At 72.6% G+C, this 56666-nt stretch carries 49 protein-coding genes, 3 tRNA genes and 1 pseudogene (1 of these 53 running past the window's edge); 25 read left to right on the plus strand and 28 right to left on the minus strand.

Annotated features, from left to right (window positions below):
* Positions 1-353 precede the first annotated feature (353 nt).
* Together AB0G74_RS17425 and AB0G74_RS17430 are read left to right on the plus strand one after the other, a co-directional pair.
* The gene (locus AB0G74_RS17425) at positions 354-1232 is read left to right on the plus strand and encodes a putative protein N(5)-glutamine methyltransferase (protein ID WP_361146775.1); all 879 of its coding nucleotides are present in this window, start codon (positions 354-356) and stop codon (positions 1230-1232) included.
* Between the two features lie 222 nt (positions 1233-1454).
* The gene (locus AB0G74_RS17430; protein ID WP_361146777.1) at positions 1455-2147 is read left to right on the plus strand and encodes a ScbR family autoregulator-binding transcription factor; all 693 of its coding nucleotides are present in this window, start codon (positions 1455-1457) and stop codon (positions 2145-2147) included.
* Positions 2148-2277: 130 nt separating this feature from the next.
* On the opposite strand, the gene AB0G74_RS17435 is transcribed toward AB0G74_RS17430, so the two are convergent.
* Together AB0G74_RS17435 and AB0G74_RS17440 are read right to left on the minus strand one after the other, a co-directional pair.
* Positions 2278-2904: a class F sortase gene (locus AB0G74_RS17435; RefSeq protein ID WP_361146780.1), complete on the minus strand. Its 627-nt coding sequence runs from the start codon at positions 2902-2904 to the stop codon at positions 2278-2280.
* 124 nt (positions 2905-3028) lie between these two features.
* Positions 3029-3574 (minus strand): hypothetical protein, encoded by a 546-nt coding sequence (locus AB0G74_RS17440; protein ID WP_361146783.1) that lies wholly within the window; start codon positions 3572-3574, stop codon positions 3029-3031.
* Between the two features lie 322 nt (positions 3575-3896).
* Between AB0G74_RS17440 and AB0G74_RS17445 the strand changes: the two genes are divergently transcribed.
* Positions 3897-4490, plus strand: coding sequence for an NAD(P)H-dependent oxidoreductase (locus AB0G74_RS17445; protein ID WP_361146785.1), 594 nt, complete (start codon positions 3897-3899; stop codon positions 4488-4490).
* Positions 4491-4548: 58 nt separating this feature from the next.
* Here AB0G74_RS17445 and AB0G74_RS17450 read toward each other — a convergent pair whose 3' ends face one another.
* Complete coding sequence (locus AB0G74_RS17450; protein ID WP_361146999.1) at positions 4549-5130, minus strand: TIGR03086 family metal-binding protein; 582 nt, start codon at positions 5128-5130, stop codon at positions 4549-4551.
* A 186-nt stretch (positions 5131-5316) separates the two neighbouring features.
* Positions 5317-6066 carry an ElyC/SanA/YdcF family protein gene (locus tag AB0G74_RS17455; RefSeq protein WP_361146788.1) on the minus strand — a complete coding sequence of 250 codons (750 nt, stop codon included), beginning with the start codon at positions 6064-6066 and terminating at the stop codon, positions 5317-5319.
* Between the two features lie 332 nt (positions 6067-6398).
* On the opposite strand from AB0G74_RS17455, the gene AB0G74_RS17460 reads away from it, so the two are divergent.
* The 4 genes from AB0G74_RS17460 to AB0G74_RS17475 all read left to right on the plus strand — a co-directional run bounded on the left by AB0G74_RS17460 (position 6399) and on the right by AB0G74_RS17475 (position 12889).
* On the plus strand, positions 6399-7856 hold the full coding sequence (locus AB0G74_RS17460; RefSeq protein ID WP_361146791.1) for a deoxyguanosinetriphosphate triphosphohydrolase: 1458 nt from the start codon (positions 6399-6401) through the stop codon (positions 7854-7856).
* A gap of 152 nt (positions 7857-8008) precedes the next feature.
* Entirely contained in the window at positions 8009-9283 is a 1275-nt protein-coding gene (locus AB0G74_RS17465; RefSeq protein ID WP_361146793.1) for an FAD-dependent oxidoreductase, read from the plus strand.
* Between the two features lie 132 nt (positions 9284-9415).
* A complete protein-coding gene (gene dnaG, locus AB0G74_RS17470) occupies positions 9416-11344 on the plus strand; it encodes a DNA primase (RefSeq protein ID WP_361146796.1) in 1929 nt (642 codons plus the stop codon).
* Between the two features lie 270 nt (positions 11345-11614).
* Positions 11615-12889, plus strand: coding sequence for a sigma-70 family RNA polymerase sigma factor (locus AB0G74_RS17475; protein ID WP_361146799.1), 1275 nt, complete (start codon positions 11615-11617; stop codon positions 12887-12889).
* Positions 12890-12997: 108 nt separating this feature from the next.
* On the opposite strand, the gene AB0G74_RS17480 is transcribed toward AB0G74_RS17475, so the two are convergent.
* The 4 genes from AB0G74_RS17480 to AB0G74_RS17495 all read right to left on the minus strand — a co-directional run bounded on the left by AB0G74_RS17480 (position 12998) and on the right by AB0G74_RS17495 (position 18992).
* A complete protein-coding gene (locus AB0G74_RS17480; protein WP_361146801.1) occupies positions 12998-15007 on the minus strand; it encodes an ABC transporter ATP-binding protein in 2010 nt (669 codons plus the stop codon).
* A complete protein-coding gene (locus AB0G74_RS17485; RefSeq protein ID WP_361146804.1) occupies positions 15004-16737 on the minus strand; it encodes an ABC transporter ATP-binding protein in 1734 nt (577 codons plus the stop codon). Before AB0G74_RS17485 ends, AB0G74_RS17480 begins: the two co-directional genes overlap by 4 nt.
* Positions 16738-17066: 329 nt before the next feature.
* Positions 17067-18617: an FGGY family carbohydrate kinase gene (locus AB0G74_RS17490; protein ID WP_361146807.1), complete on the minus strand. Its 1551-nt coding sequence runs from the start codon at positions 18615-18617 to the stop codon at positions 17067-17069.
* Between the two features lie 75 nt (positions 18618-18692).
* Positions 18693-18992: a YtxH domain-containing protein gene (locus AB0G74_RS17495; RefSeq protein ID WP_361146810.1), complete on the minus strand. Its 300-nt coding sequence runs from the start codon at positions 18990-18992 to the stop codon at positions 18693-18695.
* 180 nt (positions 18993-19172) lie between these two features.
* On the opposite strand from AB0G74_RS17495, the gene AB0G74_RS17500 reads away from it, so the two are divergent.
* From AB0G74_RS17500 to AB0G74_RS17520, 5 genes are all read left to right on the plus strand, one after another.
* A tRNA-Asn gene (locus AB0G74_RS17500) sits at positions 19173-19245 on the plus strand.
* 5 nt (positions 19246-19250) lie between these two features.
* Positions 19251-19323: transfer RNA gene (locus AB0G74_RS17505), tRNA-Asn, on the plus strand.
* Between the two features lie 254 nt (positions 19324-19577).
* Positions 19578-19651, plus strand: a tRNA-Ile gene (locus AB0G74_RS17510).
* 423 nt (positions 19652-20074) lie between these two features.
* On the plus strand, positions 20075-20308 hold the full coding sequence (locus tag AB0G74_RS17515) for a type II toxin-antitoxin system VapB family antitoxin (protein WP_361146813.1): 234 nt from the start codon (positions 20075-20077) through the stop codon (positions 20306-20308).
* Positions 20305-20712, plus strand: a complete 408-nt coding sequence (locus AB0G74_RS17520; protein WP_361146815.1) for a PIN domain nuclease — start codon at positions 20305-20307, stop codon at positions 20710-20712. The genes AB0G74_RS17515 and AB0G74_RS17520 overlap by 4 nt, the downstream gene beginning before the upstream one ends.
* Before the next feature lie 33 nt (positions 20713-20745).
* Here the strand turns inward: AB0G74_RS17520 and AB0G74_RS17525 are convergent, their stop codons facing one another.
* On the minus strand, positions 20746-21702 hold the full coding sequence (locus tag AB0G74_RS17525) for an N-acetylmuramoyl-L-alanine amidase (protein WP_361146818.1): 957 nt from the start codon (positions 21700-21702) through the stop codon (positions 20746-20748).
* Between the two features lie 306 nt (positions 21703-22008).
* Here AB0G74_RS17525 and AB0G74_RS17530 point away from each other — a divergent pair, with 306 nt between their 5' ends.
* The 6 genes from AB0G74_RS17530 (at position 22009) to AB0G74_RS17555 (ending at position 28008) form a co-directional block, all read left to right on the plus strand.
* Positions 22009-22218, plus strand: a complete 210-nt coding sequence (locus AB0G74_RS17530) for a hypothetical protein (protein ID WP_361146820.1) — start codon at positions 22009-22011, stop codon at positions 22216-22218.
* Positions 22219-22524: 306 nt separating this feature from the next.
* Positions 22525-22923 carry a helix-turn-helix transcriptional regulator gene (locus tag AB0G74_RS17535; protein WP_361146822.1) on the plus strand — a complete coding sequence of 133 codons (399 nt, stop codon included), beginning with the start codon at positions 22525-22527 and terminating at the stop codon, positions 22921-22923.
* 98 nt (positions 22924-23021) lie between these two features.
* Positions 23022-23831, plus strand: coding sequence for a molybdate ABC transporter substrate-binding protein (modA, locus tag AB0G74_RS17540; RefSeq protein WP_361146825.1), 810 nt, complete (start codon positions 23022-23024; stop codon positions 23829-23831).
* A gap of 98 nt (positions 23832-23929) precedes the next feature.
* Positions 23930-25855, plus strand: a complete 1926-nt coding sequence (locus tag AB0G74_RS17545; RefSeq protein ID WP_361147002.1) for an ABC transporter permease — start codon at positions 23930-23932, stop codon at positions 25853-25855.
* 987 nt (positions 25856-26842) lie between these two features.
* Complete coding sequence (locus AB0G74_RS17550; RefSeq protein WP_361146828.1) at positions 26843-27547, plus strand: 2-phosphosulfolactate phosphatase; 705 nt, start codon at positions 26843-26845, stop codon at positions 27545-27547.
* A gap of 32 nt (positions 27548-27579) precedes the next feature.
* On the plus strand, positions 27580-28008 hold the full coding sequence (locus AB0G74_RS17555) for a VOC family protein (protein WP_361146831.1): 429 nt from the start codon (positions 27580-27582) through the stop codon (positions 28006-28008).
* 17 nt (positions 28009-28025) lie between these two features.
* On the opposite strand, the gene AB0G74_RS17560 is transcribed toward AB0G74_RS17555, so the two are convergent.
* The 5 genes from AB0G74_RS17560 to AB0G74_RS17580 all read right to left on the minus strand — a co-directional run bounded on the left by AB0G74_RS17560 (position 28026) and on the right by AB0G74_RS17580 (position 34677).
* Entirely contained in the window at positions 28026-29504 is a 1479-nt protein-coding gene (locus AB0G74_RS17560; protein ID WP_361146833.1) for an acyl-CoA synthetase, read from the minus strand.
* A 6-nt stretch (positions 29505-29510) separates the two neighbouring features.
* Positions 29511-30746: an MFS transporter gene (locus AB0G74_RS17565; protein ID WP_361146836.1), complete on the minus strand. Its 1236-nt coding sequence runs from the start codon at positions 30744-30746 to the stop codon at positions 29511-29513.
* 91 nt (positions 30747-30837) lie between these two features.
* Positions 30838-32637 carry a GAF domain-containing protein gene (locus AB0G74_RS17570; RefSeq protein WP_361147004.1) on the minus strand — a complete coding sequence of 600 codons (1800 nt, stop codon included), beginning with the start codon at positions 32635-32637 and terminating at the stop codon, positions 30838-30840.
* A 200-nt stretch (positions 32638-32837) separates the two neighbouring features.
* Positions 32838-33884, minus strand: a complete 1047-nt coding sequence (locus tag AB0G74_RS17575; RefSeq protein WP_361146838.1) for a rod shape-determining protein — start codon at positions 33882-33884, stop codon at positions 32838-32840.
* A 223-nt stretch (positions 33885-34107) separates the two neighbouring features.
* Positions 34108-34677 carry a hypothetical protein gene (locus tag AB0G74_RS17580; RefSeq protein WP_361146841.1) on the minus strand — a complete coding sequence of 190 codons (570 nt, stop codon included), beginning with the start codon at positions 34675-34677 and terminating at the stop codon, positions 34108-34110.
* Positions 34678-34827: 150 nt separating this feature from the next.
* On the opposite strand from AB0G74_RS17580, the gene AB0G74_RS17585 reads away from it, so the two are divergent.
* Positions 34828-35811 (plus strand): hypothetical protein, encoded by a 984-nt coding sequence (locus AB0G74_RS17585; RefSeq protein ID WP_361146844.1) that lies wholly within the window; start codon positions 34828-34830, stop codon positions 35809-35811.
* 243 nt (positions 35812-36054) lie between these two features.
* Here the strand turns inward: AB0G74_RS17585 and AB0G74_RS17590 are convergent.
* Positions 36055-36450 (minus strand): annotated as a pseudogene (locus AB0G74_RS17590) (MarR family transcriptional regulator); the annotation flags it as partial.
* Between the two features lie 285 nt (positions 36451-36735).
* Here AB0G74_RS17590 and AB0G74_RS17595 point away from each other — a divergent pair.
* Positions 36736-37752, plus strand: a complete 1017-nt coding sequence (locus tag AB0G74_RS17595; RefSeq protein ID WP_361146847.1) for an NADP-dependent oxidoreductase — start codon at positions 36736-36738, stop codon at positions 37750-37752.
* Positions 37753-38351: 599 nt separating this feature from the next.
* Here the strand turns inward: AB0G74_RS17595 and AB0G74_RS17600 are convergent.
* Positions 38352-40898 (minus strand): M14 family zinc carboxypeptidase, encoded by a 2547-nt coding sequence (locus AB0G74_RS17600; protein WP_361146850.1) that lies wholly within the window; start codon positions 40896-40898, stop codon positions 38352-38354.
* A 466-nt stretch (positions 40899-41364) separates the two neighbouring features.
* On the opposite strand from AB0G74_RS17600, the gene AB0G74_RS17605 reads away from it, so the two are divergent.
* On the plus strand, positions 41365-42243 hold the full coding sequence (locus AB0G74_RS17605; protein WP_361146853.1) for an EI24 domain-containing protein: 879 nt from the start codon (positions 41365-41367) through the stop codon (positions 42241-42243).
* Positions 42244-42307: 64 nt separating this feature from the next.
* On the opposite strand, the gene AB0G74_RS17610 is transcribed toward AB0G74_RS17605, so the two are convergent.
* The 3 genes from AB0G74_RS17610 to AB0G74_RS17620 all read right to left on the minus strand — a co-directional run bounded on the left by AB0G74_RS17610 (position 42308) and on the right by AB0G74_RS17620 (position 45592).
* Complete coding sequence (locus AB0G74_RS17610) at positions 42308-43048, minus strand: carbon-nitrogen hydrolase family protein (RefSeq protein ID WP_361146856.1); 741 nt, start codon at positions 43046-43048, stop codon at positions 42308-42310.
* A gap of 14 nt (positions 43049-43062) precedes the next feature.
* Positions 43063-44307 carry a pyroglutamyl peptidase gene (locus tag AB0G74_RS17615; protein ID WP_361147007.1) on the minus strand — a complete coding sequence of 415 codons (1245 nt, stop codon included), beginning with the start codon at positions 44305-44307 and terminating at the stop codon, positions 43063-43065.
* A gap of 316 nt (positions 44308-44623) precedes the next feature.
* Positions 44624-45592, minus strand: coding sequence for an SGNH/GDSL hydrolase family protein (locus AB0G74_RS17620; protein ID WP_361146859.1), 969 nt, complete (start codon positions 45590-45592; stop codon positions 44624-44626).
* A 259-nt stretch (positions 45593-45851) separates the two neighbouring features.
* Here AB0G74_RS17620 and AB0G74_RS17625 point away from each other — a divergent pair, with 259 nt between their 5' ends.
* Positions 45852-46346 (plus strand): DUF3145 domain-containing protein, encoded by a 495-nt coding sequence (locus tag AB0G74_RS17625; RefSeq protein WP_361146862.1) that lies wholly within the window; start codon positions 45852-45854, stop codon positions 46344-46346.
* A 117-nt stretch (positions 46347-46463) separates the two neighbouring features.
* Here AB0G74_RS17625 and fabF read toward each other — a convergent pair whose 3' ends face one another.
* The 5 genes from fabF to AB0G74_RS17650 all read right to left on the minus strand — a co-directional run bounded on the left by fabF (position 46464) and on the right by AB0G74_RS17650 (position 51410).
* The gene (gene fabF / locus AB0G74_RS17630; RefSeq protein WP_361146864.1) at positions 46464-47729 is read right to left on the minus strand and encodes a beta-ketoacyl-ACP synthase II; all 1266 of its coding nucleotides are present in this window, start codon (positions 47727-47729) and stop codon (positions 46464-46466) included.
* 89 nt (positions 47730-47818) lie between these two features.
* Positions 47819-48067, minus strand: coding sequence for an acyl carrier protein (locus tag AB0G74_RS17635; protein WP_361146865.1), 249 nt, complete (start codon positions 48065-48067; stop codon positions 47819-47821).
* Positions 48068-48176: 109 nt separating this feature from the next.
* A complete protein-coding gene (locus tag AB0G74_RS17640; protein WP_358828924.1) occupies positions 48177-49178 on the minus strand; it encodes a ketoacyl-ACP synthase III in 1002 nt (333 codons plus the stop codon).
* A gap of 34 nt (positions 49179-49212) precedes the next feature.
* Positions 49213-50136: an ACP S-malonyltransferase gene (locus AB0G74_RS17645; protein ID WP_361147010.1), complete on the minus strand. Its 924-nt coding sequence runs from the start codon at positions 50134-50136 to the stop codon at positions 49213-49215.
* An 89-nt stretch (positions 50137-50225) separates the two neighbouring features.
* Positions 50226-51410, minus strand: a complete 1185-nt coding sequence (locus AB0G74_RS17650; protein ID WP_361146868.1) for a helix-turn-helix domain-containing protein — start codon at positions 51408-51410, stop codon at positions 50226-50228.
* An 83-nt stretch (positions 51411-51493) separates the two neighbouring features.
* Between AB0G74_RS17650 and AB0G74_RS17655 the strand changes: the two genes are divergently transcribed.
* Positions 51494-52165, plus strand: a complete 672-nt coding sequence (locus AB0G74_RS17655; RefSeq protein ID WP_361146871.1) for a pirin family protein — start codon at positions 51494-51496, stop codon at positions 52163-52165.
* A gap of 26 nt (positions 52166-52191) precedes the next feature.
* Here the strand turns inward: AB0G74_RS17655 and AB0G74_RS17660 are convergent, their stop codons facing one another.
* Positions 52192-53010 carry a serine hydrolase domain-containing protein gene (locus AB0G74_RS17660; RefSeq protein WP_361146874.1) on the minus strand — a complete coding sequence of 273 codons (819 nt, stop codon included), beginning with the start codon at positions 53008-53010 and terminating at the stop codon, positions 52192-52194.
* A gap of 86 nt (positions 53011-53096) precedes the next feature.
* Between AB0G74_RS17660 and AB0G74_RS17665 the strand changes: the two genes are divergently transcribed.
* The gene (locus tag AB0G74_RS17665; RefSeq protein WP_361146877.1) at positions 53097-53546 is read left to right on the plus strand and encodes a MerR family transcriptional regulator; all 450 of its coding nucleotides are present in this window, start codon (positions 53097-53099) and stop codon (positions 53544-53546) included.
* Between the two features lie 612 nt (positions 53547-54158).
* On the opposite strand, the gene AB0G74_RS17670 is transcribed toward AB0G74_RS17665, so the two are convergent.
* Together AB0G74_RS17670 and AB0G74_RS17675 are read right to left on the minus strand one after the other, a co-directional pair.
* The gene (locus AB0G74_RS17670) at positions 54159-54737 is read right to left on the minus strand and encodes a PASTA domain-containing protein (RefSeq protein ID WP_361146880.1); all 579 of its coding nucleotides are present in this window, start codon (positions 54735-54737) and stop codon (positions 54159-54161) included.
* Positions 54734-55282 (minus strand): SigE family RNA polymerase sigma factor, encoded by a 549-nt coding sequence (locus tag AB0G74_RS17675; RefSeq protein WP_361146883.1) that lies wholly within the window; start codon positions 55280-55282, stop codon positions 54734-54736. Before AB0G74_RS17675 ends, AB0G74_RS17670 begins: the two co-directional genes overlap by 4 nt.
* A gap of 275 nt (positions 55283-55557) precedes the next feature.
* Between AB0G74_RS17675 and AB0G74_RS17680 the strand changes: the two genes are divergently transcribed.
* Positions 55558-55890, plus strand: a complete 333-nt coding sequence (locus AB0G74_RS17680; RefSeq protein ID WP_073810844.1) for a PadR family transcriptional regulator — start codon at positions 55558-55560, stop codon at positions 55888-55890.
* A gap of 399 nt (positions 55891-56289) precedes the next feature.
* Here the strand turns inward: AB0G74_RS17680 and AB0G74_RS17685 are convergent, their stop codons facing one another.
* Positions 56290-56666, minus strand: partial view of an acyltransferase gene (locus AB0G74_RS17685; RefSeq protein WP_361146886.1) — the final stretch only. 874 nt of this gene lie beyond the right edge of the window; the window shows 377 of its 1251 coding nt (coding positions 875-1251); its start codon lies off the right edge, out of view — the gene reads right to left on this strand; the stop codon is at positions 56290-56292.

Raw genomic sequence — 56666 nt, forward strand, 5'->3', positions numbered from 1 at the left:
CCGCCCCCGCGTACCCGGACCACGGACACGATCCGTGCACCCGGACGCGGAGCGAACGCGGGCAACCAGGACACCCAAAACCGTTCGGGATGTCCGCAGTGCACAGGAATGGGTCCAAGACTCACTCCTGCTCACTGACTAGGAACGGTAGAGTGACCGCGCCGCGCCGGACCAGGCGCGTGGCACGCGGCCCGTGGCGCACGGCGACCGCGGGCCGAGGCGACGAACCGGGGAGGTGGGTCCCATCACCGCTGTGACGGAGCGGGTGCTCCCCTCGAACGGCCCGGTCACCGGGACGGCTCACCGCTGACGTGACCGCCGTGGAGCGCCCTTCGGACCCCCGGAAGGCCCCCATGTCGTACTTCTCCACCGTCTCTTCCGTCTCTTCCGCCTCTCCCGCCCCGGACGGCTCCCCGGCCGCCCCGGACATCCCGTCCCATGCCGACGGCGGCGCCGCCCTCGACCCGGGCCCGGTCACGGCCCGGCTGCGCGCCGCGGGCTGTGTCTTCGCCGAGGACGAGGCCCGGCTGCTGATCGCCGCCGCCGAAGGACCCGCCGACCTCGCCGGACTGGTCGAACGGCGGGCCGCAGGACGGCCGCTGGAACACATCGTCGGCTGGGCCGGGTTCGCCGGACTGCGGATCGCCGTCGATCCCGGCGTGTTCGTCCCCCGGCGCCGTACCGAGTTCCTGGCCCGGCTGGCCGCCGGACTCGCCCCGTCCCGGCCGGTCGTGGTCGATCTGTGCTGCGGCTCCGGCGCGCTCGGCGCCGCCCTGGCCACCGGCCTCCCGGGCACCGAACTCCATGCCGCCGACATCGACCCGGTCGCCGTCCGCTGCGCCCGGCGCAATGTGCGCCCGTTCGGCGGGCGGGTGTACGAAGGCGACCTCTACGAGCCGCTGCCCGGGGAGCTGCGGGGCCGGGTCGACGTCCTGCTGGCCAATGTGCCGTACGTCCCCACCGGGGAGATCGGGCTGCTCCCCGCCGAGGCGAGGGAGTACGAGGCCAGGGTCGCCCTCGACGGCGGCGCCGACGGCCTCGATGTGCTGCGCCGGGTCACGGCCCGGGCGGGGGAGTGGCTGGCGCCCGGCGGGTCCCTGCTGTTCGAGACGGGGGAGCGGCAGGCGGCCCGGGCCCTGGGGATCGTCGCGGCGGCCGGGCTCGCGGCCCGGGTCGAGACCTCGGACGACGACTGGGCGACCGTGGTCGTCGGAGAGCGTCCGCCGGGATGAGACCGCGCACCGGCCGCCGCCGGTCTCCGCCGGTGCTTTCGGGCCCGCCGCCCGGCCCGCCCGGCGGGGCGGGCCCCGGCCGTGGGAACGTGGGGTCGAACGGACCGGGGCCGCCGGATGCGGCGGCTACCGGCGGGTATCCACTCCACAGGTTCCACCGGTTCCATAGGGACATCGGCAAACAACGGTTCTCGTCCGGCAGCGGCGGTTAGGGGGCGTCTCGTGGCGCGGCAGGAGCGGGCGATCCGCACTCGGCGGAAGATCCTCGTGGAGGCGGCCAGGGTGTTCGACGAGGTCGGATACGAGGCCACGAAGATCACCGACATTCTCGACCGGGCGGGGCTGACCAAAGGCGCCCTGTACTTCCACTTCGCGTCCAAACGCGAACTCGCCCAGGCGGTACTGGACGCCCAGGCGGAGGCGCTGCCGCTGATCCCGCCGCACGAGCTGAAGCTCCAGGAGGCCATCGACGGCGTACAGGTGCTGTCCCTGCTGCTCCAGCCGAAGACGGGCGATCCGATCTTCCAGGGGAGCGTACGGCTCACCGTGGACGCGGGCTCGGCCCGGGACGGGCTGGACCGGCGGGTCCCGATGCGGGCGTGGAACGAGATCAACGAGATCAAGTTCCGGGAGGCGCAGGCCAACGGCGAACTGCTGCCGCATCTGGACATGGAGGCCATCTCCTGGATGGTCACCGCGACCTTCACCGGTACCCAGGTGATGTCCAGCATCATGACCGCTCGTCAGGACATGCCGCGCCGGATGGCGGAGCTGTTCCGCTGTCTGATGGCGGGTATCGCGGTCCCCGGCGTACTGGCCCGGCTCGATTTCAGTCTGGAGCGGGGGCAGCGGCTCTACGAGCAGGTGACGCGGGAACACCGGGGCGTGGAGCGGGGCGGCGCCGCGGCGGTCTGACGCGAGGCGTCCCGTACGGCAGGCCCGTCGCTACGCCCCCGGAGGCTCGGGGGGCCCGGCGGGCTCGGGGGCTCCGGGCGGCCGTCGAGTCCTGCGGGTCCCGGGGGAGGGGGGCCGGTGTCCGGGCCCGTCACACCTTCTTGACCCCGATCAGATGGGCGTACGCGACCACGTTCCCCCGGTAGCCCGTCTTGGCGCTGAAACCGCCGCCGCAGGTGATCACCCGCAGCTCGGCGCGTCCGCGCGAGCCATACACCTTCTCGTCCGGGAAGCCGTCGGCCTCGTACACCTCGATCGCGTCGATGGTGAAGACGGCCACCCGGCGGTCGGCCCTGACGATCTCGATCCGGTGCCCCTTCTCCAGCGCGCCGAGGGCGTAGAAGACGGCGGGGCCGCTCGCGTTGTCGACATGACCGGCTACGATCGCGGTGCCGTCGGCGCCCGGCGGCGTACCGTCCCTGAACCAGCCCGCCAGATTCCGGTTCTCGGCGGGCGGCACCTCCAGGGCGCCCGCGCGGTCGAGACCGAGACCCGTCATCGGGGCGTCCACCCTGATGTCGGGGATCCGGAACCGCAGCGGCTGGGACGGCGGCAGGGGATCGGCGGCGGCGTCCGTATGGAAACGGGGCCCCGCCGCGAACGCCTGCGCGGCGGAGGGCACGGGCGGGGTGACGACGGTCCTGGCGCCGTTCTGGACCAGCCACAGCCCGGCGACGGCGACGGCGGCCAGACACCACCCCTTGGCCTTGGCGCTCAACGAACCTCCACGGTGGGTCACCCGGGGACGGATGTGTCCCCCGGCCCCGCCGGACCGCACCGGCAGGGCCGGGGCCTGGGGGAACGGGGGACACGGCGGGACGGGGCCGCGGTGCGGCGGCCCGTCAGCTGCCCTGCGTGCCGCTCGCCCGACGACGCAGAAGCAGGGCCCCGCCGACGGCGGCAGCGGCCAGTACGGCCGCGCCCGCCGCGATCTGGGTGGTGTCCGGGCCCACACTGCCGCCGAGCCCGGTCCTGACATGCCCGCTGGGCTCGTCGTGCCGCTGCTCGCCCGGCTCCTCGTTGTTCCCCCGGTGCCTTATCACCACATCGCCAGAGCTGCGCTTGCCGTTCTTGCACCGCACCTCGACGCGGTAGCTCCCGGACTCCACCCCGCTCGGCACCCGGAACTCCCCGACGACGGAGTCCCGGTGCGACCCGGGCGCCAGATGGAACTCGTCCACCCCCAGCGACCGCGCGTCCCCCGTGCCGTGCCCGTCCTTCCCGCACGCCGTGGTGTTGACGGTGATCGTGGTCCCCGGCTCGGCGGTCGACGGAAACACCTCCAGCCGATCCCGGTCACCGGCCCACGCCCCCGTGGCACCCGCTCCGAGTCCTGTGGTCGCGACGGCCAGCACGGCACTGGTCAGCAGGCGAGTGGTGGTGCGCATGGGTCCTCCGGGAACGCGAAGCACGGGTCCGTCCCGTCCGAGCCAAGTCCCCCCGCGCCCCCCGCGCCTGCTGAAATAACGTCAGATCTAGCCCCACCGCCCACCGTGTCGCCCTGGACGTCCGGCATCGCCGCAGGTCACAGAGGTATCCCCGATCGCCGCCCCGCCCCGTGCCGATCGGGTGACATGCACCGCCGAGGAGCCCTGCCGCGCGGTGCGACGCAACCCGGCCGCCCGTGCCGGGGCGGTCCGTACCGAATCCCCCGGACGGGTGAACGGGCGGATTTGACCTCAATCAAAGTTGAGGTTGAACCCTCTGTGTATGGACATCACAACGCAGCACAGCACCGAACGGCCGATGAGACTCGTCGTCGTATCGGGGAGCAACCGGCACGGGCGGTTCGGGCCCGTGGTCGTGGACTGGTTCCTGCGGCACACCGAGGGGCGGGGCGACTTCGAGACCGAGGTCGTCGATCTCGGCGAGGTCGAATTCCCCACCGATCTCGGGCCCGGACTGCCGGACGGGGCGGCGGAGGTGACGGCCAGGCTGGCGGCGGCGGACGCGTTCGTCGTCGTGACGCCCGAGTACAACCACTCCTATCCGGCGGGGCTCAAGAGCCTGATCGACTGGCACGGTGCCGAATGGCGCGCCAAACCGGTCGCGTTCGTCTCCTACGGCGGCATGTCGGGCGGACTGCGGGCCGTGGAGCATCTGCGGCCGGTCTTCGCCGAACTGCACGCCGTCACCGTCCGCGACACCGTCTCCTTCCACCACGCCCATACGAGCTTCGACGAACGGGGGCGCCACCGGAACCCGGAACACTGCGACGCCGCCGCCAAGACCCTGCTCGACCAGCTCTCCTGGTGGAGCCGGGCGCTGCTGGAAGCCAGAACGGCCCGGCCGTACGCGGCCTGACCCGGGAGACGGCCCGGATCGCGGGCGCGGTCCGGCCCGCCGTCTCGGGTGGGGTCCGTCAGGCCCGGCGGCCCAGCAGGGCCAGCAGCCGGGTCTGATGGCCGTCGCCCGGCGGGGGCTCGATCGGCGGGGCGAAGAGGCCCGTGGCCGCCAGCCGCCCCGCGTACGGCGTCACCTCGTCCAGGGCGAAGGCGACCAGATCGTCGGGGAGCCGCTCGGGCGCGCCGATCGCCCGGGCGAGGTCCCAGGAGTGGACCACCGCGTCGGTGGTCATCTGCGCGCAGTACGCCACCGCCGGGGTCTCCCCGTAGGACAGCTGTACCGTCCGTCTCAAGGCCCCCGGCGCGCCGAACGCCCGCCGGGCCGCCCGCGCCGCCGCGTCCCACGCGGCGCGCGGGTCCCGGCCCAGTACATCGCCGTCGTAGGCGTCCCCGACGTCCTCGATCGAGGCGCCGTCCGTCACCAGGTCGGGAACCCAGAGCTGTTCCGCGGTCAGATGGTTCACCAGATCGCGGACCGACCACTCGCTGCACGGCGTCGGCTCGTCCCACTGGTCGGGCCGTACGGCGTGGACCCGCTTCGTGAACAGCCCGAGCGCCGCGGAGTGCCGGGCCGGCAGGGTGGCCACGTCCTGTCGCATATGTGCCATGGGCCCACTGTCGCGCGGCGCCGGGTGCGCCGCGAGCCCCGTCCCCGCGTGTCGGCCCCCGGAAGGCCCCCCGACCCGCCCCGGGCACGACATCACCGGCCCCGGATACGAGCCGGTACGACCGGACAGCAGCCGGTACGAGCAGAGGGCCCGACCGGCCGTCTTCCCGCTCGTGGCTCAGTCCCCGGCCGTCGCCAGCGCCTGCTCGATCCCCTTCTCCTCCGTACCGAGGAATCGCGGGTCCGGCTTGAACACGCTGTCCAGCGCCGCCTTGCCCGCCGCCGCCAGCTCGCGCGCCCCGCCGTAGTACCAGGTGCCGTCGTGGGGCTCCTCGACCCCCACCCCGTACGCGTCGATCCCGGCCGAACCGCAGAGCGCGAGGGCCCGGCGGATATGGAAGCCCTGGGTGATCAGCACCGCGTCGTCCACCCCGAAGATCTTCTTGGCCCGGACACAGGAGTCCCAGGTGTCGAATCCGGCGTAGTCGCTGACGATCCGGTCGTCCGGGACGCCCTTCCCGGTCAGATAGGTCCGCATCGCGTCCGGCTCGTCGTACTCCTCCCGGCTGTTGTCGCCGGTGACCAGGACGACCCGGACCTTCCCCGCGCCGTACAGCTCGGCGGCCGTGTCGAGCCGGTGGGCGAGATACGGCGTCGGCCTGCCGTTCCACAGGCCCGCGCCGAAGACCACCGCCACATCGCGGTCCGGCACGTCCGCGACCGTACGGATCCGGTCGTCCGTGGAGAGCCGGAGCCAGGTCGCCGGCGTCAGCGCCAGCACCGTCCCGAGTACGGCTGCCTGGAACAGCCTGCGCTGTACGCGCCGGGAGCGGGGGAGCCGGGGCCGCAGCGCCCGCAGCACCGGGCGGACTGCCTCGGGCAGCCGTCCCGCCAGTCGCTCCGCCGGCCGTTTTCGTGGTCGGTCCATGTCCGGTCAGACGCGTGACCGGCGTCAACGGTTCTGTCGGGTCCGTCACGCGGCCGCCGTCCCCCCTCCACGCAGCCGCGCTGACCACCCCCGATAACCGAAACGCCAAAAACACCAGAAGCACCAGCAGCACCAAGAACTCAAGGAACATCACCATCGTCCGACCCTCCGATCGTCGACATCCCCGGTCTCCACCGCCCGGGACCCCAGAATGCGCCGGTCCGCCCGATCCCGTACGACCCTGTGGACAACCCGCCGCCCCGCCCCTCGCCCACACCCCCGGGCCCGGCCCCGGCGCCCGGCTGTCACCGCCGCCGGTTACCGTCGGGGGCATGGAAGGCACGACCGGCACCACACCGAACGGGCCCGGACCCCAGGGCCCGCACCCCCACGCGTACGGGCACCCCACCGCCCCCGGGCCCGGCGGCGCGCAGGAGCACCCCGGTCACCCCAGGGACGGCCGCCCCGGCTCCTCGGGCGACGACGCCTACGGCTACGACGAGGCGGCGACCGCCCGCTGGGCGCCCGAACCGGACAAACGCCCCGGCCGGACCGCCTTCCAGCGCGACCGCGCCCGGGTGCTGCACTCCGCGGCGCTCCGCAGACTCGCGGGGAAGACCCAGGTCGTCACCCCCGGCACCCGCAACCAGGCATGGGACGCCAGCCCCCGTACCCGGCTCACCCACTCCCTCGAATGCGCCCAGGTCGGCCGGGAGCTGGGCGCCGCCCTCGGCTGCGACCCCGATCTCGTCGAAGCCGCCTGCCTCGCCCATGACCTCGGCCATCCCCCGTTCGGCCACAACGGCGAGGTCGCGCTCAACGAGGTCGCCGAAGGATGCGGCGGCTTCGAGGGCAACGCCCAGTCCCTGCGGCTGCTCACCCGGATCGAGCCCAAGCGATTCCTGCCCGCCGACGCCGGAGCCCCGGTACCCGGCGGAGCCGGGTCCGATGGCGCCCCCGTCAGTGTCGGACTCAACCTCACCCGCGCCGCCCTCGACGCCGCCACCAAATACCCCTGGCCCCGCGGCGGTCACCCCACCGACCCCGATTCGGTCAAGTTCGGTGTCTACGAGGACGACCTGCCGGTCTTCGACTGGATCCGCGACGGCGCGCCCCGCCACCGCCGCTGCTTCGAGGCCCAGGTCATGGACTGGTCCGACGACGTCGCCTACTCCGTCCACGACTTCGAGGACGGGCTGCACGCCGGACACATCGACCCCAACCTGCTGCTCGCCGAGCCCGAGCGGGCCGATATCCGGCGGGTCGCCCTCGGCCGCTACGTCCCCGCCGACACCGACCCCGAGGAGCTGTCCGAGGCCATCGACCGGCTGCTCGACCAGGACTGGTGGCCCCATCACTACGACGGCTCCGCCCACGCCCAGGCCCGGCTGAAGGACGCCACCAGCCAGCTCATCGGCCGGTTCTGTCTCGCCGCCGAGGGCGCCACCCGCCAGCGTTACGGCACCGGACGCCTCACCCGGTACGCCGCCGAACTCGTCGTCCCCCGCGCCACCCGCAACGAGTGCGCCGTCCTCAAGGCCGTCGCCGACCGCTATGTGATGCAGCGCGCCGAACAGGCCGCGCTCCGCGCCGACCAGCGGATCGTCGTCGCCGAGCTGGCGGAGGCGCTGGCCCGGCGCGCGCCCGACGGACTCGACCCCCAGTTCCGGGCCCTCTTCGACGCCGCCCCCGACGACCGGGCGCGCGGTCGGGTGATTGTGGACCAGGTCGCCTCCCTCACCGACGCCTCGGCGGTGACGCTGCACGCCCAGCTCACAGCCCGGCGCTGATCCCCCGACCGGTCCGGCGGGAGGGGCGGCGGCGAGACACGCCCGGAGGACGTCCTCTTCCGCCATCACGCTCCGTGCGGGACGCTCGCAGCAGACCGCGGCACGGCGCGAGGACGGCGGCCGGTGGGACAGCAGCACAGAGGAGGCATCAAGTGGTCGACGGACACCGGACATTCGTCATCGTCGGCGGTGGTCTCGCCGGGGCGAAGGCCGCCGAGACCCTGCGGTCGGAGGGGTTCACCGGGCGGGTGATCCTCATCGGCGACGAGCGCGACCACCCCTATGAACGGCCCCCGCTGTCCAAGGGCTACCTCCAGGGCAAGGACAGCCGGGACAGCGTCTTCGTCCATGAACCCGGCTGGTACGCCCAGGCCGATGTGGAACTGCACCTCGGCCAGACCGTGGTCGCCGTCGACCGGGCTGCCAGGTCCGTACGGCTCGGCGACGGTACGGTCCTCCACTACGACAAGCTGCTGCTGGCCACCGGCGCCGAACCCCGGCGGCTCGACATCCCCGGGACCGGGCTCGCCGGGGTGCACCACCTGCGGCGCCTCGCCCACGCCGAACGGCTCCGCCAGGTCCTGGCCTCCCTCGGCCGGGAGAACGGCCGGCTGGTGATCGCCGGGGCCGGCTGGATCGGACTGGAGGTCGCCGCCGCGGCCCGCGGCTACGGCGCCGAGGTCACCGTCGTCGAGCCCGAGCCCACCGCCCTGCACCAGGTCCTCGGCCCCGAGCTGGGCCAGCTCTTCACCGATCTGCACCGCGAGCGGGGCGTCACCTTCCACTTCGGGGCCCGGCTCACCGAGATCACCGGCCAGGACGGGATGGTGCTCGCGGTCCGGACCGACGACGGCGAGGAGCACCCCGCCCACGCGGTACTCGCCGCGATCGGCGCCGCCCCGCGGACCGCGCTCGCCGAGGCCGCGGGCCTGGCCCTGGCCGACCGCGCCCACGGCGGCGGGATCGCCGTGGACGCCGCCCTGCGCACCTCCGACCCCGATGTCTACGCGGCGGGCGACGTGGCCGCCGCCGAGCATCCGCTGCTGGACACCCGGATCCGGGTCGAGCACTGGGCCAACGCCCTCAACGGTGGCCCGGCCGCCGCCCGCTCGATGCTCGGCCGCGAGGTCGTCTACGACCGGGTGCCGTACTTCTTCTCCGACCAGTACGACCTGGGGATGGAGTATTCGGGCTGGGCCCCGCCCGGCACCTACGACCAGCTCGTGCTCCGCGGCGACGTCGGCAAGCGGGAGTTCATCGCCTTCTGGCTGCGCGAGGGCCGGGTCCTCGCGGGGATGAACGTCAATGTGTGGGACGTCACCGGCCCGGTCCAGGCCCTGATCCGCTCGGGGGAACCGGTCGATCCCGACGCCCTCGCCGATCCGTCCGTCCCGCTGTCCGAGCTGACCGGCGAGCGGACCGGCTGACCGGAAGCACCGGCCGCGCGCCCCGGCCCCGCGGCGCCCGCCCGGCACCCGGGGCCGTCCGGAACCGGCCCTTCCGGTGGTGGCCGTCCACAGGGCCCCGGGAGTGTCCCCGGGGGCCCGTAGACTTCACGCGTGGCAGGCAGGATCAACGATGACGACGTCAAGGCGGTACGGGACGCGGTCCCGATCGATTCCGTCGTGTCCGAGTACCTCCAGCTGCGGAACGCGGGCGGCGGCAATCTGAAGGGGCTCTGCCCCTTCCACGACGAGAAGTCGCCGTCGTTCCAGGTCAGCCCGAGCAAGGGACTCTTCCACTGCTTCGGCTGCCAGGAAGGCGGCGACACGATCGCCTTCGTGATGAAGATCGATCATCTGACCTTCGCCGAGACGGTCGAGCGGCTGGCCGCCCGGGCCGGGATCACCCTGCGGTACGAGGAGGGCGGCTACAACCCCTCCCACCAGCGGGGCGAGCGGATCCGGCTGATCGAGGCCCACAAGATCGCCGCGGAGTACTACCGGGACCAGCTGGAGAACGGAGCGGAGGCCGACACCGGCCGCGCCTTCCTCGCCGACCGGGGCTTCGACCGCGAAGCCGCCGAACACTTCGCCGTCGGCTACAGCCCCCAGGGCTGGGACCATCTGACCCGCTTCCTGCGCGGCAAGGGCTTCAGCGACAAGGAACTGATCCTCTCCGGCCTCTCCCAGGACGGCCGCCGGGGCCCCATCGACCGTTTCCGGGGCCGCCTGATGTGGCCCATCCGCGATATCGCGGGCGATGTCGTCGGCTTCGGCGCCCGCAAGCTCTACGAGACCGACAACGGCCCCAAGTATCTGAACACCCCCGAGACCGGGATCTACAAGAAGTCCCAGGTGCTCTACGGCATCGACCTGGCCAAGAAGGAGATCGCCAGGACCAGTAGCGCCGTGGTCGTCGAGGGGTACACCGATGTGATGGCCTGCCATCTCGCCGGTGTCACCACCGCCATCGCCACCTGCGGGACGGCCTTCGGCGGCGACCACATCAAGATCCTCCGGCGGCTGCTGATGGACCATGCCACCGCCGAAGTGATCTTCACCTTCGACGGTGACGCGGCCGGACAGAAGGCCGCCCTGCGGGCCTTCGAGGACGATCAGAAGTTCGCCGCCGAGACCTCCATCGCGATCACCCCGGGTGGAATGGACCCCTGCGAGCTGCGGCTCGCCGACGGCGACGAGGCCGTACGCAAGCTGGTCGGCAGCCGGACCCCGCTGTTCGAATTCGCCCTCCGCCACGTGGTGGAGCGGCACAATCTGGAGTCCCCGGCGGGCCGGGCCGCCGCGCTCGACGAGGCCGCGCCCATCGTTGCCGGGATCAAGAACGTCGCGATCCAGCACGAGTCCGCCGTCCAGCTCGCGGGCATGGTCGGCATCCTCGACACCCAGTTCGTGGTCAAGCGCGTCGCCCAGCTCGCCCGCTGGGCCCGGGACCGCGGCGGCCGGGGCCCGGCCGGACCCGCCCGCCCCGGCGCCGACCGGCACGCGCCGGGGGCCGCCGCAGGACCCGCCGGACCTGTTTCCGGCGGACCCGCCGGACCCGCCCTCAATCTCCGCAGCCCCGCCCACCGCACCGAACGGGAGCTGCTGAAGCTCGCCCTCCAGCGCCCCGAGCTGGTCTCGCCCGCCTTCGACGCCTACGGCGCCGACGAGTTCACCGCCCCGCCGTACGCGGCCGTCCGGCAGACCATCGCCGAGGCGGGCGGCGCCGAGCAGGGCACCGCCGACGCGGCCGGATATCTCGCCCTGGTCCGGGACGCCGCCGCCGACGACACGGTCCGCGCCCTGGTGACCGAACTGGCCGTGGAGGCCATCCACTGCCGGACCATCGACGAGACCTATGCCGGGGTCCAGCTCGTCCAGGTCAGGCTGCGCGCCGTCGACCGCCGGATCGCCGAGGTCCAGGGCAGCCTCGCCCGGCTCGGCCAGGGCGCGGAGCCCGAGCGGTACGCGGCCGTACAGAACGAACTGTGGGTGCTCCAGCAGTACGCCCAGTCCCTCCGCAACCAAGGGGCCGCCGCCCTCTGACCCGGGGCGCGGGGCCCGGCGGGGCCCCACTCTCCGGCCCGCCTCCCGGGCACGGTCACCCGCCAAAACCCGCGGACTCGCCGAAACCCCGCCGAAACCCGCTGATGTCCCCGAACCCGCCGGACACCCGGGCCCGGTCCGGGCCCCTCGCCCGGGGAGCCGTAAGCCCCGAAATATCCCGTACCGGTAATCAGCCGGTCACGGAACGGACTCAGAAAGTCGCCGCACGCCCCTCGTGGTGACGATGTGCCGTACCCCACACTGGGGGCGGTGCCTGAGTCCTCGGAGCGCGGCCGGTCCACCACCGGTGGGCCTCTCACTCCCGCGGATCCGCTCATCGTGTACGGGACGGACAGCGGCCCGGTCGCAGCCGTCCCGCTGCCGCACGCCCTCGAACCGGCAGCGATCACCCTGGAGGTCGCCCCCGTGCAGACCCAGACCCGGACCCTCACCCCACTCACCCCCGACACCCCCGGCGGCCCGCCGCGGGACCCGGGCGAACCGCTCGCCGGGGTACCGGCGCAGCATCCGCCGTCCGGACATCCGGAGACCGGGCCCGAGAACGAGGCCGAACCGGAGGGCCCCGAAGTGCCCGAGGCCGCCCGGACCCTGGCCAGGACCGACAACGGCGGCCCCTCGTCGGATCTGTTCCGGCAGTATCTGCGGGAGATCGGCCGGATACCCCTGCTGACCGCGGCCGAGGAGGTCGACCTCGCCCGCTGTGTCGAGGCCGGACTGTTCGCCGAGGAGAAGCTGGCGGGCACCCCCGACCTCAACGACTCCCCGCTCGCCGCCGACCTCGACCGGCTGGTCGTCCTCGGCCGGATGGCCAAGCGGCGGCTCATCGAAGCCAATCTGCGGCTCGTGGTCTCCGTCGCCAAACGCTATGTCGGCCGCGGACTGACCATGCTCGACCTGGTCCAGGAGGGCAACCTCGGTCTCATCCGGGCGGTCGAGAAGTTCGACTACGCCCGCGGCTACAAGTTCTCCACCTACGCCACCTGGTGGATCCGCCAGGCGATGTCCCGGGCACTCGCCGACCAGGCCCGGACCATCCGGGTCCCCGTCCATGTCGTCGAACTCATCAACCGGGTCGTCCGGGTCCAGCGCCGGATGCTCCAGGAACGCGGCTACGAACCCACCCCCGAGGAGGTCGCCGCCCATCTCGATCTGGCGCCCGAACGGGTCGGTGAGGTGCTGCGGCTCGCCCAGGAACCGGTCTCCCTGCACGCCCCGGTGGGGGAGGAGGACGATGTGGCGCTCGGCGACCTCATCGAGGACGGCGATGCCGCGTCCCCGGTGGAGTCCGCCGCCTTCCTGCTGCTGCGGGAACATCTGGAGGCCGTGCTCTCCACTCTCGGCGAGCGGGAGCGCAAGGTGGTCCAACTGCGGTACGGCCTGGTCGACGGCAGGCCCCGCACGCTGGAGGAGATCGGCCGGATCTTCGGGGTGACCCGGGAGCGGATCCGCCAGATCGAGTCCAAGACCCTCAACAAGCTCCGCGACCACGCCTTCGCCGACCAGCTCAGGGGCTATCTCGACTGAGCGCGCCGACCGGGACCGGCGGCACCGGTCCGATACCCGCCGGTCCCGCGATCAGCTCGGCCGACCCGCTCGGCCGACCCGCTCGGCAGATCAGCCCGGCCGATCCGCTCAGTCGACCTCCGCCACCGCCTGCGCGAACTGCGCCGAGTACAGCCGGGCGTACGCGCCCTCCGCCGCCAGCAGCGCGGCATGCGTGCCCTGCTCCACGATCGACCCGTTCTCCATCACCAGGATCACATCGGCGTCCCGGATCGTGGAGAGCCGGTGCGCGATCACAAAGCTGGTCCGCCCCTTCGACAGCCGGGCCATCGCCTTCTGGATCAGTACCTCGGTCCGGGTGTCCACCGAACTCGTCGCCTCGTCCAGGACCAGGATCACCGGATCCGACAGAAACGCCCGCGCGATGGTGATCAGCTGCTTCTCCCCGGCACTCACCCCCGCCCCGTCGTCGTCTATCACGGTGTCGTACCCGTCCGGCAGGGTCCGTACGAAGCGGTCCGCGTGGGCCGCCCGCGCCGCCTCCTCGATCTCCGCCCGGGTCACGTCGCGCGCGGCACCGTAGGCGATGTTCTCCGCGATCGTGCCGCCGAACAGCCAGGTGTCCTGGAGGACCATTCCGATCCCCGACCGCAGCTCGTCCCGGGGCAGGGTCGCGATATCGACCCCGTCCACGGAGATCCGCCCGCCCGTGACCTCGTAGAACCGCATCAGCAGATTGACCAGGGTGGTCTTCCCCGCACCCGTCGGGCCGACGATGGCGACCGTCTGGCCCGGCTCGACACCCAGCGACAACTCCTCGATCAGCGGCTTGTCCGGCTCGTACCGGAACGACACCCGCTCCAGCTCGACCCGCCCGGCCGCGCGCCGTACCGCCGCCCCGTCCGTCCCGCCCCCGGCAACCGGCACGGCCACGGACCCGCCTCCCGAACCGGATCCCGGCCCCGATCCCGGCCCCGGCTTCACCAACACCACCGCCGCCGCGTCCGGAGTCTGCTCCTCCGCGTCCAGCAGCTCGAAGACCCGCTCCGCCGACGCCACCCCCGACTGCACCAGATTCGCCATCGACGCCACCTGCGTCAGCGGCATCGAGAACTGCCGCGAGTACTGGACGAACGCCTGGACGTCCCCGATCGACAGCGACCCGGACGCCACCCGCAGCCCGCCGACCACGGCCACCAGCACATAATTCAGATTGGAGATGAAGAACATCAGCGGCTGCATCACCCCGCTGTGGAACTGCGCCTTGAACCCCGCCTCGTACAGCGCGTCGTTCTGCTCGGCGAACTCCCGGGCCGACTCCCGCTGCCGCCCGAAGACCTTCACCAGCGCATGGCCCGTGTACATCTCCTCGACATGGGCGTTCAGCTTCCCCGTCGTCCGCCACTGCTGGACGAAGTGCGGCTGGGACCGCTTGCCCACCCGGGTCGCCACCACCACCGAAAGCGGCACCGTCACCAGCGCGACCAGCGCCAGCAGCGGGGAGATCCAGAACATCATCACCAGCACCCCGACGATGGTCAGCAGCGAGTTGATCAGCTGCCCCATCGTCTGCTGGAGGGTCTGGGCCACATTGTCGATGTCATTGGTGACCCGGCTGAGCACCTCACCCCGCTTGGCCCGGTCGAAGTACGACAGCGGCAGCCGCTCCAGCTTCGCCTGGACGTCCTCCCGCATCCGGTAGACGGCCCGGTTGATCACCTTGATCGAACAGCGGGTCGCCACCAGCGCCAGCAGCCCCGAGAGCAGGAACAGCGCCAGCGCCACCAGCAGCACCTGACCCACCGCGGTGAAGTCGATGCCCTGCCCCGGGGTGAAGTCCACCCCCGACAGCATGTCCGCGAGCCCGTCGTCGCCCTTCGCCCGCAGCTCCGCGATCACCCCGGCCTTGTCGTCGCCCGACACGCTCCGGCCGACGACCCCGGCGAAGACCAGGTCGGTGGCCCGCCCCAGCACCCACGGCCCGACCACCGACAGCGCCACGCTCAGCACCGCGGCGCCCAGCATCATCCACAGCAGGGCCCGGTCCGGCGCGAGCTGCCGCAGCAGCCGCCGCCCCGACCCCTTGAAGTCCATCGACCGCTCCGCCGAGCCGGCCGTCATCATGCGTGGCCCGCTCATACCGCCTCGGCCTCCGTCAGCTGGGAGAGGACGATCTCCCGGTAGGTGTCGTCGTGCGCCATCAGTTCCTCATGGGTGCCGGTCCCCACCACCCGGCCCTCGTCGAGGACGACGATCCGGTCGGCGTCCCGGATCGTCGCCACCCGCTGGGCCACGATCACCACCGTCGCGTCCGAGGTCTCCGCCGAGAGCGCCGCGCGCAGCGCCGCGTCCGTGGCGTAGTCCAGGGCCGAGAACGAGTCGTCGAAGAGATAGATCTCCGGCCGCTGGACCAGGGTCCTGGCGATCGCCAGCCGCTGCCGCTGCCCGCCGGACACATTGGTGCCGCCCTGGGCGACCGGCGCGTCGAGCCCGGCGTCCAGTTCCCGGACGAAATCGGCGGCCTGCGCCACCTCCAGCGCCCGCCACAGCTCCTCGTCGGTGGCGTCGGGGCGGCCGTACCGCAGATTGGTCGCGATCGTGCCGGAGAAGAGATACGGCTTCTGCGGCACCAGGCCCACCGTCCTGGCGGTCAGCGCCGGATCGAGCGACCGGACATCCACCCCGTCGACCAGGACCGTGCCGCCGGTGGCGTCGAAGAGCCGGGGGACCAGCCCCAGCAGGGTCGACTTGCCGCTGCCGGTGGAGCCGATGACGGCCGTGGTCTCCCCGGGCCGGGCGGTGAGGGAGACGCCCCGCAGCACCGGCTCCTCCGCGCCCGGATAACGGAACTCGACGTCCCGCAGCTCCAGCTGCCCGTGCCGGTCCAGCTCACGGACCGGATCCACGGGCGGCGCCACGCTCGACGAGGTGCCCAGCACCTCCTCGATCCGCTCGGCGCAGACCTCGGCCCTGGGCACCATCATGAACATGAAGGTGGCCATCATCACGGCCATCACGATCTGCATCAGATAGGCCAGGAAGGCGGTCAGCGCCCCGATCTCCAGCTCCCCGCTGTCGATCCGGTGAGCACCGAACCAGACCACGGCGACCGACGACACATTGACCACGGTCAGCACGGTCGGGAACATCAGTGCCATCAGCCGCCCGGTGGCCAGCGACACATCGGTCAGCCCGGTATTGGCCTCCCGGAACCGCTCCCGCTCGTAGGCGTCCTTCACGAAGGCCCGGATCACCCGGTTGCCGGTGATCTGCTCGCGCAGTACCCGGTTCACCGTGTCCAGCCGCTCCTGCATCGTCCGGAACAGCGGGCGCATCCGGATCACGATCACCGTGACGGAGATCCCGAGTACCGGGACGACGGCCAGCAGTACCGAGGAGAGCGTGACATCCAGCCAGAGCGCCATCACGATGCCGCCGACGCACATGATCGGCGCCGAGACCATCAGGGTGAACGCCATCAGGACCAGCATCTGCACCTGCTGGACGTCATTGGTGGTCCGGGTGATCAGCGACGGGGCGCCGAACCGGCCGACCTCCCGGGCGGAGAAGCTCTGCACCCGGTCGAAGACGGCGGCCCGGACGTCCCGGCCGAGGGCGGCGGCCGTCCGGGCGCCGTAGAACACGGCGCCCATGCTGCACACCACCTGCACCAGGCTGATGGCGAGCATCACCGCGCCGAGCCGGAGCACCGTACCGGTGTCCCCCTCGACCACGCCGTCGTCGATGATGTCGGCGTTCAGGGTGGGCAGATAGAGCGTGGCGCTGGTCTGCAGCAACTGCAGCAGGACCAGCAGGGCGATCGTTCGTTTGTACGGACGCAGATGGGTCCGCAGCAGTCGTATCAGCACGCGCGGTCTCTCGAGGTCGGCAAGGGGACGGTCCCGGGGGCTGTGAGCAGCATGGAACCTCGACCCGACTCGAGGTCAAGACGGTGGATACGGTTCGGTACCGGCGACGCCCCGGTCCATCTTGGGCCACCGCGCCGCCGAACCCCAGGCGATTTTCCTCAAGGCCGGGTCAAGGTCGTTCCGGCGCCGATCCGGCCCGGGACCGCTGTCCCGGAGTTGTGTCCGAGCGGTGTCCGGCCGGTGCGCGACCGGTGTCCGGCCCGGCCGTGGCCCCCGCGCGGCGCGTGCCGACCGTACGGCCCCGGACCGGTTCCGGGGCCCGCGCGGCGTTACGGCAGCAGCCCGCCGAGCCCCAGATTGGCCGGACCCTGACCGTCGACGGCGTACGTCACCGCCGCGCCGTTACCGCCCAGGCCGGTCCCGCCCCCGGTGGGCACCGCCGGGAACGCCCCGGGGTGGAGCTGGTCGCGGGTGGCCCCGTACTGCTGGCGTACCGCCTGCCCGACCGCCGCGTCCTCGCCCGGCTCCAGGATCTCCAGCGCCGCGGGCCGCCAGGCGGGCGGAGCGGCGGGGGAGAGGGTCCCCCGGGACACCCCGAGCGCCCACGCCGCCTGCCGGGCGGCGCCGATCGCCGCGTAGTCGGCGGGCTGCGGTACGACGACCTGCGCGCCCAGGATCGCGGGCGCGGCGGCCCGTACCGCGGGCAGGTCGGCGCTGGCGCCCAGCAGGAAGACCCGGCGCACCCGCACCCCCCGGGCCCGCAGTACGTCCATCGCGTCGGCGAGGGAGCAGAGCATGCCCTCGAAGGCGGCGCGGGCCAGGTGCTCGGGCCGCATCGACTCCCGGCGCAGCCCGCTGATGGTGCCCGCGGCATGCGGCAGCTCCGGGGTCCGCTCGCCCTCCAGATACGGCAGCAGCACCAGACCGGAGGCGCCCGGTGTGGACTTCATCGCGAGATCGGAGAGGGTGCCCAGATCCTCGACGCCGAGCATCTCGGCGGTGCCGCGCAGGGCCCGGACCGCGTTGAGGGTGTGGATGACGGGCAGGTGCATCCCGGTGGCGTCGGCGTACGAGGTGATCATTCCGGCCGGGTCGGCCAGGGCCTCGTGGTGTACCGCCATCACCGACCCCGAGGCGCCGAGGGAGACCACGGCGTCGCCCACGCCCACGCCCACCCCGAGACCGAAGGCGGCGGCCATCGTCTCGCCGGTCCCGGCGGAGATCAGCAGCCCCTCGGGGGTGGTGCCCGCGGTGTCGGCGGGGCCGAGTACCTCGGGGAGCCCGCAGTGATGGCCCAGCGCCAGCTCGACCAGATCGGAGCGGTACGTTCCGGTCGCCGCCGACCACCAGCCGGTGGCGGACGCCCCGCCCCGGTCCGTGGTCCGCCGCTCGGGCCGCCCCAGCAGCTGCCACACCAGCCAGTCGTGCGGCTGGAGCAGGCCCGCGATCCGCCGCGCGGCCTCCGGCTCGTGCTGCGCCAGCCAGCGCAGCCGGGCCACCGGCAGCGAAGCCTGCGGTACGGAGCCCACGGCCTCGGCCCACGCGTGCCGGCCGCCGAGCGCGTCGATCAGCTCGGCCGCGGCGACCTGGGCCCGCCGGTCGTTCCCCACCAGCGCCGGGCGCACCGGGGCGCCCTGCTGGTCGAGCGGTACCAGGCCGTGCTGCTGTGCCGAGACCCCGATGGCCTGGACGCCTTCCAGCAGTCCGCCGGCCGCGGCCTCGCCGAGCGAGAGCAGCCACGCCTGCGGGTCGACATCGGTGGCCTTGGGATCGACGGGGTGCTGGGCGTACCCCTGACGCACCACGGCGCCCGTGTCCGCGTCACAGACGACGACACGGCTGAAGGCGGACGAGCTGTCCAATCCGGCGACTATCCCCATGGGGGAGGATTCTGCCGCACCGGCCGGCCCGTACCGTCACCCGCCACCGGATCCCGGCCGCGCGGGCCCCCGGCCTCAGGTGTTGCTGGTGCCCCAGTCGTCCTCGGCGCCCTGGCCGCGCTCCCGCAGGGACCGCACCCGCTCGGCCACCGACTCCGGCAGCCGGTCCCCGACCTTGTCGCCCACCACATGCAGGGCCTTGCCCGCGAGCCGCTGGCCGTTCTGGGCGGCGGACTCGGCGGCATTGCGCACGGCCGGGTTCTGCGACACCTCCCGGACCGACTTCCGCAGCTGCTCGTAGCGCTCGCGGCCGGCCCGTGCGCCGAGCACGTAGCCGACGCCCAGCCCGACGGCGAACGTGAGCTTGTACCGCATCGCTCTGCTCCCTTCCCTGATGTACGCCCGGTCCCCGCCCGCCTACCCGGACCGGGCCGTGATCACCCGGGACCATACCGATTGGCGGAGCACCCCCCTGCTTGCGCTAATGTATGTGTCGCAGCGAGCACACGCCCTCCGGGAAGCTTCCGGTAGGTACGTTCGGTGCACACGCAGCAATCCCCTGTAGCTCAATTGGCAGAGCAGCCGGCTGTTAACCGGCAGGTTACTGGTTCGAGTCCAGTCGGGGGAGCGCAATCCCCTGTAGCTCAATTGGCAGAGCATTCGGCTGTTAACCGGAGGGTTGCTGGTTCGAGTCCAGCCGGGGGAGCGTCAAGCGCAGAGGACCCGTCATGGGTCCTTTTCGCGTTTCCGGACCGGTCCGCCGGGTCCTTCTTCCTTGTCCCGGCGAGGTGTTGGAGGAGAGTGCTCCCGAGAACCCCGTGATTTCCGCTACCGCGGGGAACCGTGCAGGCCGCGGCGTAGTCTTCACCTGCGAGCAGAGCCGACCATCCGAGGCAGCAGATCGTATGACCGGCTATGCTGCGGCAGACGGCGCGCACATTTGTGCGCGACGCGCCGTTAGGGGCGGTAGCTCAGCCGGTTAGAGCAGCGGACTCATAATCCGTCGGCCGTGGGTTCGAGTCCCACCCGCCCCACCCTCGGACCGGTTACAGAACCGTTCCTACCTGGAAGAACACCACAACAGGGGACCGCCGTGCGGCGGCCCCCTGTTTGCGTTCCCCGGGCTCGTCGTATGGCCGTGGGTGGCCGTGGTGCCGCTCAACCGTTTCGCCCTCGGCGGCGGCGCTTGTCGAGGAGGATGCCCGTGTCCAGGGCGCCGTCCGCGACGAGGGTTTGCAGTCCCGCAGCGCGCGGAGTCGCCTGTCGTCGGCGCTCGCGTGCGGTGCGGCGATTCCGGCGCCGTGCCCGGCCGTCGCGCCGGGCGCCTCGGTCGCCGTGAGGTTCCCGTCATCGGGGCGAACGAGGATTTCGCTCGTCCGTGGGGCATCGGCCCCGACGTGATGTTGGTCTTGTGTCATAGTTATGTACATAGCGGATATGGAGAGGTGGTGGGGTGGATGTCGGTCACGCAAATCGACCTCGATGACGAGGCGTTGGCCGAGGCGATGCGTCTGATGGGGGCTACGACCAAGAAGGAGACGGTCAACGCGGCTCTGCGGGACTACGTCGCCCGAATCAGGCGGCTGGAAGCGGCCGAGAAGCTGGCGGCGCGCGGGGCCCGGGGTGAGTTCGACACCGCAGCCGAGGCCCGTCGGTCGGCGAAGCGGGCGCGCCGGGCCGCTTTCGAGTGATCACCTATCTCCTGGACGCCTCGGCCCTGTGGCATCTGTTCCGGACGCCGGGTGCCCTGCGGTCCTGGGAAGGCCATATCGCTGCCGGGGTGTTCTCCGTGTGCGAGCCCACCCGTACCGAGTTCCTGTATTCGGCCACCGGGCCCGCGCACCGGGACGAGCTGGCCGATGAGCTGGACGCCCTCTGTGCCATGGCCCCGGTTCCGAAGAGCGCCTGGCGCTGGGTCGAGACGGCGCAGTACAAGCTGACCCAGCGGGGGCAGCACCGCTCGGCGGGAGCCGTCGATCTCCTCGTCTGCGCCACCGCTGTTCATTACGGACATACGGTTCTCCATGTGGACAACGACTTCGTGACGGTGGCCTCCGCGCTGAAGGAAGTGGAGCAGCGCGACGCCCGGGAGTGACCGGGCGTCGCTGGTAGGGGGCGGGTGCGGGGGTCAGGGGGTGATCGTGAAGCCCCGCTTGGTGCCGAGGGCGCGGAGTGACCGCTGGCCGGGGATGCCGTCCGCGTCCGTGCCGGAGTAGCCGAGGGCGCGCTGCCAGGCGGCGTACGCCTTCTTGGTGGCGGTGCCGTAGTGGCCGTCGGCGAGGGAGGCGGTGAGCAGGCCCTCCTTGACCAGGGCCTGTTCCACGATCTTCACCCCGGGATACGAGACGGGGGCGCCCGGCCTGGAGGGGTCCCGGCGGGCGGCGGCGATGATTTTCGACAGGTCGACCACCGGTGCGCCGGGCGGGGTCGGCGGCTTGGGCTTGGGCTTCGGGTCGGGGTTGGGTGCCGGGCGTTCGGCGAGCCGGGCCGCGATCCGCTCGCGCAGATCCGGCATGGTGAAGCCGCGGGGATCGGACTTGTCGTCGGACCATTCGAGATGCCCGATCACGGACTTCGCCGACCAGCCGTGGATCCGGCAGAGGGCGGTTGCGGCCCGCTCGATCGCGTCGAGCTGGGCGGCGGGCCAGGGGTCCTTGCCGTCGCCGAGGTTCTCGCACTCGAATCCGTAGAAGTGGCGGTTGCCGTCGATGCCGTCCTTGTTGCCCTTGGTGGGGGCGGGGGGCCTGCTGCCGTACGACTCGGCCGTCACGGCCGCCAGGACGGCGGGATCGCCGCCGCCCGCGTGATTGGTCCGGCCCCAGCCGATCAGATGGACCGTGCCGTCCTTGGTGATCACCGCATGGCACAGCGGGCCCGGCAGTCCGCTGTAGCCGTCGCGGCAGATACGGACGGGGTCGGCGGGTCGCTTGGTGACGGTGTGGTGGATCACGACACCGTTCACCGGCCCCCAGGGGCGGCCGGCTCCGGTCCTCGTGTGGTTCTGCCAATCGCCGACCTCGGCGACCTCCACCCCCTCTGTGCGGAGGGCGGCCTCGAACTGAGCGGCGGTCATCGGTGTTGCCATCGGCGTGTCTCCAGTGGTGCGGGGGCGCTGATTTATGCGGCTGAACCGCAGAGTCGTTCATGTCAGCAGTAGAAATAGGAAACTTGAGGGCTGAAATCCCCTGAAGAGATGAATTGCGGGCTAAATGCTGGTGTGCGCGCCCCCGGTTGGCGCCCCCAGTGCGCCGATCACCGTGACGGGCGGGGTTCGGCGGGCGGTTCGGGACGCCGTGCCGGGCGGGGCGGATGGGGTTCGAGGGCGCGGCCGTGGTGGCGTCCGCCGCAGGTCGAGAGCCCCGTCCCGACGGCGAGACCTAAGATTTCGGCCATGGCTGAAATTGAACTGCCGGATGAGCTGGTGGAACTGGAGACCCGGGCGTGGGCGGAGATCCGCGAGGGGCGACTGACCCTGGAGACCGCCGGGGCCGTACAGGAGGCGATCACCGCGTTCGCGCGGGAGAGCGGCGAGAGCAGATACGAGGTGGAGAAGCAGCTCAAGGCGCGGGTCCGCGGAGGTGACGAGCCGCCCGCGGACTGAGGGGGCGGGCGCCGCCGGGTCGTACGGCGGGGTGTCGGTGCGGTGCCCGGCGCGACGCCCGGTGCCCGGCGCGAGGGTTCGCGAGGGGCTCGGGAACGCGGTGAAGGCCCCGACCGGAGGGGATGGGTCGGGGCCTTCATGGCGGAATCCACGCGCGCCCGCGAGGTGCGCGCAGTTCGAGTCTCCGCTCGGTCGCGGGGTTGGTCAAGCGGATGTCCGGCCACAATGATCCCACCACTCGCAACTGCGGTCCGATCAGTCATATCTCCTTGCTTATGCAAGTTGAAGGCGCATATCTTGACGCATATGCACTCCTATACGATCGGCCGGGCCGCGCGGCTGCTGGGCGTCAGCCCCGACACCGTGCGCCGCTGGGCCGACGCGGGCCGGGTCGCCACCCACCGCGACGACGCCGGGCGGCGCCTGATCGACGGCCGCGATCTGGCCGCGTTCTCCGTCGAGCTGGCCCAAGGCGGCGACGGCGGCGACGAGGAGCCCTCGTACACCTCCGCCCGTAACGCCTTCCCCGGCATCGTCACCGCCGTGAAGCTCGGCGATGTCGCCGCGCAGGTAGAGATCCAGGCCGGACCGCACCGGCTGGTCTCCCTGCTCACCAGGGAGGCCGTGGAGGAGCTGGGCCTTGAGGTCGGGATGGAGGCGACCGCCCGGGTGAAGTCGACCAGTGTCCATATCGACCGCCCCTGACCCGGCCGGTCCCCGTCCCCCTCGTCCGCGTTCCGCCCGCGCGCCGCTTCGCGCGACCTGCCCCGCGCCCGCCCGTCCCCGTGAAGGAGCCGTACCCGATGGCATCCGTACCGACCTCCGCCCGGCGGCACCCGGCCCGGCGGCGCGCCGTACTCGCCCTGGCCGCCGTCGCCCTGATCGCCCCCCTCGCCGCCTGCGGCGACGACCAGGACAAGCCGGCCGCCGGAACCGGTAAGCCCCCGAAAGCCGAGCTGACCGTACTGGCCGCCGCGTCGCTCACGGACGTCTTCGAGACGGCGGGCGCCGCGTACGAGAAGGCCCACCCCGGGACACAGATCACCTTCTCCTTCGCCGGATCCCAGGAACTCGCCGCCCAGGTCCGCCAGGGCGCCCCCGCCGACGCCCTGGTCACCGCCGACACCAAGACCATGGACGGGTTGAAGGGCGAGACCGGTACGCCCGTGGTGATCGCGAAGAACCGCCTGGTGATCGCCGTCGAAGAGGGCAACCCCCGGCGCGTCGACACCTTGGAGGATCTCGCCGACCCCGGGCTGAAGGTGGTACTTGCCGCGCCCGAAGTCCCCGTAGGCCGCTACAGCCGGAAGATCCTCGACGCCCAGGACATCACCGTGAAGCCGGTCTCCCAGGAGCCCAACGTCCGGGCCGTACTGACCAAGGTCGAACTCGGCGAGGCCGACGCGGGCCTCGTCTACCGTACGGACGCCGCCACCGCGCCCGACGAGGTCGACGCGGTCGAGATCCCCGACGACCGGAACGCGGTCGCCAGCTATCCGGCCGCGACCCTCAAGACCACGGACAACGAGGCGGCGGCGAAGGCGTTCGTCGACTGGCTCGCCGGACCCGAGGCGCGGAAGATCCTGCTCGACGCGGGCTTCCAGCGGCCGTGAGCGGCAAGCCCCGTACCGCCCCGGCGGAGCCGGGGCCGTACGGCCCACCACCGCGCGGCCCCCGGACCGGCGTCCCCGTCGCCCTCGCCGTCCCCGCCCTGATCGCCGTCGCGTTCCTGCTGCTGCCGCTCCTCGGCATCCTCGCCCGGACCGAATGGTCCGACCTCGGCACCCACCTCACCAGCCCCGGCGTGACCGAAGCCCTCGGCCTCTCCCTCCTCGTCTCCTTCTGGGCGCTCGGCCTCTCCCTGCTGCTGGGCGTACCGCTGGCCTGGCTGCTGGCCCGTACCGACTTCCCCGGCAAAGCACTGGTCCGCACCCTCGTCCTGCTGCCGATGGTGCTGCCGCCGACCGTGGGCGGCGTCGCCCTCCTCCTCGGCTTCGGCCGACGCGGACTCCTCGGCCCCTGGCTGGAGGAGACCTTCGGCGTCACCCTGCCCTTCCACACCTCCGGGGCCGTCGTCGCCGCGACGTTCGTGGCGATGCCGTTCCTCGTCATCAGCCTCGAAGGCGCGCTCAACGGGCTGCGCCCCGAGTACGAGGAGACCGCGGCGTCCCTCGGCGCCTCCCCGCTCCGGGTGTTCCGCACCGTCACCCTCCCCATGGTCGCCCCAGGACTGCTCGCGGGCGCGGCGCTGACCTGGGCACGCGCCCTCGGCGAATTCGGCGCGACGATCACCTTCGCGGGCAATCTGCCCGGCGTCACCCAGACCCTGCCGCTCCAGGTCTATCTACTGCTCCAGAACGAACCGGCCGCCGCGACATCGGTATCGCTGCTGCTGCTCGCGATCGCCATGGCCGTACTGATCGCCCTGCGGGGACGGTGGACCGGAGCCACGGGCGCGACCCGGGACGCGGGCGCGGAACGTACCGCACCGGCGGAAGCGGGGCAGGGTGCGGGTGCGGGTGCGGTGGACATCGGCGGGCCGGATCCGAACGACGCCCCGAACGTCGAAGCCCCGGGGGGTGGCGGAGGCGGCCGATGGGCCCTGAACGCCGAAGTCACCGGCTTCACCCGGCTCACACTCGACGCGGCCCCCGGCACCACGATCGCCGTCGTCGGCCCCAACGGCGCCGGGAAGACGACCCTCCTACGAGCCCTCCTCGGCCTCACCCCACGCGCCCACGCCGCACTCCGCCTCGGCGACGACGACGTCACCCACCGCCCGCCGCACCGGCGCGAAGTCGCCTGGGTCCCCCAGAACGGCGCGCTCTTCCCCCACCTCGACGCCCTCGCGAACACGGCATACGGGCTCCGCGCCCGAGGCGTCCCCCGAGCCGAGGCCCGCCGCACCGCCCGCGCCTGGCTCGACCGCCTCGGCGTGGGCCACCTCGCCCACCGCAGACCCGCCCAACTCTCCGGCGGCCAGGCCCAGCGCGTCGCCCTGGCCCGCGCGCTGGCCCCAGGACCCCGGCTCCTCCTCCTCGACGAACCCCTGGCCGCGCTCGACCAGACCACCCGCGCCCGAGTACGCCACACCCTCCGCCGCCACCTCGACGGCTACGGCGGCGTCTGCCTCATCGTCACCCACGACCCGGTCGAAGCGGTCTCCCTCGCGGACCGGGTCCTCGTCCTCGAAGCGGGCGAACCCCTTCAATACGCCCCGCCCGCCGAAGTCACCCGCCACCCCCGCTCCCCCTGGATCGCCCGCATGCTGGGCCGCAACGCCTGGCCCGGCACGGCCACCGAGACCGGCACGATCGCCCTCCACGACGGCGGCCACCTCCTCGTAGTCCCCGACCCGCCGCCGCCCGGCACGGAGATCCTCGCCGTGATCGCCCCCGAGGCCGTCGCCCTCCACCGCGACGAACCCACGGGCAGCCCGCGCAACGTCCGCCCCGGCACGATCCGCGAGATCACCGCGTCCGGCGGGCGACTCCGCGTCCTGGTGACGACCCCCGGCGCCCCGGACCTGATCGCCGAGATCACCCCCGAGTCGGCGACGGAACTCTCCCTGACGGAAGGGATCGCGGTGTGGACGAGCGTGAAGGCGACGGAGGTGGTGGTGGTGGTCGTTCTCTGACGGGCGCCTCCCGCTGTGGGGGTCCTGGTTTCTCAGGCGCCTGGTGCCGGGGTTGCCTGTGGCCAGGCGGGGTCTTCGCGCCTCGCGCCCTGGGCGCCTGGTGCGGGGGTTTCCCGCGGCGTGCGGGGTGTTCGCGCCTCAGCCTCCCCCAAAGCTGCCTTTGGGGGGACCCCCAAGGGGCTGTTGAAGATGTGACCGTCACTCCGGCGGTATGCGGGCGCACTTGTTCGGCGTCGGGAGGGTCGGTGGCCTCCGGGCTCACCTCCTCACGGACGGCGGAAGTGGGGGTCTTGTCCGGGAGACCCGGTCTTTTCCGCCGTCCTCCCCCAAAGCTGCCTTTGGGGGGACCCCCAGGGGGCGACCCTGCACCCCCCGACCACGCCGACTGGACTTGTCCCCTGGGGCTGGAGCCCGTCCCGAGGGAGGGGAGGGTGCCACCTGGTGTTTGTGGTCCACCCGCGCCCCGGTGGCTGGCTGGTCGCGCAGTTCCCCGCGCCCCTGGTCGCCCCCGTCGCCGCCCTTGTAAAGGGCTCCTCCTCCGGGGAGTGGGTTCCCCTCTCGTTATCCGGTGCTGGGGAGAGCATTTAGGGGCGCGGGGAACTGCGCGACAAGCCCATGACGGCCCGCAGTCGAAACACCTCCGGAGGAAGCACTACCCATCCCGCCCGGAGGGCATCACCCACCCTGAGAGCGGTGCTGGGGAGAGTATTTAGGGGCGCGGGGAACTGCGCGAACAGCCACAGGCGGTCCGCAGACCGCGAACTGCACCAGGCTGCCGGGCGCGGCCCGGGGTTGTGGGCCTCACCCGGAGGGCCAAGGCGCTGGGGGTCCCCCCATTGCCGGAGGCATAGGGGGCGGAACTGCGCGAACAGCCACGACGGTGGGGCAGGCCGCCGACAACACCAGGACCACCGCGCGGACCGGGGCCTCGGGGGCCAGGGGCTAAATGGGTGGGCGATACGTGTTGTTCGGGAACATGATCGAGGGATGGACGCTCGATTTCTCGGGATCGCCGAGTTGGACCGGACCCCGGCCGTGGCCGTCGTCGTCGATGTGATGCGGGCCTTTACCGTCGCTGCCTGGGCGTTTGGGCGGGGGGCCGAGAAGGTCGTGCTCGCCGGGTCCCTCGATGACGTACGGGCGCTCAAGGCGCGGCATCCCGACTGGGTGGCGGTCAAGGACGGTCCGGCCGCGGCCGGGTTCGATGCCGTGAATTCGCCGGGGCTGTTGCGGTCGGTCGAGCTCGACGGGCGGACCGTGGTGCAGAAGACCACGGCCGGGACGGTCGGTGCTCTCGCGGTCAGGGACGCGTCGTTGGTGCTCTGTGCGAGTTTTGTGGTGGCGGAGGCGACCGCGCGGCTGTTGCGGGCCCGCGGGGACGGCGAGGTCACCTTTGTCGTGACCGGTGAGGACGGGCGGGCCGAGGAGGATCTGGCTTGTGCCGAGTACATCGCTCAGCGGGTCGCCGAGCCGTCCGCGGACGCCGCCGTCTTTCTTCGGCGGGCCGCCGCGTCGAGGGCTGCCGGGGAGTTGGCCGAGGGGGTGCGGGAGGGCTCGCACCCCGATGACGTACGGCTCTGTCTCGAACTCGACCGGTTTCCGTTCGCCATGGTGGCCGTTTCGGAGGGGCCGCTCATGGTTCTGCGGCCGTATGTCGTGGACGGCGGGCCGGGGTACGGGAAAACTCCGTGAAGGGCCGCGCGGGCGGCTGTTACGGTGCGGCGGTGACAGCGATCAGAGAATTCCAGGTCACCTTCGACTGTGCCGAGCCCGAGCGCCTCGGCCTGTTCTGGTGTGAGGTGTTGGGGTATGTCGCGCCGCCTCCGAAGGGGTACGAGAGCTGGGAGGAGTTCAATGACTCCCGGGCCCCCGAGGATCGTGGTGCGTCGTTCGCCTGTGTCGATCCGTCGGGGGTCGGGCCGCGTCTGTACTTTCAGCGGGTGCCCGAGGGGAAGGTCGTCAAGAACCGGGTCCATCTCGACGTCCGGGTCGGTACGGGGCTCGTGGGGAAGGAGCGGCTGGCCGCCCTCGAAGCCGAGTGCGCGCGGCTCGTCCCGCTCGGCGCCGTGCGGGATCGGCTGCTCTACGACGGCGGCGACGACTCGTGCATCGCGATGCGGGACATCGAGGGCAACGAGTTCTGCCTGGACTGAGCGCGCTCCGGGCCGTGTCACACCGTCAGGGCCCGTTTCATCACCTTGCCCATGTCGTTGCGCGGCAGCGCGTCCAGATAGCGGATCACGCGCGGGCGCTTGTGCGGTGCCAGCTCCGCCGCGACATGGGCCGTGAGTTCGTCGGGGGTGGGGCGGGTGCCGGGGGTCGTGGGGACGATCCAGGCGACCACTCGTTCCCCGAGGTCGGGGTCCGGTTCGCCGGTCACCGCCGCCTCCCGGACCCCGGGGTGGTCCAGGAGTACGTTCTCGATCTCCCCGGCGCCGATCTTGTAGCCGCCGCTCTTGATCAGATCCGTGGCCCGGCGTCCCACGATCCGTACCGAGCCGTCCGGGTCCCTGACCGCCATGTCGCCGGTGCGGAACCAGTCGCCGTCGAACGCCTCCGCCGTCGCGTCCGGCCGGTTCAGATAGCCCGTGAACAGGTTCGCGCCCCGGACCTGGATCTCCCCGATGGTCTCGCCGTCGTACGCCGCCACCGGCTCCCCGGCCTCGTCGACCAGCCGCAGCCCGACCCCGGGCAGCGGTACGCCGACCGAACCGGGCCGGGCCTTCGGGTCGTCGGCCCGGACGCTGGTGTTCATCAGCGTCTCCGTCATGCCGTAACGCTCCACGACCCGGCGGCCGGTGGCGGTGGTGATCCGGGTGTGGTCGGGCAGCGGCAGCGCCGCCGAACCCGAGACCAGCAGCCGGGCCCCGGCCAGCGCCCGTACCAGCCCGGGGTCCTCGCCGACGGCCTCCGCCAGCCGGTGGTACATCGTCGGCACCCCGAACAGCACCGTGCCGCCGGACCCCAGTTCGCGCCGTACGCCGTCGACCGAGAACCGGCCCAGATGGCGCAGCTCACCGCCGCGCCGCAGCGGGCCGAGTACGCCCAGGATCAGTCCGTGGACATGGAACAGCGGCAGCCCGTGTACGAGGACGTCGTCCCCGGTCCAGGCCCAGGCGTCGGCGACCGCGTCCAGGGTCGCCGCGATGGCCCGGCGGGGCAGTACGGCGCCCTTCGGCGGGCCCGTCGTCCCCGAGGTGTAGACGATCATCGCCGGGGCGGCCGGGTCCACCGGGCCCGGGGGCGGCCCGCCGAGGCCGCTCACCGGGATGTCGACCCGCTCGACGCCCGCCAGCGCCGCCGGGAGTTCGTCGCCGGGTCCGGCCAGTACGAGCCGGGGCGCGCTGTCCTTCAGGATGTGCCCCAGTTCCCGCTCGCCGGTCTTCGGATTGAGCGGTACGACCGGTACCCCGGCGAGCAGCGCGGCCACCACGCCGACGGCGGTCTCCAGGGTGGGCGTCGCCCACAGCGCGACCCGGGACGCGCCGCCGATCCGTACGGCGAGCCCTCCGGCGGCGCTCGCCAATGTGCCGTACGTGACCGAACGTTCGCCGAACCGCAGGGCCGTGCGGTCCGAGTCGGGCCGCAGCGCCGGGAAGAGATCGTCTCCCGTGCCGGGCTTCTCGTCGTCCTTCAGGTCGCTCGTCATTTCGGGTCATCCTCCGTCGGTGGCCGGTCTGCCGGGCGGACTCTCATTCTTCCGTCCGGTCGCCGCTCCGGCCGAGCGCATCCTCCCGTACGCGTAGACGCATCCGGCCAGCGCCAGATCCGACAGCAGCATGAAGCCGATCGCATAGGACCCCTTGGCGCTGTAGATCGCGCCCATCACCATGGGCGGTACGAAGCCGCCGAGGCCGCCGATCGCCCCCACGATCCCGGTGACACTGCCCACCTGCGGCTGCGGTGTCACCCGTGCCACCAGGGCGAAGACACTGCCCGACGCGGCGCCCAGACCGGCCGCCATCAGCAGCAGGAAGAGCGTTCCGCCCGGATCCAGTGGCGGATCGAACGCCTGGGCGATCGCGGTGACCGCCACCAGGCCGAGGGCGGCGGCGGTCACGTACGCCGGGTGCACCCGGTCCGACAGCCAGCCGCCCAGCGGCCGGAAGACCACCGTGACCAGGGCGAATCCGGCCGCTTTGGTACCGGCGTCGGTGGCGTCCAGCTCGTACCAGGTCCGCAGATACGTCGGCAGATAGACCCCGAACGCCACGATCCCGCCGAACCCGATCGCGTAGAGCGCCGACAACTCCCAGGTCACCCGGAGCCGTCCGGCCCGGGCCAGCCGGGTGACGAGGGAGTCGGTGGGGATCGGCCGGTCCGGCCGGTCCGTGATCAGGAAGACGGAGAGTACGGCGAAGACCGCGAGGGCCGCCGCCACCACGAGGAAGGGCAGGTCCTGGCCGTGCCGGGCGATCCTCGGGGTGAAGTAGCCGGAGAGGGCGACACCGCCCATGCCCATACCGAAGATCCCGATCGCCAGACCCCGCCGCGCGGGCGGGAACCAGGAGTTCACCAGCGGCACGCCGATCGCGAACGTCGTACCGCCGAGCCCCAGCAGGAAGCCGGTGGCGAGCATCGCCGGATAGGAGTCCTTCGCCGGGATCAGCAGCAGGACCGGAACGATGGTCGCGGCGCTGACCAGGGGAAACATCACCCGGGCGCCGTAGCGGTCGGTGAGCGCGCCGACCGGGACCCGGCCCAGGGCGCCGACTAGTACGGGCACGGCCACCAGCACCGACTGCTGGAACGAGTCGAGGCCCAGCCGGTCCTGGTAGTAGCCGCCCAGCGGTGAGATCAGGTTCCACGCCCAGAAGGTGAGGGTGAAGCCGATCGTGGCCGCGGCCAGGTTGCGGTACGCGGCGAAGGGGCCGCCGGCGACGGGATTCACACCCTCCAGTCAAGGCCGGGGGCCGGGGCGCGGCGCGCTGGGGTACTCCGTTCGAACGGCGGCGGGCGGAGCGGAGACGTACGGCGCCGGGTCATCGGGGGGCGTCCCAGACGACGGTACGGCCCCGGGCGCTCCCGGCGCCCGGACCGGCCCCGGGCTCCGGCGGCCCGCCCGGCTCCGGGGGGCCGTCGTCCGTGACCGTGAGGCGGATCCCGGGGCGGCCGTCGCCGAGCCGGACCGTCGCGTCCACGACCACCTCGATCGCCGCCACCCCTGGGCGGCGGTGCGCGGCGGCCAGCGCCGCGCGCAGGGTCGCGATCAGCCGTTCGTCGGCGGGCGGCCGGATCAGGGCGTCCACCGGGCCGCGGAAGTGCACCGACGGCGGGAAGCCGAGCAGTGCGGCGGCGCCCGCGGTCTCCCGCAGGACCCGGCCCCGGAAGCCGGTCGGCGCGTCGGCCGGTGGCTGCTGGAGCGCGAAGATGGTGGTCCGTACCTCCTGGATGGTGGAGTCGAGTTCGTCCACCGCCCGGCCGATCAGCTCCGCCGCCTCGGTCTCGTGGTCCGGCGGGCCCGGCGGGCCGGTGGGGTCGGGCGGTCCGGGGACCGCGCGGCGGCGGGTGGACTCCAGCATCATCTCCGTCGCGAAGAGCCGCTGGACGACGAGGTCGTGCAGATCCCGGGCGATCCGGTCGCGGTCCTCGTACACGGCCAGCCGCTCGCGGTCGTGCCGGGCGTCGGCGTGGACCAGGGCGAGGGCGGCCTGCGAGGCGAACTGCGAGGCCATCAGCCGTTCCAGCGCGCTGTACGGGCGGCCGTCGCGGCGCCGGGGCAGGGCGAGGGTGCCGATCAGCCGGCCGCCGGACTGGAGCGGCAGCATCATCGAGGGACCGAACCGGCTTCTGACCCGGGTGGTCATCCGGGGGTCGGTGGCGGAGTCCTCGATGAACACCGGCTCGCCGCCGAGCAACTGGACGAGGACGGGGGAGCCGGGGGCGATCGTCGTCCCCACGATGTCATCGGGGCCGCTCACGTCCGGATCGGGGGCCGGGTCCGTGCCCGGGTCCGTGCCCGCGTTCGTACCTGAGACCGTGCCCTGGCCGGAGCCGGAGCCGGAGCCGGAGCCGGAGCCGGAGCCGGAGCCGGAGCCGGGGTCGGGGCCGCCGTCCGTCGCGTCGTGGCCGGTCGACGCCACGACGATCTCCATACCCCCGTCGGCCGTCGGCTGGAGGATCACCCCGGCCGCCGCCCCCGCCAGGATCCTGGCCCGCTCGGCGACGGTCATCAGCGCGTCCTCGGCGCTGCTGCCGGTCAGCAGGGCCGTCGTTACGGCCGCCGCGCCCTCGATCCAGCGTTCCCGCTGGCGCGCGGTCTCGTACAGCCTGGCGTTGCCGATCGCCGTGCCGGCCTGGGACGCGAGCACCCTCAGCAGCGCCAGATCCCCTTCGGTGAAAGGGCCGCCGCGCTTCTCGGTCAGATAGAGATTGCCGAAGACCTCGGTACGGACCCGGATCGGGACGCCGACGAAGGACCGCATCACCGGATGGCCGTCGGGGACGCCCGACGAGCGGGGGTCGAGGGTGAGATCGTCGATCAGCAGCGGCCGGGGATCGCGGATGAGCAGTCCGACGATGCCCTCGTCCCCGGCCGGGAGCCGCCCGATCCGCTCTCTCTCCTCGTCGCTCATCCCGAAGGTGTAGAGGTCGGACAGGGGGCTGGGCCTGCCGGTTCGGCCGGACTCCGGGTCGATGACGCCGAGCGCGCCGTACCGGGCGCCGGTGAGCCCGGCGGCGGTGTCCACGATGTGCTGGAGGGTGGCGGGGAGTTCGAGATCGCTGCCCAGACCGACGACGGCCTCCAGCAGGACGTGCAGCGGGGGCGCGCCGTCGGGAATCCGGCCCGGCCCGGCCCCGGGGGCCGCGTCGGCACCGGGACCCGTGCCCGTGTCCGTACGGCCGGGGCCGGTGGCCCTGTCGCGGGGTTCCGCACGAGCGGGTCCCGTACCGCCGCCGGGCCCGCCCGCCGGGTCCTGCGCCGTACGCTTCGCCGGGCCGTCGTGCACGGCCTCCCCGCCTCCCCTCGCGCCGATCACGCCTACCGCGCGACCTCCGCCAGTGGATTGAGGACCAGTGGCTGGATTCGGCCCTCCAGCATCGCGCCGAGCCCGAGGATCGCACAGATGTCCGGCCGTTCGGCGATTTCCACCGGCATGCCCGTCGCGTCCCGCAGCATCTGGTCGAGTCCGGGCAGCAGCGCGCTGCCGCCGACCATGGTGATGCCGCGGTCCGCGAGGTCGGCGACCAGGTCGGGCGGGCAGTCCCGCAGTACCTTCCCGATCCCGTCGAGTACCGAGGTCAGCGGGGTGTGGATGGCGTTCCGTACCGCCGCGGTGTCGACATGGACCGTACGGGCCAGGCCGGTCGCGACGTCCCGGCCGTGGATCTCGGTGACCTCTGGGCCCTGCGACGTCAGTCCGTTACCCCTGAGGGCGAGCTGGAGGGGGCGTACGGACTGGCTGGGCAGCATCAGTTCGTGCTGGGTCCGCAGATGCTGGATCACCGCCGCGTCGATCGCGTTGCCGCCGACCGGCACCCGCTCGGCCCGGACGATCGACCCCAGGGACAACACGGCGAGCTGGGTGGTCGCCGCCCCGCACACCATGATCATGGTGGCGGTCGGCTGTTCCACCGGCAGTCCGCAGCCCACGGCCGCCGCGATCAGGGTGTCCACCAGCTCGACCCGGCGGGCCCCCAGACCGATCATGGTCTCCACGGCGGCGCGCTGGGCCAGCGGGTCGGCGTCGTGCGGCGTACAGGCCGCCGCCCGCAGCCGGGGCTTGCGGCGCAGCTGGCGGCGGAGCTTCTCGCCGAGCAGATGGCGCAGCATCCGCTGGGCCATCTCGATATCGACGACCGTGCCGCCGGAGACCGGCCGGGCCACCCGGATGTAGTGCGGCGTACGGCCCGTCATCTGCTCGGCGAGGGCACCGACGGCGATGAGGGAGCCGGTCCGGGTGTTCACCGCGGCGACGCTCGGTTCATCGACCACGAGTCCGGCGCCCTTGACGAAGACCCGGGTACGGGCGGCGCCGAGGTCGACGGCGACATGGCAACGGCGCAACTGCTCCAGACTGACGCTCACGACGATCCTCCCGAGGCGGTACGGCTGCGGTCCGGCGGCGATCCGGCGGTACGGCCGTACGACGGGCCCGGTCCGGGCGCGCGGCCGGTACGTGGTCGCACTCGCATCGTCCGTCCGGGGCGGCGGCGGCGCGCGCCGGGTGGTCCGCCCGGGTTACCGCGACGGCTGACGGGGTGTCATCGGAGGTGGGTCGGCGGCGGGTCGGAAGTGGGTCGGAGGCGGCTCAGAGCAGGCGTTGCAGCAGGCCCCAGCTGAATTCGGCGACCGCGCGCCGCTCCCCGGGCAGCGTCAAGGACAGCCGCAGGCGTGTCGGGGCGGATCCCTCCATCGGAGTCGCCGGGGCGAAGGCGCGGGCCGCCTCGTCCGCCGTGCAGGACCAGGGCGTCAGATCGTCCGCCGTACGGAGGGCGGGAGCGGGCTCCCCCTCCGCCCTGACCAGCCATTCGTTCCACACCGCGCCGCCCGGCACGGTCGCGGTCACCTCGAACCGAAGCCCCGGCCAGAGCGGCACGGGCCAGCGGTGGGCCTCGGACTCCAGATCGCCGACCCGGCGGCGTACGGACGACTCGGGCGGGCCGAGCACCGAGCGGTAGCGGCCGAGCGCGCCGCGCGGCGAACGGGGCCGGCACATCGCCTGCCAGCGGCGGTTGGCCTCGCGCATCTCGGCGGCCGACGCGCCCAGCTCCCGGCGGGCGTCCTCGACCAGGCCGGGCTGGTGGTCGGCCATTCTGCGGAGCAGGACGAGCTGGAAGTCGCGGGGGCCGAAGGGCGCGGACGTGGTCATGGCGGCCATCCTCCCCGACCCGGCTGACAGGCGCGCTGGACAGCCGACGGGGAATGTCAATCTCCCAAACGTCGATTCACTCCTGGGTGGAGAGTCCGCACAGGATCCTCACACGGCCCGTCACTTCTGACTCCTGGCGCCCCATAACCTGCGGGCGCCATGGATTACTGCCAACAGTGCCGACGACATCTCAACGGCGCCCTCGCCTGCGCGGGGTGCGGAACCCCCGCCGACGAGCTGCGCGGCGGATACCCCGCCACCGGAGGGTGGGGGGACCCCGGCACCCGTACCGGCGACTACGACCCCGGAGCCGGTCGCGGCTCGGGCGGTGGTACGGGCTTCGAACGGCCCGCGCCCGCCCCGGGTCCGGCGGGCGACGACATCATCGAACTCGGCGAGGTCTCCTGGCATACCCGGGACGGCGGTGGCGCTCCGGCGGGCGGTGGCGGTGGCCGCAGGCGCAGGCGCGGCCGTCGCGAGGACGGCGGCGGTACGGATCCGGCCCCCCGCCCCCCGGCCGGAGACAGGCGCTCCGGAGCAGAGGCGGGGGCGGCTGCCGGTGGGGAGCGGCGGCGCGCCGGGCGCCGGGCCGCCAACCGGGCCGGGACCAGGCCGACCGGGCGCCGCGCCCGCAGTCGGCGGGGCCGTAACGTCCTGGTGGGAGTGCTCGGGCTGGTACTCGCCGGGGGCGCGCTGAGCCTGGCCGAGCTGGGCCGGGAAGGCGACGGCTCCGCCCGGGTCAAGGAGAAGGACCTCAGCCGGGGCGAACCACTGCCCGAACCCGAGGCACCCGACGGCGGTACGGTCCCCGACGAACCGGACACCGTGACCGCGCGGCCCTCGGAGCACCCCGGATCCCGGGGCTCGGGACGCCCCACCGCGACCGCGACCGGGACCGGCCCGGGGGCCGGGCAGCGCCCCGGACCGTCCCCGAGCCGGACGGCCACGCCCCCGGCCGGGCCGAAGCCGTCCGACGCGCCCCGGCCGCCCACCGGGGCGCCGTCGCCCTCGGGGGTGCCGGAGCCGCCCCGGCCCAGCGACTCGGGGCCCGGGCCGACCGGGACGCCGGGACCGGTGCCGACGCCGACACCCACGCCGACGCCGACCGAGACCTGCACACCCTTCCTGTGGTGGTGCGTCTGACCGGTGGGGGCCTCCCGGGCCCGCCGGAAGGGTCGGCTACGCGGCTCCTCGCGTGCCGCCGGCTCCGGTCGCCCCGGCGGTGTCGTCGCCGGTGATGTCCCCGGCGGCACCGGGATGTGCGCCGGGGACAGCTATCACCCCCGTGGCACAGGTGACGTACGGACCGTCCGGGGCGGTGATGTCCGTGGTCGCCGTCGTCACGGCGGTGGACGCGCCGGACGAGACGGGTGGGGTGAGGGCCGTCTCGTCGCCGATCAGACGCTTCAGCAGATCCCGCAGCAGCACCCGCTCCACCGGGCTCAGCCCGGCCAGCGGCTCACGGGCGAAATGGACCGTGTTCAACGAACGGCGGAGCCGCCGGGTCGTCTCCGAGCCCGCCGCCGTCGCCGCCGCGTGCTTGACCCGGCGGTCGTTCGGATCGGGATGCCGCTCCACCAGACCGCGCAGTTCCAGCCGGTCGATGATCCCCGTGATGTTCGACGGCTCGCAGGCCATCCGGCCGGCCAGCTGCCGCATCGGCAGCGGCCCCTCCGTCAGCAGCGCCAGCACCCTCGCCTGGGCGACGGTGAGCGACTGCTCGGCCGCGGCGTGCTCGTACGCGGACAGATAGCGGGTCACGACGTCCCCGAGCAGGCGCATGAGCTCGCCCGACGCGGCGTCCTCGGTCGCGGAGTCCTCCGGGACGGCCGAGGAGCCGGGGGGCGCGGGGCGCGCGGGGCGCGCGGGGGAGTCCGGGGGCATCGGGCCGTTCGGGCGAACGGCAGTGCGTTCAGGGGGGTTGTCGGGGGCGGTGGCGGCGCGCTCAGTGGGCATACCGGCCAGCGTACTCCGATACTTGACAACATGAAATATCTTTGGGGATGATTGCTTCACCATCTGAATCTTTTTCTTCGTGAAGCGCTACCGCGCAGGAGGCCCGTCCGGATGTCCGCACTGCCGAAGACCAGTCGTGAATGGCACCTCGTCGCCCGCCCCCACGGCTGGCCGACGAAGGACCTCGTCGAACTGCGCGAGGTCCCCGTCTCCGAACTCGCGGACGGCCATGTCCTCGTACGCAACACCTACTTCTCGGTCGACCCGTATATGCGCGGCCGGATGAGCGACGCCAAGTCCTATGCCGCGCCGTACGAGCTGGACCGGCCGATGCACGGCGGCGCGGTCGGCGAGGTCATCGCCTCCCGCGCGGAGGGCTTCGCCGTCGGCGACACCGTGGCGCACCAGCTCGGTTGGCGTGAGATCGCCGCTGTGCCCGCCCGGGAGGCCCGGAAGATCGATACGTCCCTCGCGCCCGCCTCCGCCTATCTGAGCGTTCTCGGAATGACCGGCCTCACCGCCTACGCGGGGCTGACGAAGGTCGCCGGGGTGAAGGAGGGCGACACGGTCTTCGTCTCCGGCGCGGCGGGCGCGGTCGGCGGCTTCGCGGGCCAGATCGCCCGGATCAAGGGCGCCGCGCGGGTCATCGGCTCCGCCGGATCCGACGCGAAGGTGGAGCGCCTCGTCGAGGGCTACGGCTTCGACGCCGCCTTCAACTACAAGAACGGCCCGGTCGCCGCGCAGCTCGCCGAAGCCGCGCCCGACGGCATCGACGTCTACTTCGACAATGTCGGCGGCGACCATCTGGAGGCGGCGCTCGGCGCGTTCCGCACCAAGGGCCGGGCGGCGCTGTGCGGCGCGATCTCCGTCTACAACGCGACGGAGCCGGCCCCCGGCCCCAACAACCTCTATCTGGCCGTCACCAAGCAGCTCCGCCTCGAAGGCTTCCTGGTGACGGACCACTTCGGCCTGCTGCGGCAGTACATCACCGAGGCGGCGGGCTGGCTGGCGTCCGGTGAACTCGTCTACGACGAGACGGTGGTGACGGGCATCGAGAACGGCTTCGACGCGTTCCTGGGAGTCCTGCGCGGCGAGAACCTGGGCAAGATGCTGGTCGCCATCCCGTAGAGCCCGGGCTTCCGAACCGGGCCGCGCGCTGCTGCCGTCGGCGGTCTGCGGCCCGCCTGTGGCTTGTCGCGCAGTTCCTCCCCCTATGCCTTCGGCGATGGGGGGACCCCCAACCTATGCCTCGGCAATGGGGGGACCCCCAGCGCCTCGGCCCTCCGGGTGAGGCCCACACCCCCGGGCCGCGCCCGGCCGCCTGATGTTGTTCGCGGTCCGCGCCACCGTCGTGGCCGTTCGCGCAGTTCCGCCCCCTATGCCTTCGGCGATGGGGGGACCCCCAGCGCCTTGGTCCTCCGGGTGAGGCCCACACCCCCGGGCCGCGTCCGGCGGCCTGATGTTGTTCGCGGTCCGCGCCACCGTCGTGGCCGTTCGCGCAGTTCCCCGCGCCCCTAAAAGCCTCTCCCCGGCCCCGTCCCTGGGAAAAGGGGCCCGGCTTCCCACAAGGGCGACGAGAAGGGCAACCCAGGGGCGCGGGGAACTGCGCGACCAGCCACAGACGGTCTGTAGATCGCGAACAACATCAGGGCGCCGGGCGCGGCCCGGGAACGGACCCGGGGCGCGGTGCTTTTACCGGCGCCGCGCCCCGGGGTTTTCCGTGAGGGTCAGCGCGTCAGGAGCGCGCGGGCCACCAGGGCGAAGGAGCCCTTGGGGTGGTCCCGGAAGAGCGGCTCCGTGCCGATCAGGACCGCCGAGCCCCGGCTGACGACCGCCGCCGCGCCCGACGCGGCCGCCGGGCCGCCCGTGCCGTCGGCGAGGGCCCGCCAGTGGCCCGCGACCAGCGGATTGCCGGTGGCGTACCGCTGGTCGACCCGGACACCGTCACCGAGCCCGGTGAACCACACCGGCGAGTAGACGAAGGTGTGCCCCGGCGCCCCGCCGGTCAGCGCGCCACCCGCGTTGGAGACCCGGACGACCCCGTTCGCGTCGCCGTTGCCCTCGACCGCAGTCGCGGTGATCAGCCCGGCCTGGTTGCCGAACGCCGCGCCCGCCGCACCGATCCCGACATACCCGGCGCCGCTCGCGGTGAACGCGTCCCGGGCGGCCGGGGTGAGCGCCGACCAGTTCAGCCCGGTGGAGACGAAGAGCGCGTCCGCCGACTTCCAGTCGAAGCCCGCGTTGAGGACGGCCGTCGACACCGGTACGACGTCGAAGCCCATCTCCCGCAGGGCGAACTGCTCGCCGGAGGTGACCGCCGCCGCGACCCGGGTCCGCTTCAGCGGTGCGACGCCCCGGTCCCGGGTGGCGGTGAAGGCGACCCCGTAGCGGTCCGCGGCCACCGCCGCGGCCTTCCGCGCCGAGCCGGGCACGATCGCCGCGCCGTCACCGGTGCGCCGGGCCGCGACGCCCTGCCCGAGCAGGGAGTTCAGGGCGGCCAGCTCCTTCGGGTCGTCCAGCCGCAGCTTCAGATCGCCCCACGGCGCGACATAGCCCGTCGGCGCCGCGGCGGCCACCGGACGGCCCACGATCCTCGGGTCGCCGTGCTCGACCCGGTCCACCGAGGCGCCCCAGAGCAGTCCGAGGCTCCAGCCGGAGATGTCGTACATCGCCGATACGTCGGCGCTGATGTCCCGCCCGGCGGCCAGCATCACATTGGCGATGCCCCGCTTGGGCTGCCGCATGTCGACCACGTACGACCCGGCGGGGTAGACCTTGCCGCCGAGCCGGAACGGCAGTACGGCCCGCTGGACCCGGACGTCGTTGGCGACCAGATGGTCCACCAGCCGCCCGGCCGCGACACCGCTGCGCTGTCCGGCCCCCGCGGGGATCACATAGGCGCGCGGGAACGTGGTGGTGTAGACGTCCTCGGGGCCGATCCCCGGTACCCCGGGCACGGTCTCCTCGGAGACCGGCCGCTGCGCCTCGCCCGCCGCGCCGCGCCGGAAGGTCTCGATCTGGTCGGCGATGACCTGGCCCCGGTTGGTCCGGGTGAAGTCGAGGGTGGCCCGCATCGCGGCGCCCGCGATCTCGGTGTTGATGGCGGAGCGGCGGCGCAGTTCGGCCACCGGCAGGGTCTCGTAGGAGCTGCCGTTGACCCGCATCGGGAACTCGATGGTGTGGGACGCGACCGCGCCCTGGAACGGCATGTACTGCGGGGTGAAGATCGGCGGCCAGTCGTCCCAGCCCTCGGCGGAGTCGCGGAACGGGATCTCCACCGGCCGTACGCCGTCCTTCTCCGGGGTGTAGCCGAGGCCGTTGACGGCCTTCTCCATCCCCAGCGCGTTGGCGTAGGCGTTCTTCAGGAAGAGGTCGTACTCGTAGTTCTCGCCGTGCGGCGGGGTCGTCGGCTCGATCAGGGTGCCGTTGACATAGCCGTGCAGATCGAGCATGACGGCGGGCTGCTTGTCGATGGCGATCCGCCGGACGGCCCGGGTCTCGGGCTGGGTCGCGGTGATGAAGTCCCGGTTGAGGTCGAAGCCGTTGGCGTTGGCCCGGGTCCCGGCGACCCGGCCGTCCGGGTTGGCGGTGACATTGAGGTAGATCCGGTTCTTCGCCAGCAGGGAGACGGTCTCGGCGTCCTTCGCCTTCGCCAGCTCCTCGATCAGCCGCAGCGCCGCGTCGGTGCCCTCCCACTCGTTGCCGTGGATGTTGTTGTTGATGAAGACGGGCGTCTTGTACGTCTTCTTGATCCGGGCGTCCCGGGCCGCGGCGGCCGGGGCATTCTCTATTCGCTCCCGCATCCGCTCCTGTTCGCGGGCCTCCCGGTCGCTCTCGGGCGCGGTGACGGTGACGAGATACAGCTCGCGGCCCGTGGTGGAGCGCCCGGCGATCTCCACACTGACCCGGTCGCTCAGCTTCTGGAGCTCGTTCAGCTGCGGAGCGATCGCGTGGTACGGGACGAGGCCCAGCTTCAGGGACTTGTCGGCGGGGTCGGCCGGTGGTGCCGTCAGTACGGTCTTCCGGGGGTAGCCGTCGGTGCGGTGGGAGGTGTGGGCGGGCGCGGTGAGCGCGTTACGGGTGGCCGTGAGCGGGGCCCGGGAGAGCGCCGAGTCGGTCGCGCCCGTATCGCGTACGGGGTCGGGGCCGCTGCCGCCGGGCGCGCTGCCCGGTGCGGTCGGCGGCCCGGTACGTGCCGCCGCCGGGACGGGTGCGAGGAGTACGGCGACGGCGAGTGCCGTGGTGGTGACCAGAACGGGTCTGGGAATGCCCATGCGTGGTTGCCTCCGGGGATCGGGGACGACTGCTGTGACCTGAGTGCACAGGTGTGCGGATGAGTCACCGCGATCGATACGCAGGGGTCTACCGGTTGAACTCCGCAACAATCAAGAGGGATAGGCCACGTATTTCCCGGGACCGACGGCCGGCGAGGCGCCGGAACGCCTCCCGGAGGGCCCCACCGACAGCCGCTACCAGGGCGAGTGAGCCGCAGGGGCGCACCGTGTTCCGGAGGGAGAAAGCGCGGAGGCCGCGAGGTGTGAGTTGGGCGAGTGAGCCGAAGGGGCGCACCGTGTTCTGGAAGGAGAACGCGCGGAGGCCGCGAGGAACGAGCGGTCGAGCACGATCGGCTGAAGAACACGGTTGAAGCGCCCCGGAGGCGAACCGAGCCACCGAAAAAGCGGCTGAAGCGCCCCGGAGGCGAACCGAGCCTCGAAAATACAGCCGGATAGGGTCACGGCCATGAACGATCTCGGTAAGGGTTTCGGCTATCTGATGAAGGGCCAGCGCTGGGTGGTCACGCGTGGCCGCTGGCTGGGCCTGGGGCTGCTGCCCGGTCTGGTGACCCTGGTCCTCTATCTGGGGGCCCTCGTCGGTCTCTTCTTCGGCGCCGATGACTTCGTCGCCTGGGTGTCGCCGTTCGCCGACGACTGGTCGTCGCCCTGGCTGGGGATCTTCCGCGGCACCCTGACCGTTCTGACCTTCGGTCTCGGCCTCTTCCTGGCCGTGATCACCTTCACGGCCGTGACGCTGCTGGTCGGTCAGCCGTTCTACGAGTCGCTCTCCGAGGAGGTCGACCGGAGCGAGGGCGGCGCGGTCCCCGAGTCCGGTAACTCGTTCTGGCGTGATCTGTGGATCTCGGCCCGGGACTCGGTTCGGGTTCTGATCAGGGTCGCCTGCTACGGCGTGATCCTCTTCGCCCTCGGTTTCGTTCCCGTCCTCGGGCAGACGGTCGTGCCCGTTCTCGGCTTCTGCGTCTCCGGCTTCTTTCTGGCCGAGGAGTTGACCGCGGTCGCCCTTCAGCGGCGCGGCACGGTGCTGAAGGAGCGGCTGAGGCTGTTGCGGAGCAGGCGGATGCTGGCCCTGGGCTTCGGTGTTCCGCTCACCCTGGCTTTCCTGGTGCCGTTCGTCGCGGTGTTCCTGATGCCGGGCGCGGTGGCGGGCGCGACTTTGATGGCCCGTGATCTGGCTCCGCTCCCGGACGCCCCCGACGAGTCCCGGGACGGCGAGTCCGGGGACGACGGGACCGGGGACGGCGGGTACGAGCCCCGGCCGGGCGGCGGCGCCGCTCCGGAGCCGTATGCCAGGCCCGAGGGGCGGGGTTCCAACCCGTACGCCTGATTCGGCCCCGGTCATCCCACGACCCGGGCGCGGCGGACTCATAATCCGTCGCGCCCGGGTCGTGTCACGATCCGCCGTACGCCGCCGCCCGGACCGGCAGGTCCGCGACGGCCAGCCCCGGCGCCGCCGGGCCCGCCGACGCCAGCAGGGCCCCGTCCGGGCCCCAGATCGCGCTCCCGCCCCGGCAGTCGCCGCAGTCGTTCACGCCGAGCGTGTTGGCCAGGACCACATGGAGCCCGTTCTCCCGGGCCCGGACGGGGTAGACCGCGTCGAACGAGTCATTGCCCAGCTCCAGTACGGAACTCGCCAGATACACCGGCGCGCCCGCCTCCCGGGCCCGCCGCGCCACCTCGGGGAACCGGTTGTCGTAACAGGTCGCCAGGGCGAACCGGACCCCGTCCAGGGCGAAGGCCCCGTCCGTGGTGCCCGGCTCGAACAATTCCGCCTCGACCCCGTGCAGATGGCGTTTGTCGTACCGGGTCAGCAGTTCGCCGTCCGGGCCGTACACCAGTGATGTGATCGCGGTTCGCCCGGCGGCGGTCGCGACGAAGGCGTTGACCACGGCCGCCGTCCCGGTCTCCCGGCACGACGCGCGCACCGGGCCGAGCCGGACGTCGTCCTCGGCCAGGACCAGGCCGGGGTCCCGGGCGAGCAGATCGAGGTGGTAGCCGGTGACGGTGGTCTCGGGGAGGACGACGAGCCGGGCGCCCCGCCCGGCGGCCGTACGGATCAGGTCCGCGACCGCCCCGGCATTGGCCGTGACGTCGCCGGGGACCGGTGCGAACTGGGCTGCCGCGATCTTCATACGATCATCATCGCTCAGCGGTCCTCACCGGCCGCCACCCGGACGATCTCCGTGACCTGGGCGATGATGTCCAGCCGGTTGCGGACGAACTGCGGATCGGTCAGCTCCGTGGTGTTGCCGGTACCGAACGCCAGGACCGGGGTGTGGACATGGCCGCCCGGGGTGGACAGCCCCAGCCGGTCGCGCAGCAGGGTGGCCCGGTAGGCGATCTCGTTGGAGAGGTAGTTGCCCCCGCCGCCCGCCCGTGCCGTCGAGCCCGGAGTCGGCCCCTGCGGCCGGTCCACGGGCGTACCGCCGCCCGCCGGGATCTCGGTCACCGAGGTGTTGTCGTAGACCGGGAAACGGCCCGTGGGCGCGGCCGTGATCGCGGTGGCGGGCAGCGTCGACGAGGTCCACTGCGGCTGGGTCGCCGGATCGCTCACCGGGACGGTCTCCAGCCGGGACACATTGTCGTTGTCGCCGAAGCCGCCGCGCCAGGCGCCGTTGGTCCGCTCGATGTCGAAGCGGCCCGGCCGCCCCTGGCTGACCGTGGTGAACAGATCCACCTTCGGTAGATGGGGCCGCAGGGTCCGCTCGACCGTGCCGTCGGCGAAGTCCGCCCAGCGGACCGGGAAGACGGCCGTCTCGATCCGGGCCGGACCGTCCGCCGTCTCGATCATCCGGCCGTCGAGGGCGAGCGCCGTCGCCCCCGAGGGGTTGCTGATCCGGATGTCCCGGTCGAGCGTGAAGGGGTCGAAGCCGGTCAGCAGGACCCGCTTGACGTCCCGGCCGTGCTTGCCGTCCCGGGCGTCCTTCCCGTGCCCGTGGTGCCCCTTTCCGGGCAGCCGGATCGAGTCCTGGCCGCGCGACGACCGCTCCAGCCGGTCCAGCAGCCGGGCGCGCTCCGCGTCCCCGAGCCCGAACGCGGGCCGCCACTGCCGCAGTTCCCGGCTCATCGCCAGCCGCGCCCAGTACAGCGGCCGGTCGTCGTCCCGGCTCAGATCGCCCACCAGCGGTCCCCGGCCCTGTGCCCGGTCCACGGCCCGCTCCCACAGGGCGGCGCCGTGCCGGGCGACCGCCTTCTCCGCCTGACGGTACGAGCAGGCCCCGGCCAGGGCCCGGACCAGGGCGGGGGCCGCGGTGTCGAAGCCGGAGCGCCGCAGGATCTCCCCGGGTACGGCCCGGTCCAGCCTGGCCTCCTCGACGGTCGCCGTCGCCGGTGCCGCGCCGGGGTCCGCGGGGGCCGGGGGAGCGGCCTGCGCGGGTACGGCCAGGGCCAGTGAGACCACCACGGCGGTGGCCGCGGTCAGCAGGGCGGGGACCCGGGCGGGGACACGAGCGGATATCGGGAACACGGTGGTGATCCTTCCGTTGGACGGGTGGCGGAAGTATCGCCTCGGACCGGCCCCGCTGGCTATGTGATCGTCCCCGCCCGTCCCCCGCTCGCCCGGGGACGGGCCGCGTAACCCGCCCGCCCCGCGCTTACCACCGGCCGTACGGGTGTCCTCGCCGTCACCGGAACCGGTCGCCGGAACGCGGTTGCCGGGCCCGGATCACCCGGCGCCCGGCACCCCGCCGTCCCGCCGTTCCGTCAGATCACTTCGGCTCGGCCGGTGCCGTGATGTTCCGGTACGCGATCTCCGCCAGCGCGCTCTGCCCGTCCTTGCTCGGATGGAACCAGTCCCACCGGCTGAGCAGATCGCCGTCGAAGCGGTACGAGAACACGGCGCCCCCGTCGTAACGGCACCGCTCGTCCTTCCCGCAGACGTCCTTCAGGATCGCGTTGTACTCCACCACCCGCCGCTGTACCCGGTCCCGGCGCTCGGTGGCCGCGGCGCCCAGGTCCTGGGCGTCGCCCAGCATCGAGGAGCAGATCCCCAGCTTCCAGATCTGACGCCCGATCGGGTCCTCCCGGCCCGTCTCCCACAGCCGCTTGAGGTTCGGCACGCTCGATACGTAGACCTGGCTCTTGGGCGAGGTCCGCCGCAGCTCGCGCAGCGCGCCGGTGAACGACGCCCGGAAGTCCGCCGGGGGCGTCATCCGGTCGGCCGAGTCGCTGCACGCGTCGTTCGCGCCGACCATCACCGTCACCAGCTCGGGTTTACGGGCCGCCGCCTCGGCCATCTGGGCGGGCAGATCGTCGACCTCGGCACCCGTCTTGGCGAAGTTCCAGGTCCGCTCGGAGACCCCGGCCGCGGTACCGAGCAGCCGCAGCGCCACACTCCGTACCTCCGTGTCGGTCCCGGTCGACCAGGACGACTCGGGGCAGTCGGAGAGCACCACACAGGCGTTGAAACTGCGGGTGATGGAGTCGCCCACGGCCGCGATCGAGCCGGGGCTGCGGTCCCAGACGAACCCCGGCGGCTTCTGCCCGGGGGCGGACTTGCTCCGGGTCTCCGACGAGTCCTCGCAGCCGGTGGCGGCGAGCGCCAGCGCCAGCGCCGCGGCCGTCCCCGCGGCGGCCAGGCGCCGCCGCCGTCCCCGCCGTCCGGCGGTCCCCCGGGAGCCGGGTCCCTCGATGGTCGTACTCTTCGTGGTCGTCGTATCCGGGTGTTGGTCACGCATCCCGGTGTCCCCTCCGTGTCGATGCCCCCGAGGTCCTGCCGAGTGAAAGCTTGGTGCGCACAGCCCGTCGGACCGACATTACGTCACCCCGTGGGCGCCCACTCACGGTAGCTTTTTCCCCGTCGGCCGGAGGCATCGTGCCGATCGGCTCCGGTAAATTACATCACGTCACATACTGTCCCTTTTGTGGAGATTCGCTGTTGATGATGTTTACTGAGAGCGCTGGGAAGGCGATCCTCGTCCCACACTGGAGGTCCCGGTGACGACACGCGGCGTTCTCTACGTCCACTCCGCTCCGCGCGCGCTCTGTCCGCACGTCGAATGGGCGGTCGCGGGCGTACTCGGCGTACGGGTACAGCTCGACTGGATCCGGCAGCCCGCGTCCCCGGGCACCTGGAGAGCCGAGCTGTCCTGGCGGGGCGAGGTGGGGACCGCCTCCAAACTGGCCTCCGCGCTCCGCGGCTGGCATCTGCTCCGGTTCGAGGTGACCGCCGAGCCCTGCGCCACCGCCGAGGGCGAGCGCTACAGCGCGACCCCCGAACTCGGCATCTTCCACGCCGTGACCGGGATCCACGGCGACATCATGATCCCGGAGGACCGGCTCCGCGCCGCCATGGTCCGCTCCGCCGGGGGCGAGACCGATCTGGAGTCCGAGCTGTCCAAGCTGCTCGGCAAGCCGTGGGACGACGAGCTGGAGCCCTTCCGCTACGCGGGCGAGGGCGCGCCGGTCCGCTGGCTCCACCAGGTCGTCTGACCGCCCGCCCGACCCGACGGGAGGGCCCGTACGACAGAAGGGCCCGTACGGTCGGTGAGACCGTACGAGCCCGTGCCCGGCCCGGGTGGACCGGCGACCCCGGAGGGGGCCGTCACATCACGCCGTGCGGAACGCCAGCACCACGTTGTGGCCGCCGAAGCCGAACGAGTTGTTGATCGCCGCGATCGTGCCCTCGGGCAGCGTCCGGGGCTCGCCGCGGACGATGTCCGCGTCGACCTCGGGGTCCAGCTCGTCGATGTTGATCGTCGGCGGGGCCGTCCGGTGGTACAGCGCCAGTACGGTCGCCACGGTCTCGATACCGCCCGCGCCGCCCAGCAGATGACCCGTCATCGACTTGGTCGCCGAGACGGCCACATGGTCGAGGTCGTCCCCGAGGACCTGGCGCAGCGCCTTGACCTCGGCGACATCGCCCAGCGGGGTGGAGGTGGCGTGCGCGTTGAGGTGCGCGATCTGCTCCGGCTTGAGGTCCGTGGTCGCCAGCAGGCCCCGCATCGCGGCGGCGATACCCCGGCCGGTGGGCTCGGGCTGGGCGATGTGGTGGCTGTCGGCCGACAGGCCCTGGCCGAGGACCTCGCAGTAGATCTTCTTGGCGCCGCGCCGGGCCGCGTGCTCGGCGGACTCCAGGATCACGACGCCCGCGCCCTCGCCGAGGACGAAGCCGTCCCGGGCGGTGTCGTACGGCCGCGAAGCCTTCTCGGGCTCGTCGTTGTTCTTGGACATCGCCATCATGTTGGCGAAGGCGGCCACCGGCAGCGGGTGGATCGCCGCCTCCGTACCGCCCGCGACCACGACATCGGCCCGGCCGGTACGGATCATCTCGACCGCGTAGCCGATCGCCTCGGCGCCCGAGGCACAGGCCGATACGGGGGTGTGCACCCCGGCCCTGGCGTTGACCTCCAGGCCCACATTGGCGGAGGGGCTGTTGGGCATGAGCATGGGCACGGTGTGCGGGGAGACCCGGCGCGCGCCCTTCTCCTTCAGTACGTCGTACTGGTCGAGCAGGGTCGTTACTCCGCCGATACCGGACGCGATGACCGTACCGAGCCGGTCCGGGTCGAGACCGGTCTCGTCACCGGCGGGAGCCTCGTAGCCCGCGTCCGCCCAGGCTTCCCGGGCCGCGATCAGCGCGAACTGCGCCGAGCGGTCCAGTCGGCGGGCGAGCGGCCGGGGCAGGACCTCCGAGGGGTCCACGGCCGCCGTGGCGGCGATCCGTACGGACAGTTCGCCGAAGAGTTCGGGGTCGAGCGCCTTGGCTCCGGAGCGCCCGGCGAGCAGGCCCTCCCAGGTCGATGCGCTGTCGCCACCCAACGGTGTGGTTGCGCCGATACCGGTGACGACCACGGTGCGATTGGTCGAGTTCATCGGAATTCTTTCTCCACGTGTAGGGGGTGCTGAATGTCCCGGCGCCACCGGAGAGGTGGCGACAAGCGCGATCGGACCTCGGCTGTCGGTCAGCTCTGGTGCTTGAGGATGTACGAGGCGGCGTCGCCGACGGTCTTGAGGTTCTTGACGTCGTCGTCGGGGATCTTGACGTCGAAGCGCTCTTCGGCGGCGACGACGACCTCGACCATGGAGAGCGAGTCGACGTCCAGGTCGTCGGTGAAGGACTTGTCCAGCTGGACGTCCTCGACCGGGATCCCGGCGATCTCGTTCACGATCTCGGCGAGACCCTCGACGATCTCTTCCTGAGTGGCGGCCATGTGGCGCTCCTTCGATTCTGTGCTGTGTTGTCTGGCGGTTGCCCGGCGGTTGGACGCCAGGGGGTGGCGTCCGGGAATCCGGCCGCCGGTTCCGGAAGATCCGGAGTGACTAGGGGAGGGTAACGACCGTCGCCGCGTATACGAGACCCGCCCCGAAGCCGATGACGAGCGCCGTGTCGCCGCTCTTGGCCTGACCGGTCGCCAGCAGCCGCTCCATCGCGAGCGGGATCGAGGCGGCCGAGGTGTTGCCGGTGGTCTCGACGTCACGGGCGACCGTGACGTGCTCCGGCAGCTTCAGGGTCTTCACCATCGAGTCGATGATCCGCATATTGGCCTGGTGCGGAATGAAGACATCCAGGTCGTCGGCGGTGATCCCGGCGGCGTCCAGCGCCTGCTGGGCCACCTTCGCCATCTCGAAGACGGCCCAGCGGAAGACCGCCTGGCCCTCCTGGCGGATGGCGGGGAACTTCTCCACCGAGCCGTCGCGGTAGTCCGTCCACGGCACGGTCTGCTTGATGGTCTCGGACTTGTCGCCCTCCGAGCCCCAGACCGTGGGGCCGATCATGGGCTCGGTGGCGGGGCCCACGACCACCGCGCCCGCGCCGTCACCGAAGAGGAAGGCCGTCGCCCGGTCCTCCAGATCGGTCAGATCGCTCAGCCGCTCGACCCCGATGACCAGGACGTGCTCGGCGGAACCGTCGGTGATCATGCCCTTGGCCAGGGTGAGCGCGTAGCCGAAGCCCGCACAGCCGGCCGAGATGTCGAACGCGGCGGGCTTGATCGTGCCCAGCCGGTCGGCGATCTCGGTGGCGACCGCCGGGGTCTGCTGGAAGTGCGAGACGGTGGCGACGATGACCCCGCCGATCTGGTGCGGCTCCACCCCGGCGTCGGCCAGCGCCTTCCCCGACGCCTCCAGCGACATCGCGGTGACGGTCTCCTCGTCGGAGGCCCAGTGGCGGGTCGCGATGCCGGACCGGGACCGGATCCACTCGTCCGACGAGTCGATCGTCTCCAGGATCACGTCATTGGGCACGACCCGGACGGGCCGATAGCCGCCGACGCCCATGATCCGCGCGTACGGAGCGCCCTTGCCGGGCTTGATCTTCGCCATGTGTACGGCTCTCCTTGTCCAGATCCGGGCCGCGTCAGGCCGCCGGGCCGGTGTGCTCGGCGATCAGCTCGCGCGCCGCGGCGAGATCGTCCGGAGTCTTCAGCGCGAGGGTCTTCACACCCGGCAGGGCCCGCTTCGCGAGCCCGGTGAGCGTGCCACCGGGGCAGAGCTCGACCAGTGCCGTGACGCCCAGCTTCTGGAACGTCTCCATGCACAGGTCCCAGCGGACCGGGTTGGCCACCTGCCCCACCAGACGGGCGATGACCTCCTCACCACCGGTGACGACGGCGCCGTCCTTGTTCGAGACGTACGAGATCTTCGGGTCGGTGACCGTGAGACGCGTCGCCGCCTCTTCCAGTGTGGCCACCGCGGGAGCCATATGGGCGGTGTGGAACGCGCCCGCCACCTTCAGCGGTACGACGCGCCGGACACCCTCCGGCTTGTTCTCGGCCAGGGCGGCCAACTGCTCCGCCGTACCGGCGGCCACGATCTGCCCGGCGCCGTTCACATTGGCCGGGGTCAGCCCGAGGCCCTCCAGATGACCGACGACCACATCGGCGTCGCCGCCGAGCATCGCCGCCATACCGGTCTCGGTCACGGCCGCGGCCTCCGCCATGGCGAGCCCGCGGGTCCGGACGAAACGCAGCCCCGACTCCTCGTCGAGCACCCCGGCGAGCACGGCGGCGGTGATCTCACCGACGCTGTGGCCCGCGACGGTGTGCGGCCGTACGTCGCCGAGCGCGTGCGCGGCCAGCAGCCCGGCGGCCACCAGCAGCGGCTGGGCCACCGCGGTGTCCCGGATCTCGTCCGCGTCGGCCTCGGTGCCGTAGTGGGTGAGATCCAGGTCGACGGCGGCGGACCAGGCGGCGAGCCGGTCGGAAACACCGGGAAGGTCGAGCCAGGGGGTCAGGAAGCCGGGCGTCTGAGCGCCCTGGCCGGGAGCGACGAGTACGAGCACTCTCACACTCTCTCTTGTATGCCGTCCCCGACGCCCGTGGGGACAGGGACGAAGAACCGCCAGGGGAATTGTGGGTGTCCAACAAAAGTCTAGGCTTGCGGATCTCCGTCGGCCAAGCGCCCGAGGATGAGCGCGATTCGCAGGGTGAACGCCGAGCGGACATCGGAGGGTGACCATCCGGTGACATCGGTCACACGTCGCAGCCGGTAGCGCACGGTGTTGGGATGGACGAAGAGCATCCGGGCCGCGCCCTCCAGACTGCTCGCCTGCTCCAGATAGACGCTGAGTGTCTCCAGCAGGGCGGAGCCCGCCTCCTCCAGTGGTCTGTAGATCTCCTCCACCAGCTGTTCACGAGCCGCCGGATCCGCCGCGATCGCCCGCTCCGGCAGCAGATCGTCCGCCAGTACCGGACGCGGCGCGTCCTGCCAGGCCGAGCACGCCTTCAGACCCGCCGCGGCGGCCTGCGCGGACCGTGTCGCGGTCAGCAGATCGGGCACCACGGGCCCGGCCACCACCGGACCGGCCGCATACGGCCCGATCAGGGCCTTCGCCACCTGGAGCGGATTGTCGCTGCCGCCCGCGATCACCACCAGACGGTCGCCCAGCACCCCCGTCAGCACCTGGAGCTTGGCATGCCGGGCGGCCCGGCGGATCGCCTCCACGGTCAGCTCGCTGTCCCCGTCCGGGGCGGTACCGAGGATCACGCAGACATGCTCCGGCGCGTTCCAGCCCAGGGCCGCGGCCCGGGACACCGCGCCCTCGTCGGCCTCGCCCGACAGCACCGCGTTCACCACCAGCGACTCCAGCCGGGCGTCCCAGGCGCCCCGGGCCTCCGCCGCCTGCGCGTACACCTGGGCGGTGGCGAAGGCGATCTCGCGGGCGTACACCAGCAGCGCCTCCCGCAGCACCGCCTCGTCACCGGGGGCCGCGACCTCCTCGATCGCGGTCTCCATCACCTCGATCGTGGTCCGCACCATCTCCACGGTCTGCCGGAGCGTGATCGCCCGGGTCAGCTCCCGGGGCGCCGTCCCGAACACATCGGTCGAGATGGCCTGCGGGGTCTCCGGATGCCGGAACCACTCGGTGAACGCGGCGATACCGGCCTGGGCGACCAGACCGATCCACGACCGGTTCTCCGGGGGCATCGCCCGGTACCACGGCAGCGTCTCGTCCATCCGGGCGATGGCGTTGGCCGCCAGCCGCCCCGAGGACTGCTCCAGGCGCTTCAGGGTGGCGGAATGAGGGTGGGCGTCGTTCGATCCAGGTTCGGGCACATGACCAAGACTGCCTTATCCGCGGCGGGGCAGGGCCCGCCGGGGCCGAACCGGCGCCGCCCGCGCAAGCTACCGTGTCGTCCGTGATCGACGTACGCCGCGCCGCGCAGCGCTACCCGGGCGGGGAGCCCGGCAACGGTATCGAGACCGCCCACGCCTTCTCCTTCGGGCCGCACTACGACCCGGCGAACCTCCGCTTCGCCGGCCTCATCGCCTGCAACGAGGAGCGGCTGGCGGCGGGCGCCGGATTCGCCGAACACCCGCACAGCCATACCGAGATCGTCACCTGGGTCGCCGAGGGCGAACTCACCCACGAGGACGGCACCGGCGCCGCCACCACCGTCCGCCGGGGCGACCTCCAGCGGCTCGGCGCGGGGGACGGCGTACGCCATGTCGAACGGAACGCGGGCGACCGGCCGCTGGTCTTCGTCCAGATGTGGCTGATGCCGCTGGAGCCCGGAGGCACCCCCGCGTACGAGATCGTCCGGGACGTCACCGACACCGAGCCCTACGACCTGCCGCAGGCGGGCGCGGCGCTCCACGTCCGGCGCCCGGCGGCCGGGGCGAGCGCCCGGATCCCCGACGCCACCGCCGCGTACCTCCATGTCGTCCACGGCGAGATCGCCCTGGCGGGGGAGATCCTCGGGCCCGGCGACTCGGCCCGCCTCACCGACGAGGAGGGCCTGACGTTCACCGCCTCGGCCACCGGGGCGGCGGAAGTGCTGATCTGGGAGTTCCCCGGGATGCCGGGGTAAGGGCGCGGGCCGGGGCCGTAGGTCCGTCAGGCGGTACGCAGCTCCGCCAGCACCGCGTCCGTGAACCGGGGCCACGCCTCGACCGCCCACGGCCCGAACGCCCGGTCCGTCAGCGCCACACACGCCGCGCCCGCGTCCGGATCGACCCACAGGAACGTCCCCGACTGCCCGAAGTGCCCGAACGTCCGGGGCGACGACGAAGCGCCCGTCCAGTGCGGCGCCTTGCCGTCCCGGATCTCGAAGCCGAGCCCCCAGTCGTTCGGCGTCTGCCGTCCGTACCCCGGCAGCAGCCCGGCGAGCCCCGGCCAGGACACGGTCATCGCGTCCCGTACCGTCCGCGCGTCCAGCAGCCTGGGCGCCTGTACCTCGGCCGCGAACCGGGCCAGATCGTCCACCGTCGACACGGCGTCCTTCGCCGCCGAACCCTCCAGGGCCGTCGCCGTCATCCCCAGCGGTTCCAGCACCGCCTGCCGCAGATACTCCGGGAACGGGATGTCCGTCGCCTTCGCCACATGGTCGGCCAGCACCTCGAACCCGGCGTTGGAGTAGATCCGCCGGGTTCCCGGATCGGCGCTCACCCGGTGCTCGTCGAAGGCCAGCCCCGAGGTGTGCGCCAGCAGATGCCGTACGGTCGACCCGGCGGGCCCGGCGGGCTCGTCCAGCTCCACCGCGCCCTCCTCGAACGCCACCAGCACCGCGTAGGCGGCCAGCGGCTTGGTCACCGACGCCAGCGGAAAACGGTGCCCGGTCGGCCCGTGCCGCCCCACCACGGTCCCGTCGGCCCGCACTACGGCGGCGGCTGCGGTGGGAACGGGCCATGTCTCGGTGATCGCCAGGCTTTCCATACGTACGAGCCTAAACCGTGCCCCGCCCGCCCCTTTCGGCTGCCCGGCCTTGCCTGGAGCGCACTCCAAGGCCCTAACGTGGCGCCATGACCCTGACCGACACCCCACCCGACCGGCGGCCGGGCGTCGACCTGTGCGCCGCGCGACCCGGCCACCCCCGCCCGGACGGGCAGGACCGCTACACCATCGGCGAGGTCGCCGCCTGGACCGGGATGTCCGCGCACACGCTCCGCTGGTACGAGCGGATCGGACTGCTCCAGTACGTCGACCGCTCCCACACCGGCCAGCGCCGCTTCACCAACCGCGACCTCGACTGGCTCTCGTTCGTCGGCAAACTCCGCCTCACCGGCATGCCGGTCGCCGACATGGTCCGCTACGCGGAACTCGTCCGGCTCGGCGAGCACACCTTCGACGAGCGGGCGGAGCTGCTGGAACACACCCGCCGCGAAGTCCGCGCCCGGATCGCCGAACTCCAGGACACCCTGGCGGTCCTGGACCACAAGATCGAGCTGTACGGCGGCAAGGACCCGTCCTGACGCCGGACTCTCCGGTGCGCGGCGCCCGTAGGGGCCGGTGCGGTCGTATTCCGCCCGCGCGCCGCCGGTGGCTTGTCGCGCAGTTCCCCGCGCCCCTCAAGGGCGATGCCCTCCCATGCGCGGGCAGGGGAGCAACTACGCCCCCAGGCGTAGGGGGCGGAGCTGCGCGAGTGACCACCGACGGGCCGCGGGTGAGACACACAACGGTCGGGCCCGTGGTCCCGGGGGAGCCGGAAGGCGCGTACTAGGGGGTCGAGGAAGGCGTCGGCCGCCGACCGGGAAGGCGCTGACCGTCCGGACGGCGGCCGACGCCTTCCTCGACTCGCTCACCAACCCGAACACGTCGAGAACGTCCGCCGGTACTTCAAACCCTCGGCGGCCGCCATCGCGGACGTCCCCGCTCTGCCCCGGCCCGGGGACGCCCGCCGCTGACCCGCGCGCGGAGCGGTGCGCTCCGGCGCGCTCCCCGGCGGGGCTGTTCGTCCTGGTGGCGGGGCTGGTGAACTGGTTCACGGCCAGGCCCCGCGGTGCACCGCCCTGCACGCCGACACCGGCCACCCGCACCGGCCCCTGGGTCACTCGGCCGGTGCGCGGGCCGAAGGGCCCGGTCGCTCAGGTTCCGCCGGGTTTGCCCGTCGAGACCAGCAGGAGGACGGACGAGCCCGGTGCCACCGGTGCCGCGCCGCCCCGGGGCTGACTGCTGATCACCTGCCCGGCGGGAGCGTTCCAGTCCGTGTGCCGCATGATCGTGCAGCTCAGTCCGAGTCCGCGCAGCAGGCTTCCGGCCTGTTCGACCGGCATGCCGGCCAGGTCCGGCAGCGCGATGCCCGCTCCCGCGGTCTGCTCCCGCTCCTGTGTCGGAGTCGCATCGGCGCTTCCGCTCTTGGGGGCGCCGGTGGCGAGCGGGGTGCACGCCCCGTTCGCCGATGGGGACAGGGACGGGGAGGCGACGGGCGCGGGCGGCACGGGCTTCAGCGCGAAGAACCCCACCGTGGCGCCTGCCAGCACGCAGCACGCCGCAGCGGTGCCGAGGAGCGCCCGGCGGGTGCGGCTGCGGCTGACGGCTCGCTCGATCGCGGCCGCGTCGACGACCGGCGCCGTCGGCCCGTCGGCGAAGGAGGCCACCGCGGAACGCAGCTCGGCTTCGAGGCCCGGCTCGAACGGGGCCGGTCCGGACGACGTGTTCCTCACTTCGTACCTCCGAAAGCGGCCGACGGCGTGTGCGGCGCCTGGGCGCCCGATACGGAATCGCGCAGCTTGGCCAGGCCGCGGGCGAGCTGGGACCTCACCGCACTCGAAGAGATGTCCAGGACGTCGGCGACCTGCCGGGCGTCCAGATCGTGCAGGTAGTACAGGACCACCACGCTGCGCATGCCCATCGGCAGCCCGAGCAGTGCCTCGATCAGTTCCGCGCGCAGATCCACCTGCCCGAACCGGTCCCGGGGGTCGGCCGTCTCGGGCACCCCCGACAGCCCGGGGCGCTCGCCCCGGCGCGACAGCCGCCGCCATCGGTCGTTGGCCAGGTTGACCAGCACTTTGCGCACGTACGCCTCCGGCGAGTCCGCCACCGCGACCTTCCGCCACTGTCGGCACGCCCGCTCCAGCGCCTCCTGCACCAGATCCTCGGCCACGTGCACGTCGCCGGTCAGCGCATACGCGGTGCGGAACAACGCTCCCGACCGATGTGCGACGAACTCCGTGAATCCGTCGCCCGGACCGCTCCTGCGAAACCTCACTCGCCGACCTCCTCTCCTCGTCCCGATCACTGCCCCCATGACGGCGGAACGGGGCCGAGTGCTGCACCGAGCCGCCGGCGGTGACGTGAATCACAGCCGGGACGGAAGGGTGTCCCAGGGCCTCGCGCCGCTGCCGCCCGGGGTGCGGGCGGGGCCCGGCAAAGCGGAGGGCCGCCGGGCGGGCGGCCCGCAGTCGGCCGAGGAGAACGGGGGCGCCTCTTGCCGGATACTACGGTGACCGTACTACGGTGTGCCGGGTGAAGAACAAGCGTTCCATGCAGGAGCCGACCTTCCTCCTTCTCACCGCACTCGCCGACCGGCCGCGCCACGGCTATGCGCTCGGGGACGAGGTCGCCGCGATCTCCGACGGTCGGGTGCGACTGGGCGCGGGCAGCCTCTACGGCACCCTTGACCGCCTGCTGGCTGAGGGGCTGATCCGCGTCGAGCGTGAGGAGACGGTGGACGGACGCCCCCGACGCGTGTTCACCCTCACCCCGGACGGAGAACAGTCGCTCAGGACCGAGGCCGACCGCCTGCGCTCCGCCCTGCGCGAGGCGGACCGCCGCCTGGCGGCACCCCGGACCCGTTCCGCGGGAGGCTCGGCATGACCTGGAAGCACCCCTGAACGCCTGGTTTCTCCGGCGGGCCCTCGCGCTCTACCCGTCCTCGTACGGCACCGGCGCGCTCACGGAGGTGACCGACTTCGCCGCCCGCCGGATCGCTCTCCGGTCCGGCCGGAGGGCTGCGCGAGGTGGCCGACGTCGCCGGGCACGGAGTCCGGGTCCGGCCCGGCCTGGGCTCCCACCGCCCGACGGGCCGGGCGGTAGAACGCCCCGTACCGGGACGCCTGCTCATCCGTCAGAAACTCGACCGGCACCCCGGACCTCCAGGCAGTTGATCAACACGACTGCCGAAGGTTCAACCACCACGGAACCGCAGGTCAACGGGCTCCGGAGAGCACGGAGGGCTTAGCGCCGGTTTTCGTTCCGATGTTCCTCAACCCCCTGCTACGCCGGGTACAGCGCGTAGAGCGCGAAGGCCGTCGCCAGTGCGGCCGCCAGCGCGCGGGTCGCCGGGCGGGCCCGGTGCCACGGGGGCTCGAAGACCCTTACGTACCGGCCGATCAGCAGCAGCAGCCCCGCGAACATCGGCAGCCACGCCATCCGCGCCACCACCCAGCCCAGGGTGTCCGGCGCCGTTGTCAGGCCGGGGAGCGCGCCCGCGTACGAAGCCGGGACCGCCGCCGCCAGCATCGCCGTCTGGTGCCAGCACAGGATCGTCATCGCCGACAGATTGACCACCACGACCGGCGCCCACAGCCCCGGCCGCCGCGTCAGCAGCGCGCCGAGCCGGTCGCGGAGCAGGATCGCCGCCCCGCTCTGCG

Source organism: Streptomyces sp. NPDC020875 (genome assembly GCF_040641415.1).
In the GTDB taxonomy this organism is placed as follows: Bacteria; Actinomycetota; Actinomycetes; order Streptomycetales; family Streptomycetaceae; genus Streptomyces.

Excerpts from the sequence above, each read along its gene's own strand:
- AB0G74_RS17585 (WP_361146844.1), top strand. The coding sequence starts at position 34,828 with ATGGATTACTGCCAACAGTGCCGACGACATCTCAACGGCGCCCTCGCC.
- AB0G74_RS17490 (WP_361146807.1), bottom strand. The coding sequence starts at position 18,617 with ATGGGGATAGTCGCCGGATTGGACAGCTCGTCCGCCTTCAGCCGTGTC.
- AB0G74_RS17460 (WP_361146791.1), top strand. The coding sequence starts at position 6,399 with ATGGAAGGCACGACCGGCACCACACCGAACGGGCCCGGACCCCAGGGC.
- AB0G74_RS17440 (WP_361146783.1), bottom strand. The coding sequence starts at position 3,574 with ATGCGCACCACCACTCGCCTGCTGACCAGTGCCGTGCTGGCCGTCGCG.
- AB0G74_RS17560 (WP_361146833.1), bottom strand. The coding sequence starts at position 29,504 with ATGACGAGCGACCTGAAGGACGACGAGAAGCCCGGCACGGGAGACGAT.
- AB0G74_RS17480 (WP_361146801.1), bottom strand. The coding sequence starts at position 15,007 with ATGAGCGGGCCACGCATGATGACGGCCGGCTCGGCGGAGCGGTCGATG.
- AB0G74_RS17660 (WP_361146874.1), bottom strand. The coding sequence starts at position 53,010 with ATGGAAAGCCTGGCGATCACCGAGACATGGCCCGTTCCCACCGCAGCC.
- AB0G74_RS17610 (WP_361146856.1), bottom strand. The coding sequence starts at position 43,048 with ATGAAGATCGCGGCAGCCCAGTTCGCACCGGTCCCCGGCGACGTCACG.
- AB0G74_RS17550 (WP_361146828.1), top strand. The coding sequence starts at position 26,843 with ATGGACGCTCGATTTCTCGGGATCGCCGAGTTGGACCGGACCCCGGCC.
- AB0G74_RS17525 (WP_361146818.1), bottom strand. The coding sequence starts at position 21,702 with ATGGCAACACCGATGACCGCCGCTCAGTTCGAGGCCGCCCTCCGCACA.
- AB0G74_RS17635 (WP_361146865.1), bottom strand. The coding sequence starts at position 48,067 with ATGGCCGCCACTCAGGAAGAGATCGTCGAGGGTCTCGCCGAGATCGTG.
- AB0G74_RS17530 (WP_361146820.1), top strand. The coding sequence starts at position 22,009 with ATGGCTGAAATTGAACTGCCGGATGAGCTGGTGGAACTGGAGACCCGG.
- AB0G74_RS17425 (WP_361146775.1), top strand. The coding sequence starts at position 354 with ATGTCGTACTTCTCCACCGTCTCTTCCGTCTCTTCCGCCTCTCCCGCC.
- AB0G74_RS17640 (WP_358828924.1), bottom strand. The coding sequence starts at position 49,178 with ATGGCGAAGATCAAGCCCGGCAAGGGCGCTCCGTACGCGCGGATCATG.
- AB0G74_RS17620 (WP_361146859.1), bottom strand. The coding sequence starts at position 45,592 with ATGCGTGACCAACACCCGGATACGACGACCACGAAGAGTACGACCATC.
- AB0G74_RS17680 (WP_073810844.1), top strand. The coding sequence starts at position 55,558 with ATGCAGGAGCCGACCTTCCTCCTTCTCACCGCACTCGCCGACCGGCCG.
- AB0G74_RS17665 (WP_361146877.1), top strand. The coding sequence starts at position 53,097 with ATGACCCTGACCGACACCCCACCCGACCGGCGGCCGGGCGTCGACCTG.
- AB0G74_RS17495 (WP_361146810.1), bottom strand. The coding sequence starts at position 18,992 with ATGCGGTACAAGCTCACGTTCGCCGTCGGGCTGGGCGTCGGCTACGTG.
- modA (WP_361146825.1), top strand. The coding sequence starts at position 23,022 with ATGGCATCCGTACCGACCTCCGCCCGGCGGCACCCGGCCCGGCGGCGC.
- AB0G74_RS17595 (WP_361146847.1), top strand. The coding sequence starts at position 36,736 with ATGTCCGCACTGCCGAAGACCAGTCGTGAATGGCACCTCGTCGCCCGC.
- AB0G74_RS17515 (WP_361146813.1), top strand. The coding sequence starts at position 20,075 with ATGTCGGTCACGCAAATCGACCTCGATGACGAGGCGTTGGCCGAGGCG.
- AB0G74_RS17535 (WP_361146822.1), top strand. The coding sequence starts at position 22,525 with ATGCACTCCTATACGATCGGCCGGGCCGCGCGGCTGCTGGGCGTCAGC.
- AB0G74_RS17455 (WP_361146788.1), bottom strand. The coding sequence starts at position 6,066 with ATGGACCGACCACGAAAACGGCCGGCGGAGCGACTGGCGGGACGGCTG.
- AB0G74_RS17600 (WP_361146850.1), bottom strand. The coding sequence starts at position 40,898 with ATGGGCATTCCCAGACCCGTTCTGGTCACCACCACGGCACTCGCCGTC.
- AB0G74_RS17450 (WP_361146999.1), bottom strand. The coding sequence starts at position 5,130 with ATGCGACAGGACGTGGCCACCCTGCCGGCCCGGCACTCCGCGGCGCTC.
- AB0G74_RS17580 (WP_361146841.1), bottom strand. The coding sequence starts at position 34,677 with ATGGCCGCCATGACCACGTCCGCGCCCTTCGGCCCCCGCGACTTCCAG.
- AB0G74_RS17605 (WP_361146853.1), top strand. The coding sequence starts at position 41,365 with ATGAACGATCTCGGTAAGGGTTTCGGCTATCTGATGAAGGGCCAGCGC.
- fabF (WP_361146864.1), bottom strand. The coding sequence starts at position 47,729 with ATGAACTCGACCAATCGCACCGTGGTCGTCACCGGTATCGGCGCAACC.
- AB0G74_RS17445 (WP_361146785.1), top strand. The coding sequence starts at position 3,897 with ATGGACATCACAACGCAGCACAGCACCGAACGGCCGATGAGACTCGTC.